We start from the raw sequence: 56,543 nt of genomic DNA, 5'->3' as shown, positions 1-56,543 counted from the left end.
TCCTGCCCTGGGGGGACGGGCAAGTCCGTTCCTGGGGTGCATGTCGGAAGGCCGCTGGGCTTCTACTGTTTTGTACGTCGGATCGCCCGGGGGCATCGCGTGATCCGGACATGTTCTGCTCGCATTCACTTACATTCCGGGAGTTTCACGTGACGAACACCGCCCCATCGACCGCCGGCGCGCAGACCGCGCCCGGGGCGGGCGACTTCGCCGCACGGACCAGTCAGATCGCGAAGGTGTACGGGCGCGGCGACGCCCAGGTCGTCGCGCTCGACGGGGTCACGGTCGGCATTCCCCGCGGCCGGTTCACGGCGATCATGGGTCCGTCCGGGTCCGGGAAGTCGACCCTCATGCACTGCATGGCGGGGCTGGACTCGGTGGACTCCGGGGAGGTGTTCATCGGTGACACCGAGCTGACCCGGCTGAAGGACAAGCAGCTCACCCGGCTGCGCCGCGACAAGGTCGGTTTCATCTTCCAGGCGTTCAACCTGGTGCCGACGCTGACGGCGCTGGAGAACATCACGCTGCCGATGGACATCGCGGGACGCAAACACGACCGGGAGTGGCTGGACACGGTGATCGACACGGTGGGGCTGCGGCCGCGGCTGAAGCACCGCCCGTCGGAACTGTCGGGCGGGCAGCAGCAGCGGGTGGCGTGCGCCCGCGCGCTGGCGGCCCGCCCGGAGATCATCTTCGCGGACGAGCCGACGGGGAACCTGGACTCGCGGTCCGGCGCGGAGGTGCTGGGGTTCCTGAGGGACTCGGTGCGGCGGATGGGCCAGACGATCGTGATGGTGACGCATGACCCGACGGCGGCGGCGTACGCCGACCAGGTGCTGTTCCTGACCGACGGGCAGATCGTCGACACGATGGCGGGCCCGACGGCCGAGCGGGTGCTGGAGCGGATGAAGGGCTTCGAGTCCGGCGGCGCGGCGGACGCGCGGCCGGCCGGCGCCGACGCGCAGGGGCCGGGGGTCGCGGCGCGATGATGGGCAAGGTCACGCTCCGCAACCTCGCGGCGCACAAGATCAGGCTGGTGCTGACGGCCGTCGCGGTGATCCTCGGCGTGGCGTTCGTGGCCGGGACGCTGATCTTCACCGACAGCATGAACAAGCGTTTCGACGAGGTGTTCAGCAGCATCAGCGAGGACATCGCCGTCGACGTGCGGGCGAAGAAGGTCGTGGGCGGCAACGACGACGGAATGTCGGCGCAGCCGGTGCCGGCGTCGGTGCTGGAGACCGTCAAGGGCGTGGACGGGGTCAAGGACCCGATCGGGAACGTCACCGGGTACGCGGCGGTCGTCGGCAAGGACGGCGAGATCGTCGGGACGCCGCAGAACGGCCCGCCGCAGCTCGGCGTGAACTGGACGAGCAGCGGGTTCTTCGAGCTCACGTCCGGCCGCGCGCCGCGGGGACCGGCCGAGATCGTCGTCGACGAGGCGACCGCCGACAGCGCCGGGCTGGCCGTCGGCGACACCACCCAGGTCATCACGGCCGGGCCGCCGCAGCGGATGAAGATCGTCGGGCTGGCCGACACCGGGAACATGATGGGGACGACCATCACCGCGTTCGACACCCCGACGGCGCAGAGGCTGCTGCTGAAGCCCGGCTACTTCAGCGACATCGAGATGGGTTCGGCGGGGCCGTCGGAGGGGGAGCTGCGCGACCGCGTCGCGAAGGTCCTGCCGCAGAACCTGGAGGCGATCACGGGGACGGAGCTGCGCGAGGAGGCGCAGAGCGACGTCGCGCAGATGATGGGCTTCTTCCGGACGTTCCTGCTCGCGTTCGCGCTGATCTCGATCTTCGTCGGGGCGTTCATCATCTTCAACACGTTCTCGATGCTGGTGGCGCAGCGGACCCGTGAGCTGGCGCTGCTGCGCGCGATCGGCGCGGCCCGCGCGCAGGTGACGCGGGCGGTGATCGGTGAGGCCGTCGCGGTCGGGATCGTCGGGTCCACGCTCGGGCTGGCGGCCGGGGCGGGCCTGGCGTCGCTGCTGCAGACGCAGATGGGCGACGCCGGGGAGGGCGGCCTGACGTTCACCGCGACGCCGGTGATCTGGTCGTACGTGGTCGGGATCGTGGTGACGGTCGTGTCGGCGTACTTCCCGGCGCGGCGCGCCGCGAAGATCCCGCCGGTGGCGGCGATGCGCGACGACGTGGCGCTGCCGCAGCGGTCGATGCGGATCCGGATCGCGCTCGGTTCGCTGCTGACGGCCGTGGGCGCGGGGCTGATCGGCCTCGGTCTCGCGGGCGGCGGCGGGAACCCGGCGATCCCCGTCGGCGCGGGCGCGTTCGCGGTGTTCATCGGTGTCGCGATGCTCGCCCCGGTGATCAGCGTCCCGGTGCTGCGGGTGCTGGGGGCGCCGGCGGCGCGGCTGATGGGGTCGCCGGGGCGGCTGGCGCGGCAGAACGCGCTGCGCAACCCGCGCCGGACCGCCGCGACCGCGGCGGCGCTGATGATCGGCCTGGCGCTGATCACCACGGTGAACGTGCTGGGCGCGACGATGCGGGCGTCGATCGACGAGCAGGTGGACGCGCAGTTCGGCGCGGACTACCTGGTGCAGTCGCAGGGCGCGGGCGGCGTGAACGCCGAGGCGCGGCAGAAGATCGAGAGCGTCGCCGGGGTGGTGACCGCGTCGCCCACCTACGACGGCGAGGTCAAGATCGACGGCAAGGAGGTGTTCTACGTCGCGGGCGACGCGCGGGTCCTCACCGGCGCAGCCCGGCTGAAGATCGTGTCGGGCGGCGCCGCGACCGGCCCGTCCGCGATCATGGTGGACGAGGACACCGCGAAGGACCGCGGGTGGAAGGTCGGGACGGTGGTGCCCGCCCAGTTCCCCGACGGGAAGACCGAGCGGCTCACGCTGTCCGGCGTGTACGCCAAGAGCGACCTGATCGGGCCGCGGCTGCTGTCGCCGCAGGCGCACCTGAAGCACACGGTGAAGCCGGCCGTGTCCATCATGGTGGTCGACACGGCCGAGGCGGACGCGGCGACGCGGACGGCGCTGGAGTCGGCGCTGGCGGGCTACCCGAACCTGGAGGTCGCCGACCAGGCGTCGCTGAAGGAGGACGCCCGCGCCCAGGTCGACGGGTTCGTGACGTTCCTGACGATCCTGCTGATCATGTCGGTCATCATCGCGGCCGTCGGGGTGATCAACACTTTGGCGCTGTCGGTGATCGAGCGGACCCGGGAGATCGGGCTGCTGCGCGCGATCGGGATCTCCCGGCGGCAGCTGCGCCGCATGATCCGCCTGGAGTCCATCATGATCGCGTTGTTCGGGGCGGTGCTCGGCATGGGCATCGGGGTCGCGTTCGGCGCGGCGCTGCAGAACGCCCTCGCCGATGACGGTCTCGGGGTCCTCGCCATCCCGTACGGGACGCTCGTCGTCTACCTGGTGGTGGCCGCGGTGATCGGTGTGCTGGCGGCGCTGTGGCCGGCGTGGCGGGCCGGGCGCATGGACGTCCTGAAGGCGATCTCCACCGAGTGACGCCCGCCGCGCCGCCGGAACCCCGGCGGCGCGGTGCGGCGGCCCGGTGCGGGCACGCAAAGACCCGGTCCCCTCGGGTGAGGGGGCCGGGTCTTTCCGGTGCGGGAGGCGCGCCGGGGGGAAGGTCCGGCGGGCGCCCTACTCCGCGGGTTCGGCGCCGGGCTCGGGCTCGGCGTCGTCGGACGGGGCCTTGCCGAGCGTCACCGCGGCCTTGGCGACCGCGTCGGTCGCGCTGACGGTGGTGTTCTCCGGGAAGTGGCAGGCGGCCTGGTGGCCCGGGCTGAGCTCCACCAGCGGCGGCTCGACCTGCTTGCAGATGTCCTGCGCCTTCCAGCAGCGGGTGTGGAAGCGGCACGCCGGCGGCGGGTCCAGCGGGCTCGGCACGTCGCCCTGCAGCCGGATCCGCTTGCGGTTCTCGCGTTCGCTCGGGTCCGGGATCGGCACGGCCGACAGCAGCGCGTTGGTGTAGGGGTGCATAGGCCGCTGGTACACGTCCGCCCGGTCCGCCACCTCGACGATCTTGCCGAGGTACATGACGGCGACGCGGTCGGAGATGTGCCGCACCACCGACAGGTCGTGCGCGATGACCACGTAGGTGAGGTCGAGCTCGTCCTGCAGGTCCTCAAGCAGGTTCACGACCTGCGCCTGCACCGACACGTCCAGCGCCGACACCGGCTCGTCCGCGATGATCAGCTTCGGTTTGAGGGCGAGGGTGCGGGCGATCCCGATGCGCTGCCGCTGCCCGCCGGAGAACTCGTGCGGGTAGCGGTTGTAGTGCTCGGGGTTCAGCCCGACCAGCTCCAGGATGTCCTGGACGGCCTTCTTGACGCCCTGCTTGGCCTCGATGTTCTGCAGCCGGAACGGGGCCCCGACGATCGCGCCGACCGTCTTGCGCGGGTTCAGCGACGAGTACGGGTCCTGGAAGATCATCTGGAGGTCGCGGCGGAGCGGCCGGAGGCGGCCCTGGGACATCTTCGTGATGTCCTCGCCCTCGAAGGTGATCTTCCCGAAGCTCGGGTCCAGCAGCCGCATGATCATCCGGCCGGTGGTGGACTTGCCGCAGCCCGACTCCCCCACCAGCCCGAGCGTGTCGCCCTTGCGGACCGAGAACGACACGCCGTCGACGGCCTTGACCGCCGCCACCTGCCGGCGCAGCAGCCCCGCGGTGACGGGGAAGTGCTTGCCGAGATTGTCCACCTCCAGCAGCACCTCGCCGTTCTCACGCGAACGGGGCTCGGCCGCCGGGGTCTTCGATGTGCTCACAGTCTCGTTACCACCCGTGCTCGTCACAGCTTCGGCCGGATCTCGTCGTTCCAGATCTCCCGCCGCTTGCCCAGCGGGAGATGGCACGCCGCCTTGTGGCCCGGCTCGACCTCGACCAGCTCGGGCCGTACGGTCTCGCTCTTGCCGTCGTTCAGGTCCCGGTAGGGGCAGCGCGGATGGAACGCGCACCCGGACGGGACGTTGATCAGGCTCGGCGGCGTCCCGGTGATCGGCATGAGCCGCTCGGACCGCTCGCGGTCCAGCCGGGGCATCGAGCCGAGCAGCCCCCACGTGTAGGGGTGCAGCGGCCGGTGGAAGGTGTCGTCCACCGACGCCTGCTCGACCGAGCGGCCGGCGTACATCACCAGGATGTCGTCGGCGAGTTCCGCGACCACCCCGAGATCGTGGGTGATCATGATGACGGCGGAGTTGAACTCCTGCTGCAGGTCCCGGATCAGGTCCAGGATCTGCGCCTGGACGGTCACGTCCAGCGCCGTCGTCGGCTCGTCGGCGATCAGCAGCTCCGGGTCGCACGACAGCGCCATCGCGATCATCGCGCGCTGCCGCATGCCGCCGGAGAACTGGTGCGGGTAGTCGTCGACCCGCTTGTCCGGCCTGGGGATGCCGACCTTGCCCAGCATGTCGATGGCGTGCTTGCGCGCGACCTGCTTGGACACGTCGTTGTGCACCCGGTAGGCCTCCACGATCTGCTTGCCGATCGTGTAGAAGGGGTGCATCGACGACAGCGGATCCTGGAAGATCATCGCCATGTTGCGGCCGCGGAGGCGGCGGACCTCGCTCTGCGAGGCGCCGACGATCTCCTTGCCGTCCAGCCAGATCTCGCCGGACACGCTGGCGTTGCGCTTGTTGTGCAGGCCGAGGATGCCGAGGCTCGTGACGCTCTTGCCCGAGCCCGACTCCCCCACGATCCCCAGCGTGCGGCCGCGTTCCAGCTGGAACGACAGCCCGTCGACGGACTTGACCAGGCCGTCGTCGGTCGGGAAGTGGATCTTCAGGTCGCGGACCTCGAGGAACGCCGTGGGAGCCTCGCCCTCGTCCGCGGTCTTCGCGGCCGGCGCGGTGCCGGTCATCAGCCCAGCCTCACTCTCGGGTCGACGATGGCGTACAGAAGGTCGACGATCAGGTTGATCACCACGATGGAGGTGGCGGTGATCAGCGTGACCCCCAGCACCATGGGCAGGTCGCCGCTGCGGATCGAGCCGATCGCGAGCTGGCCCAGCCCGGGGATGCCGAAGGTGTTCTCGGTCAGCACGGCGCCGCCCAGCAGAAGACCGAGGTCGAGGCCGAAGATCGTCAGGAGCGGCGTCAGCGACGCGCGCAGCGCGTGCTTGGTGACGACGGTCTTCTCCGGCAGCCCCTTGGCGCGGGCGGTGCGGATGTAGTCCTCGTTCATCGTCTCCAGCATGCCCGCTCTGGTGAGCCGCGCGTACATCGCGGCGTACAGGAACGCCAGGGTGACCCAGGGCAGCACCAGCGACTGGAACCACGTCACGGGATTCTCGGTGAATGGGTTGTAGCTTCCGCCGCCCGGAAAGATCTTGAAAGTGTAGGAGAACAGCGCGAGTGACACCAGCCCGGTGAAGTAGATGGGCAGCGACACACCGCTCAACGCGATGATCATCGCGGTTCTGTCCCAGAGAGTCCCTCTCTTGAGGGCTGAGATGACGCCCGTGGTGATGCCGCCCGCCAGCCAGATGATCGCGGCTCCGATGGCGAGCGACGCGGTCGCGGGGGCGCGGTCCATCAGCGTCTGCAGCACCGGCTGGCTGCTGCGGAACGAGTAGCCGAGGCACGGCGCCGGGCAGTGGTCGGTGACCGGGCCGGCCTTGTAGTCCTTGCCGACCACGATGGCCTTGAGGTAGTTCCCGTACTGCACGACGACCGGGTCGTCGAGGCCGAGACGCTCCTTGGTGTCCTCAATGGCCTCCTGGCTCGGCGCTTTGCCGACGTACGAGGCGGCGAGCTGGTCGGTCGTCTGTCCCGCGAGCTTCGGCAGCCAGAAGAAGATACCGAAGGTCACCAGGCTGACCAGCAGCAACATGACGAAGGCACCGATCAGGCGCCTGATGATGTATGGGAACACATTACGCGGCCCCACCCGCCGGCCGGCCGGACCTGTAGGTCCGGGCACGGCCGGCGGGCGTCGCCTTCACCTGCCTTCAGAGGGACGCATGGACGAGTGGAACCCTTACTCCACGCCCATGTTGAGGTAGTCGTACATGCCGCCGTAGGAGAGGGTGATCCCGGCGTTGGTGACGCGCTCCGGCCGGTACATCAGCGCCTTGGCGTACACGAGCGGAACCTGCGTCGCCGACTGCATGACCATCTTGTCGACCTCGCCATAGATCTTCAGGCGGGCCGCCTTGTCGGTGTTGGCGATGGCGCCGTCCAGCGCATCGTTGATCTTCGGGTCGTCCAGTTCGGCGAGGTTGGTGCCGCCGGACGGCTTGATGGCGTCGCCGTGCACGATCTGCGCGAGGAAGCCGTAGCCGGTGGGCCAGTCCGCCGCCCACGCCATGATCATCATGCCGACGCCGTGCTCGTGCACGTAGTCCGGCACGCCGACGTACTTGTTGAAGTAGTCACCGGCGGGCCACTGGACGATCTCGGTCTCGATGCCGACCTTCTTCAGGCTCTGCTGGATCGCCTGGGCCATCGCGACTTCCTTCGGCCGGTCGGACCGGGCCGAGATCTTCGTCTTGAAGCCGTCCGGCTTGCCGCAGGCCTGCAGCTCCTGCTTCGCCTTGGCCATGGTGGCCTCGTCGAGGCCGCCGTTCTCGGCCTGCTTCTGCGGGTACAGGTCGAACTTGGTGTAGCCGTCGACCGTCGGCGGCAGCACCGTGGTGGCGACGTCACCGCCGGCCAGCGGGCCTCCGTAGGCGGTCTGAGCGGCGACCTTGTCGGTCGCGTACTGCACCGCGATGCGGCAGTGGACGTTGTCCAGCGGCTTGACGTGGACGTTCAGCGACATGAACCGCAGGAAGCCCTGGATCGGGTTGTCCACGTACGGCTTCTGGTCCGCGGCCAGCACCTTCGGCTGGGTTCCCGACTGCACGCCGACGCCGGAGATGTCCATGTCGAGCGTGCCGGCCAGCAGCCGCTGGTCGATGTCGTCGGCGTTCTGCTTGAGCTGGATCTCGATCTTGTCGGGCAGCGCCTTGCGGATCGGGTCCGTGCTCTTGTTCCAGTGCGTGTTGCGCGACATCGTCATCGACTTGCCGCGCGTGTAGTTGTCGACCTTGTACGGGCCGCTGGAGACGATCGAGTTCTCGTACTTCAGGCCGGTGTCCTTGGCCTTCGGCACGGGCATGGTCTGCGACATCGAGACCAGGTAGTCGAACTCGGCGAACGGCTCGTTCAGGTGGAAGATGATGGTCTGGTCGTCCGGCGTCTCGATGGACTCCAGGCCCTTCTCGCCCTTGTCGTCGTACGGCCCCTTGTACGCGGGGTCGTTGTCGACGAGGTACTGCTTGAAGTACTTCGGCCCGAGCTGCAGCTCCTCGGTGTAGTTGCTGCGCTCGACCGCGTACTTGACGTCCTTGGACGTGACGGTGGTGCCGTCGTCGTACTTGACGCCGGTGCGCAGCTTGTACGTCCAGGTCTTGCCGCCGTCGCTGGGCGTCCCGAGGTCGGTCGCCAGGTCCGGGATGACCTCCAGGCTCTCCTTGCCGGCGCCGGGCTTGAACGTGGTCAGCGCGCGGCCGTACTGACGCGCGATGTTCTGCGAGAACGCGTAGTAGGTGTTGCCGGGGTCGGGAGAGTCGAAGTCGTCGGAGCTGGCGAGCTTGAGCGTGCCGCCCTTCTTGTCCGACGTGTTGACGACCTCGTTGACGGCGGCATTGAAGCCGGCGCCGCCGTCTCCGTCGCCGGACTCGCCGCCGCCACAGGCGGCGAGCCCCGCGGCCGCGACCACACCGGCCGCGAAGACCGCGATTGGTCTCATTTTGTTCATGTGCAGGCGCACCCCTTCAATTAGGCGGGTCGATAGAACCCGAGTCACTTGGCCCGAGGGTCGAGAGCGTCCCGCAGCCCGTCACCGAACAGGTTGAAGGCGAGGACGGTGATGAAGATCGCCATACCGGGAATGATCATGTACATCGGGTCCGAGGAGTAGATCGGCACGGCGAGGGTGAGCATGCCGCCCCACGAGGGGGCGGGCGGGATCACGCCGACGCCGAGGAACGACAGGGCCGCCTCGAACAGGATGTTGGTCGGGATCAGCAGGGTCGAGTAGACCAGGATCGGCGCGACCAGGTTCGGCAGGATCTCCTTGAAGAGAATGTAGGAGTTGCGGGCGCCCATGCTGCGCGCCGCGTCGACGAACTCGCGTTCGCGCAGCGACAGCGTCTGGCCCCGGATGATGCGGCCGATGTAGGGCCAGTTGAAGAACCCGATGACGATGACGAGCACCGACACGCGGAGCCCGTTTCCGCTCATCCCGAACGCTCCGTCGGAGACGACGCCGACCAGGGCGATCGCGAACAGCAGCAGCGGGAAGGCCAGGAAGGCGTCCATGGTGCGGCTGATCACGTAGTCGACCCAGCCGCCGAAGTAGCCGGCGGTGATGCCGAGGACCGTGCCGAGCACCACCGACATCAGGGTGGCCAGGAACGACACCAGCAGGGAGATCCTGGCGCCGTGCACGATGCGGGCCAGCATGTCGCGGCCGGTGCCCGGTTCGACGCCGAGCCAGTGGTCGCTGCTGATGCCCGAGTGCCAGAACCCGGACTTGGGCCGGTTGTAGGTCGGGTCGATCAGGTTCTGGTGGTAGGCCAGCGGGTTCTGCACGAAGTACGGGCCGAAGATCGCGATCAGGATCAGCAGGACCACCACGACGGCGCCGGTGAGCGCGACCTTGTCGCGCTTGAGCCGCATCCAGGCGATCTGCCCAAGGGAGCGCCCTTGGATCTTCTTGCGGTCGACACCGGTGAGCACCGATTCCGGTTGCGCCTCGGTGTCGGATCCGGTCACCTCGATGGGTGCGGCCACGCTCCATACCTCCTACCGTCAGGCCACTGGTTCGGCCACGCCGCCGACGCGTGGCCGGCCGCGGCGGAGATCATCCGCTGCTTCCGTGCGCGTCGCGCCGCGTTCGCTGAAGGGAAAGGTAGCCCTTCGGGCACGACTGTCCATCCGTGAGCCGACTCACGCCAGTACCCGTATCTGACTTGTGATCTCGTCGTCATCTGGGGAACACGCACCGAGACACCACATCGGACAAATCGCCCGAATAGTACGTTCCACGCAGTACCGGCGGACACTCCGAGCCGGTCTAGACCGCGAAACTTTACCGTACCGAGTCCGATCCGATATCGATTCTCCGCAGGTCAGCGTCTTGCAACAGGAAAACGGCGGGCCGGGACGCCCTCGCGTCGTGCGAGGGCGTCCCGGCCCGCCGTGTCGCGCGGGAACAGGGTGGCCGGAGGGTCAGGAGATGCCGCGGTCGCGCAGGATCTTCTCGATCTCGGCCATCTCCGGGTCGCCGCCGCCCGGCGCGGGCCCCTCCACCGACCTCTTCGGCTTCGCGGACCGCCCCGCCGCCTTCGGCTCCCCTGCGGCGGCCTTGCCCCCGCCCGCCGCGCCGGCGCGGCGGCTGATCATGGCGCCGGAGGTCATGTAGAGCAGCACGGCGAGCCCCGCGACCGCGACGCCCGCCCACTTGACGGGGCTGAACGCCAGGTCGACGAAGAACTCCGTCACCCCCGTCATCGCGGCCGCCAGCGGCACCAGGGACAGGGCGGCGCCGCGCAGGCCGGTGCCCGCGCCGCGCCGGCGGTACACCCCCCAGCTGATGACCAGCCCGACCAGGGTCACTCCGAGGCTGATCGCGAAAATGGCTGTGTCGGTCATGCCGGCCCCTCATTCCTTACGGTGATGCCTCGCCGAACGCCTCTCATCCTCGGCGGCCCGCGCCAGGTGACGGCCTGGGCGGCAGGCCGGATGGAAGCCTTCACTCCCATCGTCACACGCCCGGGGCCGTTTCCGATCCTCCCGGCGGACGGTTTGCGGCGGGCCGGTCTCCTCCTCCCGCGTGACCCGTCCCTGAGGGACCACCCCGGGGGTATCAGGCGGCGGCTCCCGTCACGGGGGCGGGCGGCCGTCCCTCACGCGCCGGCGAACGGCGGCAGTGACCGCAGCGTCGCCAGGCTCACCTCGCGCAGCGACGCGACCACGACGCGGCCCGGCACGGGCGGGATCGGCAGGACGCCGGGGACCGCGACGGTGACGCAGCCCGCCGCCTCCGCCGCCGCGACGCCGTTCGGGGAGTCCTCCAGGACGACGCAGCGGGCCGGATCGGCGCCGAGCCGGGCGGCGGCGGTGAGGTAGGGCTCGGGGTCGGGCTTGGTCCGCGACACCTCGTCGCCGGCGACGCTGAGCGCGAAGTGCTCGCGGCCGACCGCGTCCAGCACCGGTTCGATGAGCCGCCGGTGGCTGGAGGACACCAGCGCCGCGGTGACCCCGGCGGCGCGGATCTCGGAGAGCAGGTCCTTGGCGCCGGGCATCATCGGGACGCAGGTCCCGAGCCGCTCGGCCATGCCGTCCAGCATCCGCCGCCCCACCTCCCCGGGGTCGGCGTCCGCGCCGGTCAGCTCCAGCATGTAGCGGACGGCGATGTCCAGGGAGCCGCCGACGAGCCGTTCCTGGTGGGCGGGGCTCCATTCGCCGCCCAGCCAGGCCATGACCTCCGACTCGACCTCCAGCCAGACGCGCTCGGAGTCGATGAGCAGGCCGTCCATGTCGAACAGCACGGCCTGCGGGCCGCCACGGGTCACGTCGCTCCTTCCTTCTTGGACGGGGTGTGCAAAGAGACGGTGACGGATGGGTCACCGGACCGATACCGTGCCCTCAGTAAACTACTACCCGGTAAGGAACGGCATGAGCGCGTACCGCACCATCCTCGTCGGCACCGACGGCTCGGACTCCTCCTTCCGCGCGGTCGACCGGGCGGCGCAGCTGGCCGCCGCCACCGGCGCCACCCTTCTGCTCGCCTCCGCCTACAGCCCCATGCCCGAGCGGGAGCGCGCCAACGCCGCGGACCGGCTCGGGGACCTCGCCTACAAGGTGCAGGGTTCCACCCCCGCCGACGACGCGCTGCGGGCCGCGCGGGAGCGGGCCGTCGCGGCGGGCGCCCTCGACATCGACGAGGTCGCCGTCGAGGGCGATGCCGTGGACGTCATCTCCAGGCTGGCCAAGGACCGCGGCGCGGAGCTCGTCGTGATCGGCAACCGCGGGCTGAACAGCCTGGCCGGCCGGCTCCTGGGGTCGGTCCCGGCGAACCTGTCCCACCGCTCCCCCTGCGACGTGCTGATCGTGCACACGACGGACGGAAAGTAGCCGGGTTCCGCCGCGGGCGTTCAGGGCGGGGGTCTGCCGCCGGGAGGGTGGGGTAGGTCAGGGGCAGGACGTAGGCTGACAGCCACCGATCATGAGCGGGGCCCCCGACCCCGGGAATGACGGCCCCCGTCGGTGACGCTGTACCTGGGCGTCGGAAGGAGGCAGCGCGTGGTCGAGCTCGAAAGCGTGCCGGAACTCGTCGATCCGGTGCTCGTGGCCGCCTTTGAAGGGTGGAACGACGCCGGGGAGGCCGCCAGCGGGGTGATCGCGCACCTGGAGTCCACCTGGGAAGCGGTGCCCATCGCCGAACTCGACCCCGACGACTACTACGACTTCCAGGTCACCCGCCCGATCGTGGAGATGACCGAGGGCGAGACCCGCGGCATCACCTGGCCGACCACCCGCGTGTCGTGGGCGCGTCTCCCGAACGGCAAGGACGTCGTCCTCCTGCACGGGATCGAGCCGAACATGCGGTGGCGGTCGTTCTGCCGCGAGCTGATCGGGCTGATGCTGGAGCTGGAGATCCGCAACGTGGTGCTGCTCGGCGCGCTGCTCGCCGACTCGCCGCACACCCGGCCGGTGCCGGTGACCGGGGCGGCGTCCGAGGCGGGGCTCGTCGGCGCGCTGCACCTGGAACCAGCCCGCTACGAGGGGCCGACCGGCATCCTCGGGGTGCTGCAGGAGGCGTGCGCCAGGGCCGACCTCGACACGGTGTCGCTGTGGGCCGCGGTCCCCCACTACGTCGCCCAGCCCCCGTCGCCCAAGGCGACCCTCGCGCTGCTGCGCCGCGTCGAGGACCTCCTCGACGTGACCGTCCCGCTCGGTGAACTGCCCGAGGAGGCCCGGGCCTGGGAGCACGGCGTCAACGAGCTCGCCGAGGAGGACTCCGAGGTCGCCGAGTACGTCCGGACGCTGGAGGAGCAGAAGGACGCCACCGAGCTGCCCGAGGCGAGCGGCGACGCGATCGCCCGCGAGTTCGAGCGCTACCTGCGGCGCAGAGATCCCGGCCGGGGCTGAGGCCCGGGGTTACACTCGGTCGTGTCCGTTTCCCGGTGATGGCCCGCGCACGCCGCCAAGTGCGTTCACAATGATCGTTTCTTCTCCGGAGGGCGGTGGCGCCCGGGGCCGGTGAGCCGCCCCCGGGGCGGCCCGGCGATCCGGGTCCGGCCCCCGCGCGAGCTGCGCCGCCAGCGGCGCCGCCGTTCCCATCCCTGCTGGGACCATCTCATCGCCGCGCCGCTGTGGCCGCTGCACGGCGCCAACCTCGGGACCCTTCTGCGCACCTGCGACGCGGTCGGCGCGTGCATGGCGGTCCCCCGGTTCTCATGGGTGCCGGACGCGCTCGCACGCGGCAACACGCTCCGCCGCCCCGCCTGCGTCCACTGGGTGAACGACCCGGTCGGCTGGCTGGAGCGCCGGCGGGACGCCGGTTCGCGGGTCGTCGGGGTGGAGCTGGCCGACGAGGCGGTCCGGCTCGCGGACCTGCCGGCGGCGCGCGTGCCGACGGTCGCGGTGCTCGGTCACGAGCAGTCCGGCATCCCCGGTGAGGCGCTCGACCTGCTCGACCTGGCCGTGGAGATCCCCATGGTGGGAGGCGGGAGCAGCCTGAACGTGGCCGTCGCCGGCTCACTGGTGCTGTACAAGCTGGCGGGCCTGCTGTGACGGCGGCCGCGCCGGCGGCCGGACGGAAGGGGTCCCCGGCGGCAGGTCAGAGCGCGACGCCGAGGAGGGCGTCGGCGATGGCCTTGACCTGGGACGGGGCGGTTTCGTCGGCGCCGCCGGCGGCGGCCCAGGCGTCGATGGCCGCCAGTGCGGCCGGGGCGTCCAGGTCGCCCGCCAGGTGGTCGCGGACGGCGGCGGCCACCGGCGCGGCGGGCGGCCCGGACGCGCGGGTCACCGAAGCGCGCCAGCGGTCCAGTCGTGCCTGCGCCTCGTCCAGCCCGCGCGGCGTCCACTCCCAGTCGGCGCGGTAGTGGTGCGCGAGCAGCGCCAGCCGGATCGCCATCGGGTCGGTCCCGGCCTGCCGCAGCTTCGACACGAACACCAGGTTGCCGCGCGACTTCGACATCTTCTCGCCGTCCAGGCCGACCATGCCGGCATGGACGTAGGCGCGGGCGTGCGGGCGCTCCCCGGTGGCGACCTGGGCGTGGGACGCGCTCATCTCGTGGTGCGGGAACGCGAGGTCGGAGCCGCCGCCCTCGACGTCGAACGTCATCCCGAGGTACTCGACGGAGATCGCCGAGCATTCCACGTGCCAGCCGGGGCGGCCCTCGCCGAACGGCGAGTCCCAGCCGGGCTCACCGGGGCGCCTGGCCATCCACAGCAGGGCGTCGAGGGGGTCGCGTTTGCCCGCGCGGTCCGGGTCGCCGCCGCGCTCGGCGAACAGCGGCGCCATCGCCTCGCGGGTCAGCCGGCTGACCCGCCCGAACGCCGCGTCGGCCGCGACGGGGAAGTAGACGTCGCCGTCCACCTCGTAGGCGGCGTCCCGGCCGCGCAGCTTCTCGATCATCTCGATGACCAGCGGGATCGCCTCGACCGCGCCGATGTAGTGGTCGGGCGGCAGGATCCGCAGCGCGGTCATGTCGTCGCGGAACAGCTGGATCTCCCGGTCGGCCAGTTCCCGCCAGTCCTCCCCCGTCTCCCGGGCACGTTCCAGAAGCGGGTCGTCGACGTCGGTGGTGTTCTGTACGTAGTGCACCCGGTGGCCGGAGTCGCGCCACACGCGGTTGACGAGGTCGAACGCGAGATAGGTGTTGGCGTGGCCGAGGTGGGTCGCGTCGTAGGGGGTGATCCCGCACACGTACATCCGGGCTGTGCCGCCGCCGGCTACCGCACCGGGGACGGGGCCCGCGGGACGCGTCGTCCCCGTCCCCGTGTCGTGCAGGCTCAGCGGCCGCACCGCGGCGGGCAGCCCCATGTCGGGAAGGCTGGGGACATCGGAGGCGGACCACGATCGCATACGGAAAGCTTATCCATGCCCAGCTCGCGGGGTTACGCCGAGATCATTGGTAAGTGTCCAGGACCGTCCGGATCGGACGGCCGACCGCCAACGCGGGGCGGGCTCATGTGGCGCGGACGCGGGGGTCCAGGACCGAGTAGCCGATGTCCACCAGCAGGTTCGCGACGATCACGCACAGCGTCACCAGCAGCGTCACCCCGATGATCACCGGGGTGTCGCCGGCAGCGATGGAGTGGTGCACGAGCTGGCCCACGCCCTGCAGCCCGAACACCTTCTCGGTGACGATCGTGGAGCCGATCAGCGCGCCCAGGTCGATGCCGAACTGGGTGAGGACGGGCGTCATCGCGGGCCGCAGCCCGTGCCGTCCGACGACGCGTCGCTCCGGCAGGCCCTTGGCCCGCGCCGTGCGCACGTAGTCCTCGCCGAGCACGTCCAGCATCGCCCCGCGGGTGAGGCGCGCGTAGGCGGCGAGCATCAGGAACGCCAGCGCCGCCCACGGCAGGACCATCCGGCGCAGGAAGTGCTCCTGCAGCGGCGGGCCGGCCTCGAAGAAGCCGATGCCGCTCTCGCCGAGCCGGGTCGCGAACACGTACAGCAGGGCCAGCGCCATCACGAACGGCGGCGTGGACAGGCCCACCAGCACGAACGCCGTCGCGGCCCGGTCCCACAGGCTCCGCGCCCTGGCCGCGCTGAGCACGCCGAGGGCGACGCCGCCCGCGAACCACAGGATCCCCGCTCCGGCGACCAGCCACAGCGTCGTGGGGAGCCGGGCGGCGATCAGCGCCGTCACCGGCGTCCCGTTGATGTAGGAGTCGCCGAGGTCGCCGTGCAGCAGCCGCCCGGCGAAGCTCCAGTACTGGACGAGGAGCGGCCGGTCCAGGCCGAGGTTGGCGCGGATCTGGTCCAGGGTCTCGGTGGTGGCGCGGGGCCCGCCGATGACCCGCTCCACCGGGACGGGCGACACGTGCAGGAACACGAACACCAGCGTCGCCACCAGCCACAGCACGATGAGCGCGTGCAGCAGGCGGCGGGCGGCGAAACGCGCCATGGCGGCTCACCTCCCCCCGGCGGCGCGGTCGCGCGGGCCGAAGGCGTCGCGGACGGCGTCGCCGAGCAGGTTGAACGACAGCGTGGTCGCCAGCAGCAGGACGCCGGGGGCGGCCAGCAGCCACCACGCCGTCTGGAACACGTCGCCGCCCTCGCCGAGCATCGACCCCCAGCTCGGCATCGGCGGGCGCACCCCGGCGCCGAGGAACGACAGCGTCGCCTCGAACACGATCGCCGCCGGCACCAGCAGCGCGGTCAGCACGGTGACCGGCGCGGTCAGGTTCGGCAGGATCTCCACCACCATGATCCGCGCGTCGGAGGCGCCGAGCAGCCGGGCCGCCTCGACGAACTCCCGCCGCCGCAGCGCCAGCACCTGGCCGCGGATGACGCGGGCGAACGCCGCGGCGGAGAAGAACGCGATCACCAGGATCGTCATGGCGAGGCCCGCGCCGACCGAGGACGGCTGGAAGGTGGTCGACAGCAGGATCGCCACCAGCAGGTAGGGCAGCGCGAGCGTGATGTCGATCAGCCGCGACAGCAGCGTGTCCACCGCGCCGCCGGCGAACCCCGCGAACGTCCCGGCGAGGGTCCCGGCGACGGAGGCCAGCAGCGCCGCCGACACCCCGACGGCCAGCGAGATCCGTGCGCCGTAGGCGGCGCGGACCAGGACGTCGCGGCCGAGCTGGTCGGCCCCGAGCGGGAACTCGCCGCCGGGTCCGCGCGGCTGCCCGTCGGCGTCCAGGCCGGTCCGGGGGAACGTCGCGTCGTAGGGGTGGCCGGTCAGGTGCTCCCAGAGCGGTGCCAGCGCCGCGAACGCCACGATCAGCAGCAGCACGGCGATGGACGCGACGGCGGCCCGGTCGCGCCTCAACCGATCCCAGGCGAGCCGCGACGGGCCGCGGCCCCGCACCCGTTCGGGCCCGGTGGCGGGACGGGCCCGCGGCGGCGCGGCCCCGCCCCCGTCCGCCCGGTCCGGGCCGGGTGCGCCGGACGTGCCGCCGCCCGGTCCCCGGTGTGTCGGCTCCCGCGCAGCGGGCTCGGCGTAGCCGCTCATCCCTCCGCCTCCGGGAGCCCCGGTCCGGTGGAGGCCCCGGTTCCCCGTCCGCCGTTCCCGGTCTCCGCGGGCGGCCCCCGCGATCCCGCGGAGATCGCATTGAGTGGCCAACGTAGCACCGACCGTCACGGTCCCGCGGCCGCGATGCCGAAACGGTCATGGGCCGCCGGGGCCGCCCTACAGGACGCGGGTCCAGCCGGCGGCGTCGCCCGGGGCGGCGGAGAAGTCGTAGCGGACGCCGGTGGCGGTGAGCGCGACGAGGGTGACGGAGGTGGTGCCCCAGACGCGGCCGTCGCCGAGGTCGAGCAGGGGCAGCAGGGCCCGGTGGTCGGCGCGGGGCAGGCCGTCGCCGTTCACCAGCGCCAGCCACGGCTCCCACGCCCGCTCCACAGGCTCGTCGCCGCCGGGCACGGGACGCGGCGCGGCGGCCAGGCGCGGCCGGAAGTGGGCGAGCCGCGCCGTCATGTAGGCGTCCTCGGTCTCGCCCTCCTGCTGGCCCTCGCCCTCCAGCCCGCTGTTGACGATCATGTGCAGGCCGGGGCCGAGGTCGCGTTCGGTGAGGGCGGCGCCGTCCCAGCTCCACAGCCGCACCCGGCCGGGTTCGGCGCCGACGAGGTGGAACGGGTCGAACGCCGGCAGGCCGGGCCGGCCGAGCTTGCCGTCGGCGGCCACCCGCAGCGGCAGCCCGCCGCGGGACACGCGCCCGTCCTCGGGCGCCATCCGGCCGCGTCCGTTCAGGACGAGCGCGGCGCGGGGCGCGTCCGGGTCCACGGCGAGCCAGGTGCCGCCGGCGCGCAGGTCGCGCCCGCCGACGAGCCCGGGGTGGTCCGGCCAGTGCCGGCCGGGCGGCTCCCAGTCGCGGGCGACGAACTCGTCCCGCACGCCGACCAGCAGGACGGGGACCGGGGAGGCGGGATCGACACTGATGATCGCCGTGCACATGCCCCAATTGGAGCATCTGCCGCGAATCGCCAGAACCCCGGGGGTGCCTGCTCCACCGCGCGGGCGCCGCGAAGGCGGCCGCCCGGCGGAGACGGCGGCGGCCGGGCGGGCCTTTACGCGCCGCCCCGGCGGCGGCGGGGCAGGATCAGCAGCGCGGCGGCGCCGAGCATGACCATCGCCGACGCCACCAGGGCGTACGTCGGCAGCCCGTCGGGGCTGCCGGTGTTCGGCAGGCTTCCGCCGTCGCCGGCGCCCGTGCCGGTCCCGCCGTCTCCGCCGCCGTCACCGCCGCCGTCGTCGCCTCCGCCGCCACCCGTGAAGGTGAGCGGGACCTGGGCGGTGTTGGCGTCCATGTTGGCGCCGAGCGCGGTCACGGCGATGACGCAGGCGCCCGCCTTGGACGCGCACGTCGCGTCCCCGGCCTTCGCGGCCAGCTTGATCTTCGCCTCCTTGGATCCGTCCTTGGTGAGGAACTCGCCGGCGCCGTTCGAGGTGCCCTGCACCGCGCCTCCGCTGTCCTGGGACGCGCAGTCCGAGGGCAGCTTGGGATCGGGTTCGCACAGGCCGAGGGTGACGAAGGTCTCCCCAGGGGTCAGGCCGGTGACCGTGACGGTGACGGTCTGGCCCGCCTTCAGCCCGGTGGTCTCACTCACGCCGATCTTCGGTGCGGCCAGTGCGGGCTGCGCGAGCGCCAGCACGCACGCACCCGCGATCGCGGCGATGGCACCGGTACGGCGTCGGACTCGGATCATGATGTGCTCCTTGCGTGGGGGGGAGTGTTGCGGCGCTGGACGATGACGGCGGCGGCACCGGCGCCGGCGATGAGGACGAGGGTCGCGGCCCACAGCGGAGCCGAGGGGCCGCCCGTGCCGGGTCCCGGGGCGGCCGCCGTGGCGGGCGCGGCGGCGACGGCGCCGCCCTTGAACGCCGACCCCTTGAAGCCGACGCGGACGATCGCGGTGTTGGCCTCGATGACGGCCGGCGGGCTGGTGTCGGGCAGCGGTGCGGCTCCGATGACGCACTGGCGGGTCATGCAGTCGATCTCGCTGAACTTCGAGTGCGCCTTGAGCGTGACCCCGGTGAAGGCGCCCTTGTCGTCGATGTTGACGAACGTGGCCCCGCCGCCGAGGTCGCAGTCCGTGAGGCCGTTGGCGTAGCCCTCCTTGCACAGCCCGACGGCCACCGCCTTCAGGCCGGGGCGGAATCCCGTCCCGGACACCGTGATCCGCTCGCCTTCGGACAGGTCGGTGAACCTGCTGACCTGGATGGCGGGCGCGTCCCCGCCGGGGGCGGCGGCGGGCGCGGCGGGCGCCGAGAGCGCGAGGGCGGCGAACGCGAGCACGATCACGGGGCGGCGTCTCCTGCGTCGGGGTTCCCCGGCAGCAGCCGGCGGACCTGGTCGGGCGTGGGCCGGGCGAGTTCGGCGACGACGCGTCCCCGGTCGAGGACGTAGGCGCGGGAGACCAGGTCGAGGAGCGCGGGAACCGGGCGGCCGGTGACGACGACGGCGGTTCCGGACGCGGCGAGGCGGCGCAGCACGGTGCCGGCCGCGTCGCCGCGGGGGCCGTCGGCGACACCGTCCGCCAGCAGCAGCCTCGGGCGGGTCAGCAGCGCCTCGGCGAGGCCGAGCAGGTCGCGATCGGGTGCGCCGAGAGCGCCCGCGGGCTCGGTGCGGCGCCGGTGCAGCGCCGGGAAGACCTCCAGGACGGCGCGGGCGGACGCGGCGGGGTCGGCGTGGCCGAGCGTGTGGGCGTGGCCGGCGAGGCGGCCGGCGACGGTCCGCCCGTCCGCGTCCGCGTCTGCGCCCGCGTTGGCGCCCGTGTCCGGGACGGACTCTGCGAGGTGGTACAGCCCGAGCCGCATCCGCCGCCCGGCCGGGACCGCCGCCAGGTCGGCGCCGCCGAGCCGGACCCGTCCCCGCACGGGGACGTTCCCGGCCAGTGCGGCCAGGAGCGTCCGCGAGCCGGCGCCGAACACCGCGACGCACTCGCCCGCGTCCACGCGCACCATGATCCGGCGGAGCGGCACCGGGGTGCGCCGCACCGACAGGGCACGCACGTCCAGGAACGACGGTTCGACGGCCGGGCCGCGGACGCGGGCCGCCAGTACCGCGCCCGCGGCCACCGGGACGGCCGTCAGCGTCACCGCCGAGCCCTCCGCGATCACCTCGCGCAGGAGGGCGGCGCAGCCGTATCCGGCGAGGCCGCCGAGCACGGCGGCCACGGCGGTGAGCGCCGCGGCGGCCGGGCGCCGGTCGTCGGGCAGCGGCCGCAGGACCGCCCGGTCGAGCGCGGCGGCCGCCAGGCATCCGGCGGCGGCCGCCACCGCGAAGCCCGCCGCCAGCCGGGCCGGGCCGGGCGCGGTCGCCATCAGCACCGGCGCGGCGGCCGCGGCCAGCAGCAGCCACGGCACGGCGCGCACGGAGGCGGCGGCGCGCCGCAGCACGGCGACCAGCGCGACGGCCGCCGTCAGCCCCCAGGCCAGATGCCGGACGGGTTCCTCGGCGACCAGGTTCCACCGGAACGTCAGCAGGTGCAGGCCGGCGGCGACCGGGACCGCCGCCGCCCAGCCGGTCAGCGCGTACGCGGGGAGCGCCGCACGCACGTCCCGTTCCTTCACCGCGTCCCGGAGGCGGGCGGCTGCGCGGTCCCCCGCGGCCGGGTCCTGCGCGCGGGGCGCGAGCACGGCCGCGACGGCGAGGACGGCGCCCACCACCCCCGCGGAGACCAGCGCGGTACGGGGCGAGCCCGACAGGGACGACGCGAGCCACGCCGCCCCGGCGACCCCGGCCAGCGCCGCGGCCTGCCATCGGGCGAGGGCGCCGGGGGACTCCAGCCGCGCGGCGGAGGCGCGGGCGACGGCCAGCGGCGGCCCGCCGAGCAGCCCCGCCGCCATCAGCGCCGTCGCGAAGACGGGGACGGCCGGGACCAGCCCCGCCACCGCGACGGCGAGCGCGGCGCAGGCGCCGGTGACCGCGGCGAGGCCGGGCGCGGGCATCCGGCGGACCAGCCACAGGGCCGCCGGGAGCGCCGCGCAGGCGAGCACCAGCCCGGTCAGGCCGATGTAGGTGACGACGTCGCCGGGAACCCCGACGGCGCCGCCGAGCGCGTCGGCGAGCAGCAGCACGGTCCCGGCGGCCAGCGGGCCCGCCGCGGCCGCGGCCGTCGCCCCGGCCCCCGCGACGGCGGCCCGGGGGGCCGGGGCGCGGCGGCGGGCGTACGCCCGCGTCGTCGTCGGGCCCGTCATCGCGCCTCTCCCGGGGACGAGGACAGGAACCGGTCCAGCGCGTCGACGTCGACCTGCCGGAGCTCCCCGCCGCGCCGCTCCTCCAGGTAGCCGAGGAGCGCGTCGCGGTCCACCACGTACGCGCCCGACGGCGACCGCGTCATCGCGTCCAGGTAGCCGATCAGGTCGTCGATCTCCACGGTCCCGGCGGGACCCGGGGCCGCCCGGTGGTGCGCCGGGCTCTCACCGGCGGCGGTGGCGGCCCCGGGCGCCGGGGGCACGGCGCCCTGGCGGCGGCGCCGGCGGCGGGCCGCGCGGCGGCCCAGTGCGAGCCGGATGCCGAGCAGCAGCAGCATCGCGGCCAGCAGGTTCACGCCGAGCAGACCCCAGGGGTAGGTGCTGAAGGACGTTTCGAACGGCACCTGTCCCGCGTACCGGCCGCCGACCACGAAGGTGCCGAACGACGCTCGCGGCAGTTCCACGGGGACGCGGTAGGTGGCCGTCTCACCGGGTTTCAGCACGCCGGTCCCGGGGGCGGTCAGGGGGGTGTCGGGGACGCCGCCGGCACCCCAGCCGACCACCAGCGGGGCGTCCTCGATGGGGTCGGCGCCCGCGTTGCGGATCTGCAGCACCAGCGTCCGCCGGGGCTTGCCGCCGAACAGCTCGCCCCGTCCTCCCCCGCCGACCAGTTCGGCGCCGACCACGTCGGCGCGCACGGGCACGACCTCGGGGACGATGGCCCGGACGGGGTGCCCCAGCACGGTGAACGGCGTGTCGACGGTCGCCGGGATCCCCGTCCCTCCCGGGAGGGTGCTCACCCGGACGACGCACGGGCACGCGGACGGCGGCGCGCCCACGGTGAGGCCCGCCTCGAACGCCCCGGTGGGGGCGACCATGGCGGTGACGGCCCGTCCGGTGTCGCAGTCGGCCGACCCGTGCACGGCCCTGGCGCCGCAGACCTGGACCTGGACGGTCGATCCGGGCGTCCATCCGCTGCCGCGCACCCGGGCGGAGGTGCCGGCGGCCGCCCGGGCGGGTTCGACGCTCACGCCGGGTCCGGTGCGGGCGGACGCGCCCGCGGGCACCGCCGGGACGAGCGAGGCGGCGAGCAGTGCGGCCGCGGCGGCGCGGGAAAGAGTTCTCATCCGAAGATCCCCTCGCCGCCGGAGGCCAGGCCGGCCCGTTCCCGCCAGCGGCGGATGAGCCTGGGCAGCACCGACCACACCACGAACACCGTCCCGACCAGGACCAGCAGCGCAGCCCACGGCACCGCGGTGAACTGCGTCTGCCCGCGGGCGCGGAGGCCGTCCCCCGCGGTCAGCTCGACCCGGACGGTGACCGCGTCCAGCGGCGGGACCCCGTTCCACGGAACCGTGATCTCCGTCCGCTGGCCGGGCAGGATCTCGGGCAGGCGCCGGTCGGGCCACCGCTTGACGCGGCGGCCGAAGACCCCGGTGGCCCACACGCGGGCGGTGGGCGAGATCCGCTGGTTGCCGGTGTTGATGACGGTGTACCGGATCGTCCCCCGGCTCCGGTGGACGTAGGGCACCAGCGGCTCGGTGCGGGCGGTGTCCGGCCCGCCGATCCGCAGGCCGGGGGTCAGCGGCCCCGCGACGCGCAGGTAGACGCGGGCGCCGACGGCCCGCCGCACGCCGACGCGGGCGCCGCCGCTCTCCTGGACGCTCTCGATCGCGGTGTTGAGCGCGACGATGCCGCCGATGTGCTCACCCGGCGTGGCGTTCTCGGGGATCTTCAGGGTGAAGGGGACCTTCACGGCCTTGTTCGCCGGGACCTTCAGCGTCCCGTGCTTCAGGGTGATCCAGGCGCCGACGCCGCGGCGCGGTTCCCCGGCGGTGCGCAGCGCGAACCCGGCGTCGCGGGGCGTGTTGTAGGCATCGGCCCCGTAGAGCCGGAAGGTGAGGGGCCCGTCCGTCAGGTTGGTGACCCGCACGGTGTCCTGGACGGTCTCGCCGGGCGGCGCCTCGATGGCGAAGGCCGGCCGGGCCGCCGCCGCGCCGCTGCCGTTGACGGGCCCCACCGACCACGATCCGTTCCCGGTCGCGGGAGGGACCATGGGAGGAGGGGCGGGTTCGGCGGCCCGCGCGATGCTCCGGCCCGGCGGGGTTCCTCCGGCGGCCGCGGCGGCTCCGGCCGCGGCGGCTCCGCCCGGCAGGGCGGCACCGGTCGCGGACAGGGCCGCCGCCGCGACGGCGGCGATCCGGAGGCACGGTCTCATGGATCACCTCGGTGCGGCCGGGAGGGCGGCGGGCGCGGCGCCGCCCCCCGGCCGCGGTCGGTGCGGATCGGGATCCGGCGCGGATCAGGACAGGGTGAGGGTGAGGACGGCGGTGTACTCGCCGGCACCGGTCACCGGCGGAACCGTCAGGTTCAGCGCGGCCCCGGCGGTGTAGGTGCCGCCGACGATCTGCCCGGCGCCGTCCGGGCCGCTGCACAGCGTGGCGGCGGTGGTGTCGTCGAGCGCGCCGGCGCTGCCGGCGACGACGGCGCCGGCGCCCGCGGCGGGCGTGCACGACGGCGTCCACGACAGGTTCCCGGCGGGGATCTTCGTCCCGGCGGCCGAGGAGAAGTCGGTCAGCGTGCCGGTCAGCGACCAGCCGGTGGTGCCGCCCCGCGCGTCCACGACCGTGACCTCGCGCAGGTCGCCCGTGGCGCTTTGCTGGGTGCCGTTCAGCGTGACGGGGGTCAGTTCGACCTCGCCCGCCTCGCGGGCCATGGTCAGCGGGCCGCCGTTGACGGTCAGGTTGATCTTCTGCTCATCGCAGCGCTCGGCCGGCCGGCCGGCGCATTCGCCGGTGGGCGGCGCGGTCTTCTCGGTGACGTTCAGCGCGGCGCTCTGGCTGACGGCGCCCTGGGTGATGACGATGGTCCGGGATCCGGCGGCGGCCGTGCCGGCGACGGTCGCCGAGGCGGTCAGCATGCCGGTGCCGTCCACCGAGGCGGTCACGTCGGTCAGGTCGCCCGCCGCGCACTGGGCGCCGTTGGCGTCGCACAGCGCGACATCGACCGCGCCGGGCTGCCAGCCCGCACCGGTGAGGGTGATGCCGCCGCCCTGGACGACGGTGGGCGGGGTGACCGAGACGCTGGGGCCTGCGGCGTCGACGCCGATGGTGGCCAGCGGCTCCGGGGCGCTCTTGGGCGTGCAGGTGATCGTCGCCTGGGCGCCCGCCTCGGCGACGATCGTCAGGGCCGCGGGGGCGAGGTGGACGTCCCCGGCGGCGCCGAGGGTGAGGGTGCCGGTGGCGGTGCCGATCGGGAGCTCCCCGTACGCGGGGACCGGCCCGGTCCGCTCCGGGACGGAGATGTCGACCGAGCCCGTCTGGGCGCCGGAGACGGTGAGCGAGCCGGTGGTCGTCCACGAGTTGACCGGCAGCGGCGCGACCCCGGGGAGGTTGGAGAAGTCCGCCTCGACCGTGACCTCGTCGCCGACGCCCGCCGACGCGGGGGCGGTGACGGTCACGGTCGCGTCGTAGTCGAACGTGGAGCCGAAGATGGTGCAGGAGTAGGGGACCTGGCCGGTCGCGGCGTGCGCCGCGGCGGCCACCGCCGGCGGGACCACCACCGCTCCGGCGGCCGTGACCACCGCCGCCGCACCGCGCAGTGCCGTTCGTCTGGATCTCATCGCGTGCCGCTGCTCCTTCCCAGCCGGCCGCCCCGCCGGGACGGCGGGACGGGGAATCCGGGCAGCTGGATGCCGCACCACCGGTCCGCCATCCGAACCAGCGCCCTGCCCACGACCTCTGTTCCGCACAGGGAAACAAAGTTTCGCAAGGTGCACATAGCGAAGCCGGTACGCGCGCACCGTGTCAAGACATCGGCCGGGCGAAACACAATCGTTTCATGTAGGGAATCGTCGTTTCCCTTTCGAGCCGTTACCGTTCCACACCATGCGCACGGTGCTGCGAGGACTGGCCGAGGCACTGGTGACCGCGGGCCTGCTGCTCGCCCTCTTCGTCGGCTACCTGGCGTGGGGCACCGGGCAGTACACGCGCGGGCAGCAGGGCGGTCTCCAGGACGACCTGGAGCGGAAGTGGAGCGCGACCCGCGCCCGGCAGGCGGCCGCCGCCGCCGGGACGGGTTCCGGCCGCGGCGGCGCCGGCGCCGCGGCGAAGAAGACCCCCGTCCCGGCCGAAGGCGAGGCGCTGGCGATCCTGCGCGTCCCGCGCTTCGGCGCGTCCTACCGGTACGCCGTCATCGAGGGCGTCGGCGTCGATGACCTGCGCCGGGGTCCGGGCCACTACCCGGGGACGGCCGGGCCCGGCGAGGTCGGGAACATGGCGATCGCCGGCCACCGCACCACCTACGGGGCGCCGTTCGACCGCAACGGCGAGCTGGGGCGCGGGGACGAGATCCTGGTGGACACCGCCACCACCACCTATGTCTACGAGGTCACCGGGCGGGTCGTCGTGCGGCCCGGGCGGACCGACGTGACCGCGCCCGTCCCGCGCAGGCCGGGCCGCAAGCCCGTCAAGCGGATGCTCACCCTGACCACCTGCCACCCGAAGTTCTCCGCGGCCTACCGCCTGGTGGTGTTCGCCGAGCTGGAGGGGCGGCGCGCACGCACCGCCTGACCCGGCCGCGGTCTGCTACCGTTCCCCACAAGGAAACGGCGTTTCGCAAATCTCGTGAACCGGGAGGCGATGTGGGAGCGCATCCGCACGGCTGGTGGATCCTGCTGCACGTGGTCCTGTTCGTCTTCTGGCTGGGCGGCGACCTCGGCGTCTTCTACTCCAGCCGGTACGTCCTGCGGCCCGATCTGACGCCGGCGGCGCGCTCGGCGGCGCTGCAGATCATGAGCGGGCTGGACCTCGGACCCAAGATCTGCCTGGTGCTGTTCCTCCCCAGCGGCGTGACGCTGATGGCGCTGGAGCCGCACGGGGCGGAGCTGTTCGGCGTGCCGGCCTTCGGCACATGGCAGGTCGTGCCGGTGTGGATGTTCGCGCTCGCCTGGCTGGCCGCCACCATCGCCGACCATCGCACGCACGGCCGGTTCCCGTGGGTGAAACGAGCGGACTGGACGATCCGCATCGTCCTGGCCGCCGCGCTCTGCGCGGCCGCGGCCTACACGCTGCTCGCCGCCGAACCGTTCGGGGTGGCGACCAACCCGCGCTGGCTCGGCGCCAAGGTCGCCCTCTACACCATCGCCCTGCTGTGCGGCCTGGGCATCCGCCTGACGCTGCGCCCCTTCGGGCCCGCGTTCGGCGCGCTGATGGGCGGCGGCTCCACACCCGAGGTGGAGCGGACCCTCAAGCGGTCGGTGGACGGCTGCCTGCCCTACGTGTTCGGCATCTGGGCGGCGGTGCTGGGCGCCGCCGCGCTCGGCGTCCTCAAGCCGGGCGCCCACCTGTGACATGGCCCCCGCCGGTGTGGCCGAGCTGAGCGGAGACCTGGGCGGCGGCCTCGACGACCAGCGGGGCGCACTCGCTCATCCGGGGCTTGAACCTGGTCAGCGGCCCGGACGCGCTCAGCGCCGCGATGACCCGCCCGTCGTGGTCGAAGATCGGGGCCGCGACCGAGGCGGTGCCCTCCTGGCGCTCGCCCGTCGAGCCCGCGTACCCGCGCTTGCGGATCACCGTGAGCTCCTTGCGCAGGCGCTCCTCGTCCACGATGGTCCGCTCGGTCAGCGCCTCGAGCGGATGGCGCTCCAGATAGCCGTCCACCTCGGCGTCGTCGAGGAACGCCAGGATCGCCTTGGACGAGCTCCCGGCGTGCAGCGGGTAGGGGATGCCGAGGCTGACCTCGACGCGCAGCTCGTGGGGCCGGACGACCTGGTCGACGTACAGCCGCGTGTCGCCCCGCCGGATCGACAGCGTGGCGGTCTCGCCCACCCGCTGGGCGAGGCGGCGCAGCTCGGGGGCGGCCATCGCGCGCAGGTCCATCCGGGCCAGGTAGGCGCGGCCGAGCGCGATGGCGGCGTGCCCGAGGGCGTAGCGGCGGGTGCCCGGGTCCAGGGTGATCAGCTCGCGGCTGCGCAGCGCGGTCAGGATGCGGTGCACGGCCGCCTTGGTCAGCCCCAGCTCGGTGGCGATCTCGGTGACGCCCAGGTCGGGGCGCGAGCTGCGGCCGAACAGCAGCAGCACGTCCATCGCGCGCTCCACCGCCGCGATCGAGCGGCTCTGGCCCTCGCCGCCCTCGGACGCGCGTTCGGCCTGGTTCGTAGCACTGCGCGGCACTGCGGCTCCTTCGCGGGACGTCGGGACGGGCGCCCAGTTTAGGGCAAGGCGTTTCCCGCAGGGAAACACCGGCGCGCGGCCGTTGACATGGCCGGACGGCCATCGTTACCGTGATCGATACGATGTTTCCATATGCGAAACGAAGGGCCGATGCCGTGGGGGTCGACGCGGAGACCTTCCGGACGGTGCTGGGCCAGTGGCCGACGGGCGTCGCGGTCGTCACGACCACCGCCGGGGACGGCTGGCACGGCATGACCGCGAGCTCGTTCAGCAGCGTCAGCCTCGACCCGCCGCTGGTCCTCGTCTGCCTCGCCCGCGACATCCACACCCACGCGCTGGTCGAGCGCAGCGGCATCTTCGCGGTCAGCTTCCTCGGCAAGGACCAGGCCGCGATCGGGCACCGCTTCGCGGGCCGCGAACCCGGCGACCGGTTCGCCGGGCAGCCCTGGGCGGCCGCGCCGACCGGCGCCCCCGTGCTGGGGGCCGCGCTCGGCTGGCTGGACTGCCGGGTCGCGCACGCCTACCCGGGCGGCGACCACACGATCTTCGTCGGGGAGGTCACCGCCGCGCGCGTCCCGCGCCGCACCGCCCCGCTGCTGTTCCACTCCCGCACCTGGGGGCAGCTCGCCGACCCGCTCCCCGACACGGTCGGCATCGCCGACACCGGCCTGGCCGCCGCGCTGCACCGCAGGCTCCGCGCCCACGGCACCGCCGCGTCCCGCGTCTCCCCCGCCGAGGCGGCCAGGCTGCTGGCCTCGGTGCGCGACGCCGGCGTCCGGCTCCGCGGCCCCCTGCCCGCCGGGCCCGCGCCCGGCGGATCGGTGACGGCGGGACCGTTCCCGGCGGGATCGGTGCTGGTGGAGGACGAGACCCGGCTGGCGCTCGTACCGCCCGGCGCCGGCCTCGTCGTGGAGGTCGTGGACGGGCCCTGCGCGCCGGACCTCGTCAGGGCCGCCCGCCTGCGCGGCCTCGCGGCGGTGGGACGCGTCCCGGACGCCTTCCGCGCCGACCGGCACGCCGCCGTGCTCGCCGCGGTCGACCGGTTCGCCGAAGCGGGCTGCGCCGAGATCGCGCTCGACGAGGGGCCCGCCGCCGCGTCACCGCTGCGCGTCCGCGACGTGCTCCAGGACGCGGTCGCCCGGACACGGCCGCTGACGCAGCGCGTGCGCCTGCGCGAATCCCGCGGCCTGGGCCTGGTCAACGCGCTGACCGCCATGAAGAGCGGAGTGCGGCACTTCGACGTCACCCTCGGCGGCGTCGACGGCGGCCTGTGCGCCGAGGACGTGCTGTTCCTGGCCGCCCAGCTGGAGGTGGCCACCCCGATCGACCGGGCCGCCCTGGCGGCGGCCTCCGCCGACCTGGAGGCGATCTGGGGCGCGGCCCTGCCGGGCCGCGCCCACCGGGTCGCGTCCTGACCATCGTGAAAGGAATCGCCCAGAGATGCTGACCGGCGAACGGCTCATCGAGAACATGACCGAGCCCGAACGCGAGCGCGCGGCCCGCGTCGAGAAGGTGCTGCCCGCGCTGCGCGAGGCCGCCGCGCGGGCGGACGCCGAGGCCGCGTTCCCCTCCGGGCACATCGACCTGATCCGCGAGGCCGGGCTGCTCGGCCTCGTCGTGCCCGAAGAGCACGGCGGGCTCGGCGGCGGGCTGCGCGACCTGGCCGCCGCCACGTACGCGATGGGGAGCGCGTGCCCGTCCACCGGGCTGTCGTTCTTCTTCCACAACACCAGCGCCTCGCGCGGGCTGCTGCCGCTGGAGGCGATCGAGGCGGGGCTGTTCACCGGCGAGGAGGCCGAGCCGGTCCGGGCGTTCGCCGAGAAGGTCCTGACGCGGATGGCCGGCGGGACGTGGACGGCCAACTTCGCCAGCGAGGAGGTCAAGAGCTCCGGCGCCAACATCGCGATCGCCACGACCGCGGTCCCGGCCGGGGGCGGCTGGACGCTCAACGGCGTCAAGTCGTTCGGCTGCGCCACCGGCGTCGCCGACACCTACCTGGTGACCGCGCGGCTGGACGGGACGACCGGCGCCGACGGCCTCGCGCTGTTCCTGGTCCCCCGGGACGCGCCGGGCGTCGCGTCCCGCACCCCCTGGAACGGTCTCGGGATGCGCGCGTCCAACAACCACGGCATCACGCTCACCGACGTGTTCGTCCCCGCGGACGAGGCGCTGACCGTGCCGGGCTCGTTCGTGCGGATGCTGACGATGAGCCGGGGCAGCTTCGTCGGCAACCAGCTGGCCATCTCGGCGTGCTACCTCGGCGCCGCGCAGTCGGTCTACGACTTCGCCCTCGACCGCCTCACCCGCGCGACGTTCGCCGACTCCGGCCGCCCGATCGCCTCCTCCCCCATGCACCAGGTGATCATCGGCGACATGACGGAGCGGCTGGAGACCGCCTACCTGTGGATCCGCCGGCAGCTGCAGCTGGAGACCTCCACCCCGCCGCTGCTGCCCAAGCAGGACGTGTACCGGCAGTGGCGGATCGCCAAGGGCGACATCGCCGAGTCGTGCTTCCAGGTCGTGCTCGGCGCGTTCAAGGCGTGCGGGACGTCGGCGGCGACGCTCGACGGCGTCATCGGCCGGGCCATGCGCGACCTGGCGATGGGGCTGGTGATGACGTTCCCCGCCGAACGCGGCAGGCTGGAGGCCGCGCAGATCGTCACGGGGGCCAGGGAGAACGAGTTGTTCGCGAGCGTCGAGAAATGACACCGCCGCACCGCGACCTGGTCGCCGGTGGATGGGCCGACTGCGGCGGCCGCCTGGACCTCGTCCTGGAGGACCCGGCGACCGGCCGCCCGCTCGGGCCCGCCCCGGCCACCGGCGGGTACCGCGTCGAGTGCGCCCTGGCCGCGGCCGAGGCGGCGGCGGAGGGCTGGGCCGCGCGCGGCGACCGCGCCGAACTCCTCGACGCCGTCGCGGACGGGCTGGAAGGGGTGCTCGGCGAGATCGTCCGGCTGGAGGCGTCCGCGACCGGCGTCCCCATCCGCCAGGCCGCGCCGCTCGGCATGATCGTGACCGGGTCCTTCCGGCTGGCCGCCGAGCAGCTGCGCGGCGGCACGGGCGAGATTCTGCGCCGCGAGGACGGCCGCGCCGTGCACGTGCGGCGGCTGCCGTGGGGGCCGGCGCTGTGCCTGGTCCCGTGGAACGCGCCCGCCCCGATGGCGGCGCACAAGGTCGCCAACGCCCTGGCCGCGGGATGCCCCGTGATCCTCAAGCCCAGCGAGTACGCCCCGCACGGCACCCAGGTCCTCGCCGGGGCCGTCGCGGACGTCCTCGCCGGACGGGACGTGCCCGGCGGCGTGTTCCAGCTCGTCCACGGGGACGCGGCGACCGGCGCCCGCCTCACCGGCGACCCGCGGATCCGGGCGGTGTCGTTCACCGGCGGCGCCGCCGGCGGCCGTTCCGTCGCCGCCGCCTGCGCGGCCGGGCTCAAGCCCGTCCAGCTGGAACTCGGCGGCAACAACCCCCTGGTCGTCATGCCGGACGCCGTCCCCGGCCGCGCCGCCCGCGCGGCCGCCGACCTGCTGACGACCCTCAACGGCCAGTGGTGCCGCGCCCTCGGCCGCCTCATCGTCCCGGCGGAATCGCAGGACGCGATCCTGGAGGAGATCGCCGGGCGCCTCTCGGCGCTCCGCGCGGGCCCGCCCCTGGACGAGGACACCGACCTCGGCCCCCTCGTGCACTCACGCCACCGTGCCCTGGTGCGGGGCAGGCGCGACGCGTTCGGCGGGCGGGTCATCGCCACCACCGAGGTCCCCGCCGAAGGCAATTACCTCGCCCCCGCGCTGGTCACCGGAGTGGACCCCGGCGACGCCACCGAGGAGATCTTCGGGCCGGTCGCGACCGTCCACCCGTACCGGACGCTCGACGAGGCGGTGGCCCTGGCCAACGGCACCGCCTACGGCCTGGAGGGCTATGTCGCCGGCGCCGACGAGGACGCCGCGCTGGCCGTGGCCCGCCGGATCCGCGCCGGGGAGGTCAAGGTCAACGGGTCGAGCGTCATGAGCCTGCACCTGTTCGCGCCGCGTCCCGCCTGGGGCGCGTCCGGGCTGGGCGAGGAGGGCACCGCCGAGACCCTCCGCTTCTTCACCAACCCGCAGGTCGTGGGGGTGGAGAACGCCGGCGCCCTGCACGCCCGGGGGGACGCGTGACACCGGTCCTGGTCGCCGGCGCCGGCCCCGTCGGGCTGACGGCCGCGCTGGCGCTGGCCCGCCGCGGCGTCGCGGTGACCGTGCTGGAGGCCGGGGACGCGCTGGCCGCCGAGTCGCGGGCGTCCACCTTCCACCCGCCGTCGCTGGAGATGCTCGCCGGTCTCGGAGTCCTGGACGAGCTGATGGAGCGCGGCCGGATCTCCCGCACGTTCCAGTACCGGGAACGGCGCGGCGGCGTCATCGCCGAGCTGGACCTGTCGCTGCTGTCGGGCGACACCCCCTACCCGTTCCGCGTCCAGTGCGAGCAGGGCAGGCTCACGCCGCTCCTGCTGGCGCACCTGCTGGAGGCGGGCGGCGAGGTGCGGTTCGGGGCGCGGGTGCACGACGTCCTGACCCACGCAGGCGGCGTCCAGGTGACGACCGAGGACGGCGTCCCGTACCGGGGCGGCTGGCTCGTCGGCGCGGACGGCGCCGGCTCGGCCGTCCGGCGGTGCGCGGGCCTGAAGTTCGACGGGCTCACCTACCCCGAGCGGTTCCTCGTCGCGTCCACCCGCACCGACGTGGCGGCGCTGCTGCCCGGGATCGCGGACGTGAACTACGTGTTCGACCCCGACGAGTGGCTGGTGCTGCTGCGCACCCCCGACCACTGGCGGGTGCTGTTCCCCACCCCCGCCGGCACCCCCGACGCGGACGAACTGGCGCGGCTGCCGGACCGGCTGCGCGGCGTCGCCGACACCGGGTGGGACGTGGCGCACGCGAGCCTGTACCGGGTCCACCAGCGGGTGGCCGACCGGTTCCGGACCGGCCGGGTGCTGCTGGCCGGGGACGCCGCGCACGTCAACAACCCGCTCGGCGGGATGGGCATGAACAGCGGCATCCACGACGCCGTCCTGATGGCGGACGCGCTCGCCGGGGTGCTGGCCGGCGGCCCCGAGTCGGAGGTGGACGCCGTCGCCGCCGCCCGCCGCGACGTCGCGCTGACGTACGTGGGACGCGCGACCCACGCCAACTGGGAGCGGATGCGCGACCCCGGGCTCTACCACGCCGAACTGCGGGCCCTCGCCGCCGATCCCGGCGCGGCCCGGCGGCATCTGCTGCGCAGCTCGATGATCGCCTCCCTGCGGGACGTGGCGTGACCCGCGCCGGGCCGGGCGCCGAGATCGTCCGGGAGAACCCGGCGCGGCTCGGCGAGACCGTCGGCCGGGTGCCGGTGGCGGACGCCGCGGACGTGGACCGCGCCGTCCGGGCTGCCGAGGCCGCCCAGCGGGACTGGCGGGACGTCCCCGCCGCCGAACGGGCGGAGGCCCTGCGCCGGGCGGCCGCGGCGGTCGAGTCCGCCGGCGGGACGGCGGTGCTGCTCGCGCGGGAGTCCGGCAAGCCCCTGGCCGACTGCGAGGGCGAGATCCGGTTCGCCGCGGCGTACCTGCGCTGGGTCGCCGGCCACGCGCCCGCCGCGTACGCCGACCGGGAGGTGGACGACGCGGCGGGCCGGCTGCTCCTGCGGCACCGCCCGTACGGGGTCGTCGCCGCGATCACGCCGTGGAACGCGCCGGTCATCCTGGCGCTGCTCAAGGTCGGCCCGGCCCTCGCGGCCGGCAACGCCGCCGTGGTGAAGCCCTCGCCGCTGGCGCCGCTGGCCGTGGCGCGGGTGCTGGAGTCGTTCCCGCGGGACCTCGTCCACGTCGTGCACGGCGGCGCCGGGACGGGACGGGCGCTGGTGGCGCACCCGCGGGTCCACCGGGTGGCGTTCACCGGCGGCGCGGAGGCGGCGCGCGACATCGGCGCGGCCGCCGCCTCGGCGATCACGCCGTCCGTGCTGGAACTGGGCGGCAACGACCCGGTGGTGCTGCTGGACGACGCCCGCCTGGACGACGCGGCCATGGACCGGCTCGTCATGGCGTCCTTCGCGACCGCCGGGCAGGTGTGCATGGCCGCCAAGCGCGTCTACGTGCCGCGGTCGAGGTTCGCCGACGTCCGCGACGCCTACGTCGCGGCAGCCGCGCGCACCATCGTGCTCGGCGATCCGCTCGACGCGGGGACGACGGTCGGCCCGGTGATCTCCGCGGACGCGGCGCGGCGGGTACGGGGACTGGTGACCGGCGCGGCGCGGCGCGGCGCGTCGGCCACCGCGCTCGGCGCGGTGCGCGTCGACCTCGCCCGGGGCCACTTCGTCCGGCCGGCGCTGGTCACCGGGGCCGGCGACGACGACCCGGTGGTGGCCGGGGAGCAGTTCGGGCCGGTGGTGCCGCTGCTGCCCTACGACGGCGAGGACGAGGTACTCGCCCGCGCGAACGCCGGTGAGCTCGGCCTCGGCGCCTCGGTCTGGTCCGCCGACGAGGATCGCGCGTTCGCGTTCGCCCGCGGGTTCGAGGCGGGGTTCACGTTCGTCAACACCCACAACCGGACGGGCATGTCGCTGCGCGCGCCGTTCGGCGGGGTGAAGCGCAGCGGGCACGGCCGCGAGTACGGCACCGAGGGGCTGCTGGAGTACGTGCAGACGTGCGCCGTGCACGCTCCGGCGGCGTTCCGGGCGGGCGGCGCGGGCATGGGCGCGGGCGCCTACCCGTCCTGAGCATCGGCCCCTTCCCGAGGTCCGGCCCGTCCCGGGCAAGCGTTACCGGATCGCGCTCTGCGGGCCGTTGACGGGCGGCGCCCGGAGGCCGCTAATTGAGGAAACAATGGAAACGTCGTTTCACAGAGTGGAACGACAAGCTCCGGAGGCAGCATGCGTGCCACCCGCGCAGCCCGAGCCCTGGCCGTCGCCACCACCGCCGTCGCCGCCGCCACAGCCGTCGCCACCGCGCCGGCGGCCGCGGCTCCCGCCCGGGCCACCGCCACCAGGATCCAGACCACGGTCGAGATCCGGTGCGCGTTCACGACCCTCGACCAGAGCGCCGACTGGTACTTCCCGTCCGGGACCCCGGAGGGCCTGGTCTGGCTCCAGCACGGCTTCGCCCGCGCCAACGACCACGTCGCAGACCTGGCGGGCGAGTACGCGTCCGCGGGCTACCTGGTGTTCGCCCCGACCCTGCCCAGCGGGCACATCTTCGGCTGCACACTGCAGAACATCGGCAACAACACCGACTTCCTCGGCAACGTCGCCGACCTGTTCGGCAGGGCGTCCGACCCCGACGGCAAGCTCGGCCGCAGCCTGGCCAGGGCCAAGGCCGAGGCCGGGCGCCCGGAGGTGACCATCCCGTCCTCCATGGTCTTCTCCGGCCACTCGGCCGGCGGCGAGGCGGTCGCCTACGTCGCGAACCGGGTTCGCACCGACCACCCGGCGGCGTGGACGGGCCTGCGCGGCCTGGTGCTGCTGGACCCGGTGAAGTCCTTCATCGGCGACAACCTCGTCACGGGCCTGGACGGGCTGGACGGTACCGGCCGGCAGATCCGCACGATCTCCGCGCCCGACAACCCCTGCAACAACGGCAGTTCCGGCACCGAGGCCGTCCAGTCCGAGGTGCACGGCCCGTTCGTCGGCGTGCGGCTCACCAGCGGGGACCACACCGACGCCGAGGGCGCGAGCACCGACTCGATCGGCACGATCGCCTGCGGCACCCCCGAGGCCGGGAACGTCGCCGCCCTGCAGACGTTCGCGGTGGCGTGGGCCAGGGACGCCTTCGACGGCACCCGGACGCCCGCCTACCTGCCCGGCGGCGCCTACTACCAGAACCTGCTGTCGGCGGGCACGATCGAGACCCTGACCGGGGCCTCCTGACCGGACGCGCGGCCCCGGCCTCCGTTCCCGCGGGCGCCGGGGCCCGCCGCCGGACCCGAAGTTTCTCGGCGGGACTATGGCGGCCACCGGACCGCGATTGTAGGGTTTGGAAACAGCGTTTCGCCAGTGGAACCAGGAGGTCCCCATGGGTCCGGTCCGGGTGGCCGCCGTCCAGTTCGCGGCCGGGCGGGACGCCGGCGCGAACCTGGCCACCTGCCTGCGGCTGATCGACGAGGCGGCCGGCACGGGCGCTGACCTCATCGTCCTCCCGGAGTTCTGCAACCGCATCTCCTGGTACGACGACCGTGACGCGGCGGTCGGGAACGCCTGCCTCCCGGACGGGCCGTTCCTGACCGCCGTCGCCGCCCGGGCCGCCGCGCACCGCGCGCACGTCAAGATCAATGTGACGCTGGCCGGCGCGGACGGCCGCGTCACCGTCGCGAACCTGCTCTACGGACCGGACGGCGCCCTGCTCGGCCGCTCGGACAAGCTCGTCCTCATGGGCGCCGAGGGCGACCACCTCGACCCCGGCACCCGGGCCGGGCCGGTGATCGCCACCCCGCTCGGCCGGCTCGGCATGTACGCGTGCATGGAGGGCGTCACCAGCGAGGTCCCCCGCGACCTCGCCGTCCGGGGCGCGCAGGTGCTGCTCAACAGCCTCAACTCGTTCGCGGTGGACGAGGCGAGCCTGCACATCCCCGTGCGGGCCGCCGAGAACCGCGTGTGGGTGGTGGCGGCCAACAAGGTCGGCCCGCTGCTGCCCGCGGAACTGCTGCCCGCCATCGGCGAACGGCTCGGCGTCCCCGCCGACCTGCTGGACGGCGCGGGCGAAAGCCAGATCGTCGCCCCCGACGGCACCGTCGTGGCCAAGGCGCCGCGCACCGGGGAGGCGGTCGTCGTCGCCGACATCGACCCCGCGCTCGCCGACGACAAGGTCCGCCCGGACGGGACGGACCTGTTCGCGGCGCGCAGGCCCGCGCTCTACGCGCCGATCGTCGCCACGCCGGGGCCGCGCACCGCGCCCGCCGGGGCGGCGAAGCTCACCGCCGCCGTGGTCCGCTCCCCGGGGCTCGTCGCCGAGGCGGCGCGGGCGGGCGCCGAGCTCGTCGTCCTGCCCGAACTCGCGTTCGGCGCCGCAGCCGGGCCCGGCGAGGTCGCCCGCGCGCTCGCCGCCGCCGTCCGGGGAACCGGCGCCCACGCGGTGACCACCGTCCGGGACGGCGGCGCGCACACGGCGTACCTGGTCGGCGCCGGCGGCATCGCGGGCCGCCAGCCCCGGCTGCACGGCGGCGCCGGGGAACGCCTGGAGATCTTCACCCTCCCCTGGGGGCGGCTCGTGCTGATCGCCGGCGACGACGCGCTGTTCCCCGAGACGTTCCGGCTCGCCGCGATCGCCGACGCCGACGTGGTCGCCGTGCCGTTCACCCCGCTGGAACCGTGGGAGACCGGGCTGGGGCTGCCCGAGCGGTCCGCCGAGAACCGGCTGAACGTCGTCGCGTCCGGCCCGGACGGCGGCCTGATCCTGGCCCTGCCGGCCGACTTCACGCTGTGGACGTCGTGGGACGGCCCGTTCGAGGGCCGCATCAGCCACCCCCTGGTCACCCGGACCGAAGAGCCCGTGACCATCGCGGCCGTCCACCCCGCCCAGGCCGTCAACCGGCTCGTCTCCAAGAACACCGACCTGGTCGGCGGGCGCCCCGCGCACGCGGTCGCCGCGCTGGCCGACGACGCACCGAGCGGAGCGCCCCGTTGAAGGAAACCCTGCAGCACGTTGAGCAGATGCTCGACGAGTCCCCCACCGTGGACGTGACCGAGACCTTCCACCGGTTCGGCGCGATCCTCGACGGGCTCAAGGCGAAGATCGACGCCCGGTTCGAGCTGACGCGCGACCCGTCCACCGAGGCGCTGGAGTCCTACGGCACCTACCCCGACGGGCCGGGCGGGACGCTCGCCGCCTACAGCGGGCCGGAGGTCGACTGGATGGTGCGCTCCTGGCTCGGCAACCCGGCCGCGAGCTTCGCCAACCTGCACCTGACCGTGTGGCTCGGCCCGCAGATCCGGGTACCGCACCTCGGCATCGCGCTGCTGGTCTGGCCGGAGGGCTGGTTCTACGCCGACTCCGTGCCGCGGGCGAACCTGCTCACCGACGGCGCGTACTACGACCGGTACTACGAGCCGCTGAACGACGGGTGGCTGGCGTTCCGCGAGCAGAACCCCGACTTCGAGTGGTTCACCAGCCGCGCCGGCTTCATCCGGGCGAGCCTGTCGCCGACCGCGCACTGCCACTCCTTCCCCCGCGCGGAGAAGAACATCGAGCTGGTGGGGCAGGTGCTGGAGGAGCACGTCGGCCGCTGGCTCGGCTGGGTCGACGAGGCCGAACCCGTCCCCGAGGCCGAACGGCCCGCGCTCGCCGCCGCCGACCTGGCGACCCGCCGCAACATCGCCGACCGCGACCCCGCCAACGTGATGGGCGTCCGCTACTTCGGGCAGGAGACCACCGACCGCCTCGTCCGCGGGCTGTGGGGCGGCGACCGGGAACTGCCGCGCCCATGAACGTCCGGTCCCTGTGGTGGTCGGCGGGAACCGGCGGCAGCCCGCCCTTCGGCACCGCCCACATCAAGGTCTACTACCCGGCGCGCGCGGAGGGCACCGACGCCGAGCGGCTCTCCGGGCGGATCCCGCCCGACCCCGCCGGCGCGCCCTACCCCGTCGTGGTGTTCTGCTCCGGCGTGAACGTCGAGCAGTCCGTGTACCGCCCGTTCGCCGCCGCGATCGCCGCCGCCGGTTTCGCCGTGGTGACGTTCGACCGGGTCGCCGAGCTGTTCGGCGGCCAGGTCGGGCTCACCCCCGGCGTCGACCTGGACGCGGCCCGTCCCGACGCCTACGGCACCCGCCCGACCTGCCCGGCGCTGCCCGCCGTGATCGGCGCGCTGGAGGAGATCGGCCCGCTCAAGGGGGTGCTCGACCTCGACCGGATCGCGCTCGGCGGGCACTCGGCGGGCGGCACCGTCGTCCTGCAGTCGGCCCGGTTCGTGCCCGGCGTCCGCGCCTGCTTCGCCTACGGCGCCCACACGATGGTCGCCACCATGCTGGGCTGGCCGGCGGGCACCGTCCTGCCCGCGCAGGTCGAATGCCCGGTGCTGCTGGGCGTCGGCAGCCGCGACGGCGTGATCGCGGGCAGCTCCGACCGGTACGGGCAGGACGCCGGAGCCGATCCGGTGACCCGCACCTTCACCGAGGCCCTGTCGGGCCCCGATGACCTGCTCGCCGTCCTCAAGGGCGCCAACCACTTCGCCATCGCGGACCCCGTCGACCCGACCGCGGCCCGCGCCTTCCTCGACCTGGAGCCCGAGACCGACCCCGCCGCGGCCCGCGGCGCCTACACGGACCTCACCGTCGCCTTCCTCCGCGCCCACCTGCGCGGCGAGGAGACGGCGCCGTCCGCCGACCCGGCGCACATCGACCTGCGGCGCCGATAGGGAGCCGACATGCTCAAGAACTTCTGGTACGCGGTGGAGTTCGCCGACGCCGTCACCCGCGCCCCCAAGCGCGTCACCTGCCTCGGCCAGGACTTCGTCCTCTACCGCAAGCGCGACGGCGGCGCGGTCTGCCTGTCCGACCTGTGCGCCCATCGCGGCGCCGCGCTGTCGATGGGCAAGGTGGTGGACGACCAGATCGCCTGCCCCTACCACGGCTGGCGCTACGAGCCGGGCGGCGGCTGCACCCTGATCCCCGCCAATCCCGAGGGCCGCGGCATCCCCAAGAAGGCCCGCGTCGACTCCTATCCCGTCCGGGAGGAGTACGGCATGATCTGGGCGTTCCTCGGCGATCTTCCGGAGGGCGAGCGGCCCCCCATCCCGCACTTCCCCGAGGACGACGACCCGGCGTTCGCCCGGGTGAACGTCGAGATGGTCATCGAGGCCAACTACGAGCGGACGTTCGAGAACGTCGTGGACGCCGCCCACACGCCGTTCGTCCACGGCACCCGGTTCGGCAACCCGGACAAGCCGCAGATCCCCGACTACGAGATCACCCAGGACGACTGGTCGGCGGTGGCCGACATCCTGCTCAGCCCGCCGCCCGCGCGGGGCCTGTGGAAACGCCTCTACAAGAAGGAGGGGCCCAGCGAGCTGGTCGTCACCAACGGCTGGTTCCTGCCGAACATCGTCAAGCTGCACGTCCGGCTGCCGTTCGGCGACATGATCCTCTACGACCACAACGTCCCGCTGAGCCGGGACCGCACCCTCGTCAAGATCGTCGGCTACCGGAACTTCTTCACCGGGAAGTGGGCCGACCGGGACGCCCGCCGCCGCATCGCGAGCATCCTGCTCCAGGACAAGCCCGTCGTGGAGAGCCAGCGCCCCGAGCTGCTGCCCTACGACCTGCCCGCCGAACTCCACCTGCGCAGCGACGCCCTCCAGGTCGCCTACCGGCGCCGCCGGCGGCAGCTGATGGCCGACGGCTGGTGGATCGGCGACGAGGACATGATGTCCGACGCCGGGCCGCGCCAGAGCGCCGTCGTCATCGCCTCGCCCGCCCGCCGCGAGAACCCCGAGCTGGCGCGGGCCTGGATGCACAGAGCGCGGGGCGCGGAAACACCGAGCGCGAAGACGCCAGGCACGGAGACGCCCGGCACGGAGACGCCCAATGGCACGGCGAAGGACGCGCCCGCGGGCGGCGCGCCCGCGGAGGACACCGTGACGGCCGCGCAGGCGACCGGCGAAGGAGAAGAGGACAAGTGACGACGTCCCTGCCCAAGGCACTGAGCGACCGGACGATGGCGGCGCTGGCCGGCGTCGAGAACCTGACCCGGGTCGCCGAACGGGAACTGACGAGCCCGATGTCGCCCGGCCCGGTCGGCGAACTGGAGGTCCTGCGCGGCGAGCGCATCGCCAAGGTCGTCCGCATCGCGCTGACGGTCGGGCAGATCGGCATGGACAGCCACATGATCTTCGCGTTCACCCCGGCGGACTCGGCCGTCCCGCACTTCACGCTCGACTCGGTCATGGCGGGCGGCCGGCTCGCCTACCACATCGACCTCGTCCAGCGCGCCGACCTGGCCTGCCACCTGGAGTACACCGACGCGGTCTACCAGCCCCTCACCCCGGCGTTCGAGGAGGTCCGCGAGCGGTTCGGGCCGTCCACCGCCGCGATCGGCCCCCGCCAGCACGCGATGATGTCGCCCTGGATGCTGGTGAACCGGGCCGACGAGGAGCACTTCACCCGGATCGGCGCTTACCTGGAGCGGTACTTCGAGCACTGGCGGGGCCTGGTCGACAAGGGCCTGCGCGCCGAGGTCCTGGCGACCCTCGCCGACACCGACCTGGCGGCGCGCGACGAGCGCAGCCGGGCGAACCTGTTCAGCCCGGAGGTCGACCCCGTCTGGGCCAACGTCACGCGGCTGCTCGGCGACGAGCAGACCGAGGCGCTGCGCGGCGAGCTGCTGACGAACGAGCTGCCGGCGAACAAAGTGCCGGCGAACAAAGTGCCGGCGAACAAAGTGCCGGCGAACAAAGTGCCGGCGAACGAGGTGCGGGGTGGCTGAGCCCAGCGAGTGGCAGACCCGGATCGCCGGCGAATGGCACGGCCGCCCGTCGCTGTTCGACGGCACCGGGACCTGGCAGGGCTACGAGGACATCCGCCGGTCGTCGGTGTTCGAGGACGGGACGACCACCTACTACATGGACGGCGGGCTGGAGGGCGGCGGCCCGCTGGCCGGGCGGTTCCGGCTGGGCGCGCCGTTCGCGTTCGGGGTCGTCGACTCAGACAGCGACCGCATCTACACCGGCCCCGACTTCCACGGCACCGGCCAGCCCTACGGCGGGTTCGTCGACGCGCACTACTACGGGCCCGGCTGGCAGGTCGACCTCAACACCTGGAACCACGTGCTCCCGGACGGCGAGACGCAGGTCTACTCGTCCACCCTCTACCAGGGCTGGGCGCTCGTCGGCTGCTTCAACGGCGTCTACCGGCGCACCACCGACTACGACGCCAACCCCGGGACCAGGGAGGCGATCGCGGCGTTCCTCAAGGACGAGACCCGCAACGGCCCGACGCCCCACATCCTGCCCACCAAGCAGGCAGGCGCCTACTCCGGCACCTGCGAGCTGTGGGGCGCCGACCAGAAGCTCATCGGCGACGTGACCGTGTCGGTCGAGCTGGAGCCGGTCGACCTGCTGCGCACCCGCCGGCACGTCACCTGGTCCGGCGCCCTCGACCGCACGTACACGGTGGAGGCCCGGCGGGACGGGTTCCGGCACTTCTACGAGGGCCCGGACGCCTGGGGCAACGCGATCTCGTTCGGCCGCGCGAACTACCCCAGCCTGCACTTCACCGACGTGTGGAAGGCCAAGGGCCGCGAGTTCATGATCGACGCCTCCCCGGGGATGTCGGCCGGCGAGACGCTGACCGCCGTCTACGAGCTGTTCGAGGGCAACGTGCTGACGTGCGTGCTGCACGGCGTCCTCACCTGGGAGGCGGCATGACCGGCCAGGCGGCCACCGTGGTCATCACGGGCGGCACCCGGGGCATCGGCCTCGGCCTGGCACGGGAGTTCCTCGCCAGGGACGCGCGGGTCGCGATCTGCGGCCGGTCCCGCGAAGGCGTCGGCAAGGCCGTCGCCGAACTCGGCGAGGGCGCGATCGGGACGGTCTGCGACGTGGCCGACCGCGACCAGGTGCAGGCCCTGTGGGACTGGGCCGCCGCCGAACTCGGCCGCATCGACCACTGGATCAACAACGCCGGCGTCTCCACGTCCCGCGTGCCGCTCGCCGAAACGCCCGCCGGGCAGCTCGACACGATCGTCGCCGTCAACCTGCTCGGCACGCTGCACGGCAGCGCCGTGGCGGTGGCGGGCATGACCGCGCAGGGCGGCGGGACGGTCTGGAACATGGCCGGCCTCGGCAGCGACGGCCGCACCGTTCCCGGACTGATCGCCTACGGCGCCACCAAACGCGGTTCCGACTACCTCACCACCGGGCTCGCCAAGGAGGTACAGGGCGGCCCCGTGAAGGTCGCGCACCTGTCCCCCGGCATGGTCGTCACCGACCTGCTGCTCAGGGACTACTCCCCCGAGGAGCTGGAGAAGGCCAAGAAGATCTTCAACATCCTCGCCGACCGGGTGGAGACCGTGACGCCCTGGCTCGCCGCGAAGATCCTCGCCGGCACCCGGAACGGCGGGAAGGTCGCCTGGCTGACCACACCCAAGATCATGGGACGTTTCGCCGCGGCGCGGTTCCGCAAGCGCGACCTGTTCGCCGACGCGCCATGACCGGCTACCCGGTCTCCCTCGCCGTCGAGGACTTCGTCCCCGTCGCGCTGACCGCGCTCGGCGTCGCGGCGCTGCGGCACCGCCATCCCCTCGTCCTGCCCGCGGCGGTCCTGGTGGTGTCCGGCGGGTTCGCCAAGGCCACGTGGAAGCTCATCGTCGCGCTCGGCGGCCCCGACCTGCAGTGGCTGCATCACGCGCTGTTCCCGCTGCTGGCCACCGGATTCACCCTGCTGGCGTTCGCGCTGACGCGGGGCCGGTGGCGGGCCGTCCTGCCCGTCCCCCCCGCCGCCGCCCTGGCCGCCTCGGCGGCCCTGCGCGACACCTGGCCCGCCATGGTGTGGACGATCGCGGCGGTGACCGCCGCGGCGGTGCTGCTGGCGCTGGAGGCCCGCCGCCGCGGCGACCCGTTAACGGCGGCGCTGTTCACGCTGTGGCTGGCCGCCCAGTACCTGCTCGGCCCGATGGCGGCACGGGCCGAGCAGTCCATCGCCCTGCAGTGGGCCGAGCAGTCCTGCAACACCATCGCCCAGGCGGCCTTCGCGGCCGCCGCCTGGCGGCTCGCCCGCACCACCGAAGCGAACGAGACCAAGGAGGCGGTGCCGGCATGACCGACGCACTCGGCTGGCGGCGCAAGTTCGGAGTCATCGCGCCGTCCACCAACACCATCGTGGAGCCCGACTTCCACCGGATGGGCGTCGCCGGCGTGACGTCGCACTTCTCCCGCATCCACATCCGCGACCAGAACATGGACGGCGACGCGGGCATGGAGCGGCTGCTGGAGCAGATCCGCGACGAGATCGGCGCGGCCTGCGAACGCGTGCTGACCTGCGAACCGGACTACATGGTGATGGGCATGTCCGCCGAGACGTTCTGGGGCGGCGTGGAGGGCAACAAGGAGTTCGTCCGCCAGATCCACGGCATCACCGGCCTGCGGGTGGCGACCGGGGCCGAGGCGTGCGAGCGGGCCCTGAAGCTGTACGGCGCCCGGCGCATCGGCGTCGTCACGCCCTACCAGCCGGTCGGCGACGAGAACGTCCGGCGGTTCTTCACCGAGATCGGTTTCACCGTCGACGAGATCATCGGCCTGAAATGCCCGACGGCGGTGTCCATCGCGCACGTCACCGTGGACGAGCTGCGCACGGCCCTGCGGGAGCTGGCCGCCGGCGAGGTGGACGCCATCGTCCAGTGCGGCACGAACCTGTCGATGGTCGGCCTGGCCGACGAGGCCGAACGGTGGCTGGGCCTGCCCGTCATCGCGATCAACGCCGCCACCTGGTGGATGGCCCTGCGCGACAACGGCGTCGACGACCGGGTCGAAGGCGCCGGCGGCCTCCTGCGCGACCACTGACCCCGGGGGCCGGCTACAGCGGCGGCCAGGGGATGGCGGGCCAGTCCTCCGGCGGATACGGGTGGATCCGGTGCTTGAGCATCAGTTCCACCCGGCGGCGGGTGGCGTCGACCTCGTCGGGGGTGAGGAGTTCGGCCAGACGCGCGCCGAGGGCGCCGCCGCGCAGGCCGTCGTCCACGCGGCCGAGGGCCTCCAGGGCCTCGGCCGTCAGCGGCTTGCCGCGCCACTGCCACAGGACGGTGCGGAGCTTGTAGTCGGCGGAGAAGCAGACGCCGTGGTCGCAGCCGTAGACGTGGCCGTCGCCGGGCGGCAGCAGGTGGCCGATCTTGCGGTCGGCGTTGTTGACGACGGCGTCGAACACCGACATGCGGCGGATCGCGTCGTCGTCGGAGCGGGACAGGGCGACGAGGTCGATGTCGGGATCGGGTTCGACCCACAGCTGAACCATGCCCGGCCCGTACGGGCCGTCGCGGTGCACGGTGGGCGGGACGGTCCCCCACCCCATCGCCTTGGAGACCTCGTAGGCGGCGACCTCCCGCTCGGCGAGGGTGCCGTCGGGGAAGTCCCACAGCGGGCGCTCCCCGGCGACCGGCTTGTAGACGCAGCCCGCGGAGAGGCCGTCGTGGTCGACGGAGCAGTACAGGGTGGCGTTGGACGCCTGGACGAGCCTGCCCTCCACGCTGAGCCGCCCGGCCGACAGCAGCCGCTCGGCTCCCTCGACGTCGCGGGGGGAGACCCGGCGTCCGGGCTCGCTCCGCCCGGCGCCGTCCGCTGGCGCCCGGTCGCGGGAGGACTGCGTCATGCGATCATTCTCCCGGCCGCGTCGTCCATGATCCAGCATGGGTGGAGGTCATCTCAGCCGAGGTATCCGTTCTGGCGGGGGCACACGTGCCCCTCGGTGTCGAGGGGCAGGCCGCACAGCGGGCAGGGCGGCCGCCCGGCGGCGACGACCTTCAGGGCCCGCTCGGCGAACGCGCGGGCCTGCGCGGCGCTGATCCGCACCCGCAGCACCGCGATGGCCGGGTCCTCCTCGCCGACCTCGGCGTCCTCCTCCGCCTCGGTGACCTCCTGCGCCTCGATGACGACCTGCTCGTCGTCCGGATCCCAGGCCAGCGCCATCGTGCCGACCTTGAACTCCTCCTCCACCGGCTGGTCGAGGGGGCCGTCGTCCTGGAGCTCCGACGGCGTGACCGCCGGCACCGTGGCCTCCCCGCCGGTGCGCCGCAGCACCTCGTCGAGCAACTCCTCCAGCCGTTCGGCCAGCAGCGTCACCTGGAACTTCTCCAGGCCGACGCTGGTGACGCGGCGGCCCGAGCGGGCCTGCAGGAAGAAGGCGCGGTCGCCTGGCCGCCCGACGGCGCCGGCGACGAAACGCTCCGGCGGGTCGTAGGAGATGACGGGCATGACATCGACCCTACGCGCCGCCGCCGACGGGCGCGTCCCCCGGCCCGAGTCCGTCTTTCCCGGAACCTTCCACCGGCTGCTCTGGAACGAGACCGGCCACATCGCCGCCGGTGTCGTTGACGCGGACGACGAACGGGCGCGTTTCGGTGTACCGGATGACGGTGAGCGACGCGGGGTCGGCCTGGATCCGCTGGAACTGGTCGAGGTGGAGGCCGAGCGCGTCGGCGACGACGGACTTGATGATGTCGCCGTGGCTGCACACCGCGTAGAGGGCCTCGGGGCCGTGCGCGGCGGCGATCCGCTCGTTCCAGTCGCGGACGGCGGTGACGGCGCGGTGCTGCGCGCCCGCGAGGGACTCGCCGGCCTCGCCGGGGAACCGGACGGCGCTCGGATGGGCCTGCACGACCCGCCAGAGCGGCTCCTCGGCCAGTTCCTTGAGGGGACGGCCCGTCCAGTCGCCGTAGCGGACCTCGCCGAACCGCTCGTCCGTCTCGATCTTCTCGATGGGGCCGTCGTGCCCGGCGGCGATCGCCTCGGCGGTCTCGGCGCAGCGTTCCAGGGGGCTGGTGACGACCGCGGCGAGCGGGAGGGACGCCAGGCGGCCGGCGAGGCGGGCGACCTGCGCGCGGCCTCGGTCGTCGAGCCGGACCCCGGGCGTCCAGCCGGCGAGCACGGGTCCGGTCATCGCGGTCAGGCCATGCCTCACCAGCAGGAGTGTGGTCACAGCAGCCACTCTAGGAGATGACGGGCAGCCTGGTGGTGGGCGCCCCCGCGCCGGCGGATACGGGAGAATGCGTGCCGTGATCGTGGACAAGGCCATCTACGCGCGCGGCACGCGCCGCGACATCGAGGGCGACATCAGCGACGCCTTCGACCTCGCCCGCCAGGACGGCGACTGCTTCCTCTGGATCGGCATGTTCGAGCCGGACGAGGCCGAGTTCGAACTGGTCAGGGACGAACTGGAGCTGCACCCGCTCGCCGCCGAGGACGCCGTGTCCGCACACCAGCGGCCCAAGCTGGAACGCTACGACGACACGCTGTTCATCGTGCTGAAGACGCTGACCTACATCGACGCGACCTCCGACATCGAGGTCGGCGAGATCATGCTGTTCCTCGGCCGGGACTTCGCCGTCACCGTCCGGCACGGCGCCGGCAACCCGCTCGGCCCCGCCCGCGGGCGGCTGGAGGAGTCGCCCGAGCTGCTCCAGCACGGCGCCGCCGCCGTCCTGTACGCGGTGTGCGACGAGGTCGTCGACCGCTACGGGCTCGTCGCACACGAGGTCGAGGTCGACATCATCGGGCTGGAGCGCGCCGTGTTCGACCCGGGCGCGCGGGACGTCACCGCCGACATCTACTCCCTCAAGCGGGAGGTGCTGGAGTTCCGCGGCGCCGAGGACCCGCTCGTCCCGGTGATGCAGGAGATCGTGAAGGGCCGCGTCCCCGAGTGCGGTTCCACCCGGGAGTACTTCCGCGACGTCCTGGACCACCTGCTGCGCGTCGACGAGCAGGTCGACGCGCACAACGAGCTGCTCAACAGCGTGCTGAACGCGCACCTCGCGCTCCTCGGCAAGCGGCAGAACGAGGACATGCGCAAGATCTCCGCGTGGGCCGCGATCATCGCGGTGCCGACGGCGATCGCCGGGATCTACGGCATGAACTTCGACCACATGCCCGAACTGCACTGGACCTTCGGCTACCCGCTGGTCCTCGGGGTGATGGCGGTCATCTGCGTGCTGCTGTTCCGCAGGCTCCGCAGGAGCGGCTGGCTCTAGCCGCCCCTGACCGCCGGGGCGGCGAGCAGGACCGCCCACAGGTGCGACTCGGCGCCGTCGGCCTCCAGGCGGCGCCGGATCCGCTCCACGGCGCCGCGGGCCGGCAGCGCCAGCCAGAGCAGCAGCGGATAGCCGATGGCGAACCCGGCGACGAACACCAGCTCGCTGTGCCCCACCATGGCCAGCGGCAGGCCCAGCAGGATCACGCCCTCGGCGAGCGCGAACCGCAGCAGCACCGCCTGCCGGAACATCATGAGCGCCGTCCGCGCCGCCGTCCGCCGATCCGACCCGGGGGGCATCGGGCGCGGCGCGCGCGGCCCGGCCAGGAGCGCGGCCAGCGCCGCGGCCACCAGCGGGAGGTAGATCCAGAGCGGCGTCTCCTCGTCGCCCTGCACGATCGCCGGCGTGATCGCCAGGATGAGGACGGGGGCGGCCACCAGGACCAGCATCATCAGGCGCATCCGGCCGAGCTCGGTACGGCCGCGCAGGGAGGCGGCGAAGCCGGGGTCGTCGCCCGGTCCCGCGCCGAACACCGGTGCCAGATCCGGCCCGCCGTCGCCGTCCGGCGTCTTCGGCGAGTACATCGAGAACGGTGGTGGCGCCATGGCGCGAAACTTTAGCCGGGCGGCGTCCCCGGCAATAGACCTCACCAGGATCTTTGCGCCGGGCGGGAACCCGGGCGGGGGCCCGCTCACGTCCCGGTCGGCTCGCCCGGACCGCTAGATTGACCGCCCATGAAGGAGCGTCACCTCGGGCGGAGCGGGCTGCTGGTGTCCCGGCTGGGCCTCGGCACCATGACCTGGGGGCACGACACCGACCCGGACGAGGCCGCGGCACAGCTCGCCGCGTTCGTGGACGCCGGGGGCACGCTGGTGGACACCGCCGACGTCTACAGCGACGGCGCCAGCGAGCGGATCCTCGGCCACCTGCTGCGCGAGACGGTCGACCGGGACGGCCTGGTCATCGCGACCAAGGCCGCGATCAGGCCGAACGGACGCTACGACGGATCCCGCAGGCACCTGCTCCACGCCCTCGACGCCTCCCTCGACCGGATGGACCTGGACCACGTCGACCTGTGGCAGCTGCACGTGTACGACCCGGCCACGCCGCTGGAGGAGACGCTGTCGGCGCTGGACGAGGCGGTCGCGTCCGGCCGGGCCCGCTATGTCGGGGTGTCCAACTACGCGGGCTGGCAGGTGTCGAAGGCCGCCGCCTGGCAGCGGGCGTGGCCCGGTCGCGCCCCGGTGGTGTCGGCCCAGCTGGAGTACTCGCTGCTGCGCCGTGACATCGAGCGGGAGGTCGTGCCCGCCGTGCTGGACGCCGGGGCGGGGCTGCTGCCGTGGTCGCCGCTCGGCCGGGGGGTGCTCACCGGCAAGTACCGCACCGGCATCCCCGCCGGGTCGCGCGCCGCCGCGCCTCATTTCGCCGAGTTCGTCCAGCCCTACCTCGACGAGGAGTGCGCCCGGATCGTGGAGTCGGTGGTGACCGCCGCCGAGGGCCTCGGACGCTCCCCGCTGGCGGTGGCGCTCGCGTGGGTCCGCGACCGCGACGGTGTCGCCGCGCCGATCGTCGGCGCCCGCACCGCCGCGCAGCTCACCGCCATACTGGACAGTGAGGACCTGACGCTCCCGGGCGAGATCCGCGGCGCGCTGGACGACGTCTCCGACACCTCGTCCGGCGCGTGACACGCTCGGGACGGTCCACCGCCAACCGTGATCAGCCGCGACGGGAAGCCCGTGACCGACACCCCTGACCCCACCCCCGCCGAGCGGGCGGCGCGCGCCGCGGAGGCCATGCGCGCCGCCGAGGCCGCCGCCGCGGCCCTGGACGGCCGCCGCGACGAAGAACGCGGCGGCGACCGCGAGCCCGCGCCCGCACAGGCAGCGCCCGCCGGGCCCGCCCCGACCGCGCGGGAGGGCCTGCGTGCCCTCACCGAGCTGTTCTCCGCGACCGGCGTCCCCGCGCCGCTCGCGTCCCGCGCCGCCGCCCGGCTCGGACCGGACGCCGCCGCCGGGCTGCGCGCCGACCCGTGGCGGCTGCTGCGCGTCCCCGGCGTCCGGCCGCCCCAGGCCGACCACTTCGCCCGCGCCGTCCTCGGGCGGGACGCGGCGCCGGGCGACCCCCGGCGCGGCCGCGCCCTCGTCCTGTACCTGCTCACCGAAGCCGCCCGGGAGGGCCACACGGTCACGCCCGCCGCCGCCGTGATGTCGGCGCTGGAACGCGTCCGGCTCCCCGACCCGCAGGCCGCCGTGGAGGCCGCGCTGGACGAGGCGGAGGTGCTCTCGCTCACCGAGGAGCCCGAGTTCGGCGAGGCGGCCTTCGAGGAGGACGCCGAGCCGCCGGAACCGGAGGAGACCCTCGGCCCGGCGCGGTGGGCGCTCGCCGAGGAGGCGGCGGCCGAAGGGTTCCAGCGGCTGTCGCTGACGGCCGCGCCGCTGCTGGACGACGTCGCCGTCAAGGGCCTGCGCGACGGCCTGCCCGAGGACCGCTCCCTCGCGCTCACCGCCGCGCTCCGCACCGGCGTGAGCGTCCTGCGCGGGACGCCGGGCGACCTCGCGCGCACCGCCCTCGGCATCGCCGCCGCGGCGGCGGGCCAGGGCGTGCGCACCGCCGTGGCCGCTCCGACCGACCACGCCGCCGCCGACCTGCACGCGGACGCCGAAGGGGTCACGGTCACGAGCCTCCACCGGCTGCTGGAGCCGCAGGACGAGCCGGCAGCCGCGCCGGGGGCCGTCGTGTACGGGCGCGGCGAGCGGCGTCCCTTCGACCTCGACCTGATCATCGTCATGGACGCCGCGGTGCTCGACGTCGAACTGTGCGCGGTGCTGGCCGAGGCGTGTCCCGACGGCGCCCATCTCGTGCTGTGCGCCGAGCCGGGCGCGCCGCCGCCCGCCGGGCCGGGCCGGCCGCTGGACGACCTGGAGGCGTCCGAGACCGTCCCCGTCGTCACGCTGGACGCCGCGCCCCCGTCCGGTCCGCTCGGCGAGCTGGCCGGCGCCGTGCGCGGCGGCGACCTGGCCGCCGTGGACGCGCCCGGGCACGAGGTCGTGATCGTGCCCGCCGCGAGCCCCGGCGAGGCGGTGCACCGGGCCGTCCAGCTCGTCACCGACTCGATCCCCCGCGCGCTCGGCATCGCGGTCGAGGACGTCCAGGTCGTCGCGCCGGCCGCGGGCGGCGAGGCGGGCACCGGCGCCCTCAACGCGGCGCTCAAGGAGCGGCTGAACCCCGGCCCCGGCAGGTTCGGCGGGATGGACCCCGGCGACCGGGTGGTCGTCGCCGCCCCCCTCCCCCACGCCGCGCTCGGTGAGACCGGCGTGGTGACCGGCGGCGGCCCGCACGGGCTGGACGTCGACTTCCCCGGCGGCGCGGCCGTCGTCGCCCCGGCGGACGCGTCCCGGCTGCGGCACGGCTGGGCGGTGACGGTCGCTCAGGCGCGCGGGACGCGCCGTCCCGCCGTGGTGGCGGTCATGTCGCCCGCGGGCCTGTCACGGCCGCTGGTGGCCACCGCGTTCGGGCTGGCGCGCCGGCACCTGTCGGTCGTGCAGGCGGCCGGCCCGGACCTGGTCAGGGCGGTCCGCGAGAACGGCGCGCCCGCGCGGCGCACCAGGCTCGCGAAACTGGTGATCCACTGAGGCCATGGCGGGTAAAGAAACGCCCGTGTCGCGGTTTACGGACGGGCCCGTATGGGACACGATGTCAACAGGGTCAGCGAATGCGCGAACGGGTGGAGGAGCGGCATGCCCCAGCGGCTCAGGCGGGTCGGTACGGCTTCGGCGGCGGTCTCGGCGGGCGCGCTCGTCCTGCTCCTGTCCGCCCCGGCGGCCGAGGCGGCCGAGGTCTGCAAGAAGGGCGTCGACCCGGAGACCACGATCGAGAACTGGAAGTGCAACCTCGGCAACATCCGCGAGGCGCTCACTCCGAAGACGCCGACGCCCACGCCGGAGCCCACCCCGTCCAAGACCGCCCCGAAGAAGACCACGTCGAGCAAGAGCTCGGGGAACAAGACGTCCAAGGCGCCCGCCAAGAAGACCCGCAAGCCGTCCTCGGCCCCGAGCGGCGGCGGCGCGGCGGCGCCTCCGCCCGTGATGACCGACTCCACGGTGTCCCGCCCGCTCACGGAGAAGGCGCCGTCCACCGCGACCGGCCTCCCGGGGGTCCTGCCCACCCCCGAGATCGCCGCGGACCCGAACGCCCACCGGCAGAACCCGCCGGCCGGGACGGCAGCCATGCCGCAGACGCGCCTCATCTCACCCGTCGCGGCCTCACAGCAGGACAACGGCCAACTGCTCCTGGTCGCCGCCGCCGCAGGCGCCGCGGGCGCCGCCGGCGCCCTCAACCTCAGCGTCGCCGGCCGCACCCGACGCAGGCGCCGCACCACCAGGTAACACGCGAGCCCGCACCACCAACCGACACGCGATCCCGCGCTACGAACCGGCACGCGATCCCGCGCCAGCCGACAGGCGATCTCCGGTCCGCACCGACCCCGGCCGACACCGCAACCCCGCGACGACCCAAACCGTCGCGATCGCGTCCGAAGGCAGGTTTCGAGCGAAGCAAGAAACCTGATCGCGCAGCGAGCCGCAAGGCGAGTTCGGAGCGATGCAGCGATCGCACCGCAGTTCCCGCCGAAGGAGGGCGCTCTAGCGCCCGACGCCAAGGGAACTGCAAAAAAACTACGCGCCCATGGCGTGGATGCCGCCGTCCACGTGGACGATTTCGCCGGTGGTAGCCGGGAACCAGTCCGACAGCAGGGCGGCGCACGCGCGGGCCGTCGGCTCGCTGTCCTTGACGTCCCAGCCGAGCGGCGCGACCTGCGGCCACATCTCCGTGATCTGCTCGAAACCAGGGATGCTCTTGGCCGCCATCGTGGCGAGCGGCCCGGCGGCGACGAGGTTCACCCGGATCCCCTGGGGGCCGAGGTACTTGGCCAGGTAGCGGCAGCAGGACTCCAATCCGGCCTTGGCCACGCCCATCCAGTCGTACACCGGCCACGCCTTGGTGGCGTCGAAGTCCAGGCCGACGACCGATCCGCCCTCCTTCATCAGCGGCAGGCACGCCATCGTCAGCGACTTCAGCGAGTACGTCGAGGAGTGCACGGCCGTCGCCACGTCCTCCCACGGCGTCTCCAGGAAGTTGCCGCCGAGCGCGGTCTGCGGCGCGAACCCGATCGCGTGGACGACGCCGTCCAGGTGGTCGAAGCCGTTGTCGCGCAGGTTCCCGGCCAGCGCGTCCAGCTGCTCGGCGTTGGTCGCGTCCAGCTCGATCACCGGCGGCGGCGAGTCGGGTCCGGTCGGGAGCCGCTTGGCGGTCCGGGCGGTGAGCGTCGGGCGCGGGTAGGCGGTCAGCACCACCTCGGCGCCCTGCTCCTGCGCGACGCGCGCGACGTGGAAGCCGATCGAGGCGTCGGTGAGGACGCCGGTGACCAGGATGCGCTTGCCTTCGAGGATTCCCATGTCCGTCAGTGCCCCATTCCCAGGCCGCCGTCGACGGGGATCACGGCCCCGGTGATGTAGGCGGCGTCCTCGCTCGCCACGAACCGCACGGCCTTGGCGACCTCGTCCGGCTGCGCGATCCGCCCCAGCGGGATCGCCGAGGTGATGGCCTTCTGCTGGTCCTCGGTCAGCACCGCCGTCATGTCGGTGTCGACGAATCCGGGCGCCACCACGTTGACGGTGATGCCGCGGGAGCCGAGCTCGCGGGCGAGGGACCGCGCGAACCCGACCATCCCCGCCTTGGACGCGGCGTAGTTGGCCTGGCCCGGCGAGCCCATCAGGCCCACCACCGAGGAGACCAGCACGATGCGTCCCTTGCGCTTGCGCATCATGGCCTTCACGCCGCGCTTGGCGACGCGGAACGCGCCGGTCAGGTTCGTGTCGATCACCGAGGTGAACGACTCCTCGCTCATGATCGCCAGCAGGGTGTCCTTGGTGATCCCTGCGTTGGCGACGACCACCTCGACCGGGCCGTGCTCCGCCTCCACCTTGCCGAAGGCGGCGTCGACGTCCTCGGCGCTGGTCACGTCGCACCGGACGCCGAACAGCCCCTCGGGGGGCTCACCGGACCGGTAGGTGACGGCGACCGCGTCGCCCGCGGCGGCGAGCTCTCGGGCGATCGCGAGGCCGATGCCCCGGTTCCCCCCGGTGACGAGGACAGAGCGACTCATCACGACCCTCTCGTTGGCTGCTCCTGGCACACCGCGTCGCACGGTGATGACAGCGCACGACACTAGCGGCCTTCCGGCGGGCTGCGGATGTGCCGAACCGACAAGATCCGCTCACCGGTGTTTGTTCGGGTGCCCTCCCGGGCGCGGCGGGTAGGTTCCCAAGGGTGCATGACATCGATCCCGCCTTCACCGCGCTGCCGCTTCACGCGCTGGCCGACGCGGCCCTGTCCCGCGCCCGGGAGCTGGGCGCCGAGCACGCCGACTTCCGCCTGGAGCGCATCCGCAGCCAGACACTCCGCCTGCACGACGCCGCACTGGAGACCGCCATGGACGCCGACGACGTGGGCCTGTCGGTCCGGGTCGTCAAGGACGGCACCTGGGGCTTCGCCGCCGGCGTCGACCTGACGCCCGAGGGCGCCGCACGCGTCGCCGCCCAGGCGGTGGACGTCGCGGCGGTCGCCAGGGCCGTCAACCGCGAGACCATCGAGCTGGCCCCCGAACCGGTGCACGGGGAGCGCACCTGGATCTCGGCGTACGAGGTCGACCCGTTCGACGTGCCGACCGCGGACAAGGTGGCGCTGCTGTCGGGCTGGAGCCGCATGCTGCTCGGCGACGACCGCGTCGACCACGTGGACGCGACGCTGCTGCAGGTCAAGGAGAACAAGTTCTTCGCCGACCTCGCCGGGACCGTCACCACCCAGCAGCGCGTCCGGGTGCACCCGGTCGTGAACGCCGTCGGCATCTCCGGCGGCCTGTTCGACACGATGCGCACGCTCGCGCCGCCCGCCGGGTACGGGTGGGAGTGGTTGTCGGGCCGGCACTGGGACTGGGACGGCGAACTGGCCCGCATTCCCGAGCTCCTCGCCGAGAAGCTCGCCGCGCCGTCGGTCGAGGCGGGCGTGTACGACGTCGTCGTCGACCCGTCCAACCTGTGGCTGACGATCCACGAGTCGATCGGCCACGCCACCGAGCTCGACCGGGCGCTCGGATACGAGGCCGCCTACGCGGGCACGTCGTTCGCCACCCCCGACAAGCTCGGGAACCTCCAGTACGGCTCCAAGGTCATGAACATCACCGGGGACCGCACCACCGAACACGGTCTGGCCACCATCGGTTACGACGACGAGGGCGTCGAGGGCCAGTCCTTCGACATCGTCTCCGGCGGGCTGTTCACCGGCTACCAGACCGACCGCCGCATCGCCCGCCTGACCGGCGCCGGCCGCTCCAACGGGTGCGCGTTCGCCGACGCGGCGTCCAGCATGCCGATCCAGCGGATGGCGAACGTGTCGCTGAAACCCGCCGAGGACGGCCCGTCCACCGACGAGCTGATCTCCGGCGTCGACCGCGGCATCTACATCATGGGCGACAAGAGCTGGTCGATCGACATGCAGCGCCACAACTTCCAGTTCACCGGGCAGCGGTTCTACCGGATCGAGAACGGGCGGCTCGCCGGGCAGCTCCGCGACGTCGCCTACCAGGCCACCACGACCGACTTCTGGAACTCCATGGAGGCCGTCGGCGGGCCGCGGACGTACGTGCTCGGCGGCGCGTTCAACTGCGGCAAGGGCCAGCCGGGGCAGGTCGCGCCGGTCAGCCACGGCTGCCCGTCCGCGCTGTTCCGCGGCGTCAACATCCTCAACGCCCTGAAGGAGGCCGGCCAGTGAGCGCCATGAGGCCGCAGGAGGCCGTCGAGCGGGCACTGTCGCTGTCCCGCACGGACGACTGCATCGTCATCGCCGACGAGGCGAGCACCGCGAACCTGCGGTGGGCGGGCAACACGCTCACCACCAACGGCGTGACCCGCTCCAACCGCCTCACCGTCATCGCGTTGCGCGACACCGCCGACGGCGTCGCGGCGGGCGTGGTGTCGCGGTCGGCCGTCGCCGCCGACGGCATCGAGGACCTGGTGCGCGCCGCGGAGGCCGACGCCGCAGCGGGCGAGGCCGCCGAGGACGCCGCCCCGCTGATCACCGGGGGCCCGGCCGCGGCCGGGTGGGACGACGACCCCGCCGAGACCGGGATCGGCGTGTTCGAAGGGTTCGCGCCCGCGCTCGGCGAGGCGTTCGCCGCCGCGCAGGCCGGCGACCGGCGCCTGTACGGGTTCGCCAACCACATGCTGACCTCGACGTTCCTGGGCACCTCGACGGGGCTGCGGCTGCGCCACGACCAGCCGACCGGGCTGCTGGAGCTGAACGCCAAGGGCGCCGGCGGCTCGGCGTGGGCGGGCACCGGCACCCGCGACTTCACCGACGTCGACGTCGCCGCGCTGACCGGCGGCCTCGCCCGGCGGCTGGAGTGGGGCGAGCGGCGCGTGGACCTGCCCGCCGGGCGGTACGAGACGATCCTGCCGCCGTCCGCCGTCGCCGACCTGATGATCTACCTGTACTGGTCGGCGGGCGCGCAGGACGCCCAGGACGGCCGGACGGTGTTCAGCGCCCCCGGCGGCGGCACCCGCGTCGGCGAGAAGCTCGCGAGCCTGCCCGTCACGCTGTCCAGCGACCCGGCCGCGGCGGGCCTGGAGTGCGCCCCGTTCGTCGTCGCGCACGCCTCCGGCCGCGAATCGTCGGTGTTCGACAACGGCCTCGCGCTCGGCGCCACCGACTGGATCAGCGACGGCACCCTCACCTCGCTCACCCAGACCCGGCACTCGGCGGAGCGCACGGGGCTGCCGCTCACCCCGCCCATCGACAACCTGACGCTGTCGGGGCCGGGCGGCGGCGCGTCCCTGGAGGAGATGGTCGCCCGCACCGAACGCGGCCTGCTGCTGACGTGCCTGTGGTACATCCGCGAGGTCGACTCGCAGAGCCTCCTGCTGACCGGCCTCACCCGCGACGGCGTCTACCTCGTCGAAGACGGGGAGGTCGTCGGGGCGGTGAACAACTTCCGGTTCAACGAAAGCCCGGTCGACCTGCTGTCACGCCTGACCGAGGTCGGCGAGACCGGCCCGGCGCTGCCGCGCGAGTGGTCCGACTACTTCAACCGGGCCGCCATGCCGCCGATCAGGATCGGCGACTTCAACATGTCGACGGTGTCGCAGGCGTCCTGACGTCCCGCGCGGCCGGGGCCCCCCCCCCCCGGGGGGGCCCCCCCCCCCGGGGGGCCCCCCCCCGCCCCCCCCCAAAAAGGTGTGCAGGGTGTTGGGGACCCCCCCCGGCACGCGAAGGCCCCCGCCCCCCGGCCCCCCCAACCACAA

The 56,543-nt window shown here is 73.7% G+C and carries 52 protein-coding genes; 28 read left to right on the top strand and 24 right to left on the bottom strand.

What is annotated here, in order from left to right:
- The first annotated feature begins 149 nt into the window (after positions 1-149).
- Both ACGFIS_RS27940 and ACGFIS_RS27935 read left to right on the top strand, forming a co-directional pair.
- Positions 150-989, top strand: coding sequence for an ABC transporter ATP-binding protein (locus ACGFIS_RS27940; protein ID WP_392904620.1), 840 nt, complete (start codon positions 150-152; stop codon positions 987-989).
- Entirely contained in the window at positions 986-3,487 is a 2,502-nt protein-coding gene (locus ACGFIS_RS27935; RefSeq protein WP_392973107.1) for an ABC transporter permease, read from the top strand. Before ACGFIS_RS27940 ends, ACGFIS_RS27935 begins: the two co-directional genes overlap by 4 nt.
- 138 nt (positions 3,488-3,625) lie before the next feature.
- Here ACGFIS_RS27935 and ACGFIS_RS27930 read toward each other — a convergent pair whose 3' ends face one another.
- From ACGFIS_RS27930 to ACGFIS_RS27900, 7 genes are all read right to left on the bottom strand, one after another.
- Positions 3,626-4,750: an ABC transporter ATP-binding protein gene (locus tag ACGFIS_RS27930; RefSeq protein WP_392904625.1), complete on the bottom strand. Its 1,125-nt coding sequence runs from the start codon at positions 4,748-4,750 to the stop codon at positions 3,626-3,628.
- Between the two features lie 23 nt (positions 4,751-4,773).
- Positions 4,774-5,841: an ABC transporter ATP-binding protein gene (locus tag ACGFIS_RS27925; protein ID WP_392904627.1), complete on the bottom strand. Its 1,068-nt coding sequence runs from the start codon at positions 5,839-5,841 to the stop codon at positions 4,774-4,776.
- Positions 5,841-6,854: an ABC transporter permease gene (locus tag ACGFIS_RS27920; RefSeq protein WP_392904630.1), complete on the bottom strand. Its 1,014-nt coding sequence runs from the start codon at positions 6,852-6,854 to the stop codon at positions 5,841-5,843. Before ACGFIS_RS27920 ends, ACGFIS_RS27925 begins: the two co-directional genes overlap by 1 nt.
- A 105-nt stretch (positions 6,855-6,959) precedes the next feature.
- Positions 6,960-8,714: an ABC transporter substrate-binding protein gene (locus tag ACGFIS_RS27915; protein ID WP_392904632.1), complete on the bottom strand. Its 1,755-nt coding sequence runs from the start codon at positions 8,712-8,714 to the stop codon at positions 6,960-6,962.
- A 53-nt stretch (positions 8,715-8,767) separates the two neighbouring features.
- Positions 8,768-9,760, bottom strand: a complete 993-nt coding sequence (locus ACGFIS_RS27910) for an ABC transporter permease (RefSeq protein WP_392904636.1) — start codon at positions 9,758-9,760, stop codon at positions 8,768-8,770.
- Between the two features lie 438 nt (positions 9,761-10,198).
- Positions 10,199-10,621, bottom strand: coding sequence for a hypothetical protein (locus ACGFIS_RS27905; protein WP_392904639.1), 423 nt, complete (start codon positions 10,619-10,621; stop codon positions 10,199-10,201).
- A gap of 254 nt (positions 10,622-10,875) precedes the next feature.
- Positions 10,876-11,544, bottom strand: a complete 669-nt coding sequence (locus ACGFIS_RS27900) for an HAD family hydrolase (RefSeq protein ID WP_392904641.1) — start codon at positions 11,542-11,544, stop codon at positions 10,876-10,878.
- 103 nt (positions 11,545-11,647) lie between these two features.
- On the opposite strand from ACGFIS_RS27900, the gene ACGFIS_RS27895 reads away from it, so the two are divergent.
- The 3 genes from ACGFIS_RS27895 (at position 11,648) to ACGFIS_RS27885 (ending at position 13,768) form a co-directional block, all read left to right on the top strand.
- Positions 11,648-12,106, top strand: coding sequence for a universal stress protein (locus ACGFIS_RS27895; protein ID WP_392904644.1), 459 nt, complete (start codon positions 11,648-11,650; stop codon positions 12,104-12,106).
- Between the two features lie 168 nt (positions 12,107-12,274).
- Positions 12,275-13,123 carry a PAC2 family protein gene (locus tag ACGFIS_RS27890; protein WP_392904647.1) on the top strand — a complete coding sequence of 283 codons (849 nt, stop codon included), beginning with the start codon at positions 12,275-12,277 and terminating at the stop codon, positions 13,121-13,123.
- Between the two features lie 111 nt (positions 13,124-13,234).
- A complete protein-coding gene (locus ACGFIS_RS27885; protein WP_392904650.1) occupies positions 13,235-13,768 on the top strand; it encodes a TrmH family RNA methyltransferase in 534 nt (177 codons plus the stop codon).
- A gap of 46 nt (positions 13,769-13,814) precedes the next feature.
- Here ACGFIS_RS27885 and mshC read toward each other — a convergent pair whose 3' ends face one another.
- From mshC to ACGFIS_RS27835, 10 genes are all read right to left on the bottom strand, one after another.
- Positions 13,815-15,065, bottom strand: coding sequence for a cysteine--1-D-myo-inosityl 2-amino-2-deoxy-alpha-D-glucopyranoside ligase (mshC, locus tag ACGFIS_RS27880; RefSeq protein ID WP_392904653.1), 1,251 nt, complete (start codon positions 15,063-15,065; stop codon positions 13,815-13,817).
- Between the two features lie 103 nt (positions 15,066-15,168).
- The gene (locus ACGFIS_RS27875; RefSeq protein WP_392973105.1) at positions 15,169-16,113 is read right to left on the bottom strand and encodes an ABC transporter permease; all 945 of its coding nucleotides are present in this window, start codon (positions 16,111-16,113) and stop codon (positions 15,169-15,171) included.
- A 6-nt stretch (positions 16,114-16,119) separates the two neighbouring features.
- Positions 16,120-17,166 carry an ABC transporter permease gene (locus ACGFIS_RS27870; RefSeq protein ID WP_392973103.1) on the bottom strand — a complete coding sequence of 349 codons (1,047 nt, stop codon included), beginning with the start codon at positions 17,164-17,166 and terminating at the stop codon, positions 16,120-16,122.
- A 177-nt stretch (positions 17,167-17,343) separates the two neighbouring features.
- Complete coding sequence (locus tag ACGFIS_RS27865; protein WP_392904662.1) at positions 17,344-18,108, bottom strand: NRDE family protein; 765 nt, start codon at positions 18,106-18,108, stop codon at positions 17,344-17,346.
- A gap of 113 nt (positions 18,109-18,221) precedes the next feature.
- Positions 18,222-18,860, bottom strand: a complete 639-nt coding sequence (locus tag ACGFIS_RS27860) for a neocarzinostatin apoprotein domain-containing protein (protein WP_392973101.1) — start codon at positions 18,858-18,860, stop codon at positions 18,222-18,224.
- Entirely contained in the window at positions 18,857-19,456 is a 600-nt protein-coding gene (locus ACGFIS_RS27855; RefSeq protein ID WP_392904666.1) for a neocarzinostatin apoprotein domain-containing protein, read from the bottom strand. Before ACGFIS_RS27855 ends, ACGFIS_RS27860 begins: the two co-directional genes overlap by 4 nt.
- The gene (locus ACGFIS_RS27850; RefSeq protein ID WP_392973099.1) at positions 19,453-21,354 is read right to left on the bottom strand and encodes a hypothetical protein; all 1,902 of its coding nucleotides are present in this window, start codon (positions 21,352-21,354) and stop codon (positions 19,453-19,455) included. Before ACGFIS_RS27850 ends, ACGFIS_RS27855 begins: the two co-directional genes overlap by 4 nt.
- The gene (locus ACGFIS_RS27845; protein WP_392904672.1) at positions 21,351-22,478 is read right to left on the bottom strand and encodes a hypothetical protein; all 1,128 of its coding nucleotides are present in this window, start codon (positions 22,476-22,478) and stop codon (positions 21,351-21,353) included. The genes ACGFIS_RS27850 and ACGFIS_RS27845 overlap by 4 nt, the downstream gene beginning before the upstream one ends.
- A complete protein-coding gene (locus ACGFIS_RS27840) occupies positions 22,475-23,569 on the bottom strand; it encodes a hypothetical protein (protein WP_392904674.1) in 1,095 nt (364 codons plus the stop codon). Before ACGFIS_RS27840 ends, ACGFIS_RS27845 begins: the two co-directional genes overlap by 4 nt.
- 84 nt (positions 23,570-23,653) lie before the next feature.
- Positions 23,654-24,973, bottom strand: a complete 1,320-nt coding sequence (locus ACGFIS_RS27835; RefSeq protein WP_392904676.1) for a hypothetical protein — start codon at positions 24,971-24,973, stop codon at positions 23,654-23,656.
- 265 nt (positions 24,974-25,238) lie between these two features.
- Here ACGFIS_RS27835 and ACGFIS_RS27830 point away from each other — a divergent pair, with 265 nt between their 5' ends.
- On the top strand, positions 25,239-25,922 hold the full coding sequence (locus tag ACGFIS_RS27830) for a class E sortase (RefSeq protein ID WP_392973097.1): 684 nt from the start codon (positions 25,239-25,241) through the stop codon (positions 25,920-25,922).
- Between the two features lie 71 nt (positions 25,923-25,993).
- On the top strand, positions 25,994-26,701 hold the full coding sequence (locus tag ACGFIS_RS27825; protein ID WP_392973095.1) for a hypothetical protein: 708 nt from the start codon (positions 25,994-25,996) through the stop codon (positions 26,699-26,701).
- Here the strand turns inward: ACGFIS_RS27825 and ACGFIS_RS27820 are convergent.
- Positions 26,679-27,524, bottom strand: coding sequence for an IclR family transcriptional regulator (locus tag ACGFIS_RS27820; protein ID WP_392904684.1), 846 nt, complete (start codon positions 27,522-27,524; stop codon positions 26,679-26,681). The genes ACGFIS_RS27825 and ACGFIS_RS27820 overlap by 23 nt on opposite strands.
- A gap of 155 nt (positions 27,525-27,679) precedes the next feature.
- Here ACGFIS_RS27820 and ACGFIS_RS27815 point away from each other — a divergent pair, with 155 nt between their 5' ends.
- From ACGFIS_RS27815 to ACGFIS_RS27745, 15 genes are all read left to right on the top strand, one after another.
- Complete coding sequence (locus ACGFIS_RS27815; protein ID WP_392973093.1) at positions 27,680-28,939, top strand: flavin reductase; 1,260 nt, start codon at positions 27,680-27,682, stop codon at positions 28,937-28,939.
- A gap of 25 nt (positions 28,940-28,964) precedes the next feature.
- Positions 28,965-30,230, top strand: coding sequence for an acyl-CoA dehydrogenase family protein (locus ACGFIS_RS27810; protein ID WP_392904692.1), 1,266 nt, complete (start codon positions 28,965-28,967; stop codon positions 30,228-30,230).
- Entirely contained in the window at positions 30,227-31,675 is a 1,449-nt protein-coding gene (locus ACGFIS_RS27805) for an aldehyde dehydrogenase family protein (RefSeq protein WP_392973091.1), read from the top strand. Before ACGFIS_RS27810 ends, ACGFIS_RS27805 begins: the two co-directional genes overlap by 4 nt.
- Entirely contained in the window at positions 31,672-32,811 is a 1,140-nt protein-coding gene (locus ACGFIS_RS27800) for an FAD-dependent oxidoreductase (RefSeq protein ID WP_392973090.1), read from the top strand. Before ACGFIS_RS27805 ends, ACGFIS_RS27800 begins: the two co-directional genes overlap by 4 nt.
- Complete coding sequence (locus ACGFIS_RS27795) at positions 32,808-34,247, top strand: aldehyde dehydrogenase family protein (protein WP_392904701.1); 1,440 nt, start codon at positions 32,808-32,810, stop codon at positions 34,245-34,247. Before ACGFIS_RS27800 ends, ACGFIS_RS27795 begins: the two co-directional genes overlap by 4 nt.
- A 153-nt stretch (positions 34,248-34,400) precedes the next feature.
- Positions 34,401-35,393, top strand: a complete 993-nt coding sequence (locus tag ACGFIS_RS27790; protein WP_392973088.1) for a hypothetical protein — start codon at positions 34,401-34,403, stop codon at positions 35,391-35,393.
- A 145-nt stretch (positions 35,394-35,538) separates the two neighbouring features.
- Positions 35,539-37,146: a nitrilase-related carbon-nitrogen hydrolase gene (locus tag ACGFIS_RS27785; RefSeq protein ID WP_392973087.1), complete on the top strand. Its 1,608-nt coding sequence runs from the start codon at positions 35,539-35,541 to the stop codon at positions 37,144-37,146.
- Positions 37,143-37,946 (top strand): oxidoreductase, encoded by an 804-nt coding sequence (locus ACGFIS_RS27780; protein ID WP_392973085.1) that lies wholly within the window; start codon positions 37,143-37,145, stop codon positions 37,944-37,946. Before ACGFIS_RS27785 ends, ACGFIS_RS27780 begins: the two co-directional genes overlap by 4 nt.
- Positions 37,943-38,872, top strand: coding sequence for an alpha/beta hydrolase family protein (locus tag ACGFIS_RS27775; RefSeq protein WP_392904712.1), 930 nt, complete (start codon positions 37,943-37,945; stop codon positions 38,870-38,872). The genes ACGFIS_RS27780 and ACGFIS_RS27775 overlap by 4 nt, the downstream gene beginning before the upstream one ends.
- Positions 38,873-38,881: 9 nt before the next feature.
- Positions 38,882-40,135: a Rieske 2Fe-2S domain-containing protein gene (locus tag ACGFIS_RS27770; RefSeq protein WP_392904715.1), complete on the top strand. Its 1,254-nt coding sequence runs from the start codon at positions 38,882-38,884 to the stop codon at positions 40,133-40,135.
- Positions 40,132-40,938: a hypothetical protein gene (locus tag ACGFIS_RS27765; RefSeq protein ID WP_392973083.1), complete on the top strand. Its 807-nt coding sequence runs from the start codon at positions 40,132-40,134 to the stop codon at positions 40,936-40,938. Before ACGFIS_RS27770 ends, ACGFIS_RS27765 begins: the two co-directional genes overlap by 4 nt.
- Positions 40,931-41,878 (top strand): hypothetical protein, encoded by a 948-nt coding sequence (locus tag ACGFIS_RS27760; RefSeq protein WP_392904720.1) that lies wholly within the window; start codon positions 40,931-40,933, stop codon positions 41,876-41,878. Before ACGFIS_RS27765 ends, ACGFIS_RS27760 begins: the two co-directional genes overlap by 8 nt.
- Positions 41,875-42,663 (top strand): SDR family oxidoreductase, encoded by a 789-nt coding sequence (locus tag ACGFIS_RS27755; protein ID WP_392904722.1) that lies wholly within the window; start codon positions 41,875-41,877, stop codon positions 42,661-42,663. Before ACGFIS_RS27760 ends, ACGFIS_RS27755 begins: the two co-directional genes overlap by 4 nt.
- The gene (locus ACGFIS_RS27750; protein ID WP_392904725.1) at positions 42,660-43,271 is read left to right on the top strand and encodes a hypothetical protein; all 612 of its coding nucleotides are present in this window, start codon (positions 42,660-42,662) and stop codon (positions 43,269-43,271) included. The genes ACGFIS_RS27755 and ACGFIS_RS27750 overlap by 4 nt, the downstream gene beginning before the upstream one ends.
- Positions 43,268-44,011, top strand: coding sequence for an arylmalonate decarboxylase (locus ACGFIS_RS27745; protein ID WP_392904728.1), 744 nt, complete (start codon positions 43,268-43,270; stop codon positions 44,009-44,011). Before ACGFIS_RS27750 ends, ACGFIS_RS27745 begins: the two co-directional genes overlap by 4 nt.
- Positions 44,012-44,024: 13 nt before the next feature.
- Here the strand turns inward: ACGFIS_RS27745 and ACGFIS_RS27740 are convergent, their stop codons facing one another.
- Genes ACGFIS_RS27740 through ACGFIS_RS27730 form a run of 3 tightly spaced genes read right to left on the bottom strand, consistent with a single transcriptional unit; the run spans position 44,025 to position 46,139 of the window.
- Complete coding sequence (locus ACGFIS_RS27740) at positions 44,025-44,813, bottom strand: SCO1664 family protein (RefSeq protein WP_392973081.1); 789 nt, start codon at positions 44,811-44,813, stop codon at positions 44,025-44,027.
- Positions 44,814-44,866: 53 nt separating this feature from the next.
- Positions 44,867-45,415: a DUF3090 domain-containing protein gene (locus ACGFIS_RS27735; protein WP_392904733.1), complete on the bottom strand. Its 549-nt coding sequence runs from the start codon at positions 45,413-45,415 to the stop codon at positions 44,867-44,869.
- A 10-nt stretch (positions 45,416-45,425) separates the two neighbouring features.
- On the bottom strand, positions 45,426-46,139 hold the full coding sequence (locus ACGFIS_RS27730) for a histidine phosphatase family protein (protein WP_392904736.1): 714 nt from the start codon (positions 46,137-46,139) through the stop codon (positions 45,426-45,428).
- 76 nt (positions 46,140-46,215) lie between these two features.
- Here ACGFIS_RS27730 and corA point away from each other — a divergent pair, with 76 nt between their 5' ends.
- Complete coding sequence (corA, locus tag ACGFIS_RS27725) at positions 46,216-47,187, top strand: magnesium/cobalt transporter CorA (RefSeq protein ID WP_392973079.1); 972 nt, start codon at positions 46,216-46,218, stop codon at positions 47,185-47,187.
- Here the strand turns inward: corA and ACGFIS_RS27720 are convergent.
- Positions 47,184-47,792: a hypothetical protein gene (locus ACGFIS_RS27720; protein ID WP_392973077.1), complete on the bottom strand. Its 609-nt coding sequence runs from the start codon at positions 47,790-47,792 to the stop codon at positions 47,184-47,186. The genes corA and ACGFIS_RS27720 overlap by 4 nt on opposite strands.
- A gap of 129 nt (positions 47,793-47,921) precedes the next feature.
- On the opposite strand from ACGFIS_RS27720, the gene ACGFIS_RS27715 reads away from it, so the two are divergent.
- From ACGFIS_RS27715 to ACGFIS_RS27705, 3 genes are all read left to right on the top strand, one after another.
- Entirely contained in the window at positions 47,922-48,872 is a 951-nt protein-coding gene (locus tag ACGFIS_RS27715) for an aldo/keto reductase (RefSeq protein ID WP_392904744.1), read from the top strand.
- A gap of 51 nt (positions 48,873-48,923) precedes the next feature.
- Positions 48,924-50,819 (top strand): helix-hairpin-helix domain-containing protein, encoded by a 1,896-nt coding sequence (locus ACGFIS_RS27710; protein WP_392904747.1) that lies wholly within the window; start codon positions 48,924-48,926, stop codon positions 50,817-50,819.
- Between the two features lie 105 nt (positions 50,820-50,924).
- A complete protein-coding gene (locus ACGFIS_RS27705; RefSeq protein ID WP_392904749.1) occupies positions 50,925-51,572 on the top strand; it encodes a hypothetical protein in 648 nt (215 codons plus the stop codon).
- Between the two features lie 288 nt (positions 51,573-51,860).
- Here the strand turns inward: ACGFIS_RS27705 and fabI are convergent, their stop codons facing one another.
- Together fabI and ACGFIS_RS27695 are read right to left on the bottom strand one after the other, a co-directional pair.
- Positions 51,861-52,640, bottom strand: a complete 780-nt coding sequence (fabI, locus tag ACGFIS_RS27700; RefSeq protein ID WP_392973075.1) for an enoyl-ACP reductase FabI — start codon at positions 52,638-52,640, stop codon at positions 51,861-51,863.
- 5 nt (positions 52,641-52,645) lie between these two features.
- Positions 52,646-53,350, bottom strand: coding sequence for a beta-ketoacyl-ACP reductase (locus ACGFIS_RS27695; protein ID WP_392904754.1), 705 nt, complete (start codon positions 53,348-53,350; stop codon positions 52,646-52,648).
- Between the two features lie 164 nt (positions 53,351-53,514).
- Here ACGFIS_RS27695 and ACGFIS_RS27690 point away from each other — a divergent pair, with 164 nt between their 5' ends.
- Positions 53,515-55,014 (top strand): TldD/PmbA family protein, encoded by a 1,500-nt coding sequence (locus ACGFIS_RS27690; protein WP_392973073.1) that lies wholly within the window; start codon positions 53,515-53,517, stop codon positions 55,012-55,014.
- A gap of 5 nt (positions 55,015-55,019) precedes the next feature.
- Positions 55,020-56,396 carry a metallopeptidase TldD-related protein gene (locus ACGFIS_RS27685; RefSeq protein WP_392973115.1) on the top strand — a complete coding sequence of 459 codons (1,377 nt, stop codon included), beginning with the start codon at positions 55,020-55,022 and terminating at the stop codon, positions 56,394-56,396.
- Positions 56,397-56,543: the final 147 nt, after the last annotated feature.

The organism is Spirillospora sp. NPDC048824 (assembly GCF_043198455.1).
GTDB lineage: Bacteria > Actinomycetota > Actinomycetes > Streptosporangiales > Streptosporangiaceae > Spirillospora.
The sequence above is the reverse complement of the archived record's forward strand: the minus strand, read 5'-3'. Positions and strand labels throughout refer to the sequence as shown.

What these genes read in the sequence shown, in the direction of transcription:
- ACGFIS_RS27935 (WP_392973107.1), top strand. Translation starts at nt 986, where the DNA reads ATGATGGGCAAGGTCACGCTCCGCAACCTCGCGGCGCACAAGATCAGG.
- ACGFIS_RS27925 (WP_392904627.1), bottom strand. Translation starts at nt 5,841, where the DNA reads ATGACCGGCACCGCGCCGGCCGCGAAGACCGCGGACGAGGGCGAGGCT.
- ACGFIS_RS27915 (WP_392904632.1), bottom strand. Translation starts at nt 8,714, where the DNA reads ATGAGACCAATCGCGGTCTTCGCGGCCGGTGTGGTCGCGGCCGCGGGG.
- ACGFIS_RS27905 (WP_392904639.1), bottom strand. Translation starts at nt 10,621, where the DNA reads ATGACCGACACAGCCATTTTCGCGATCAGCCTCGGAGTGACCCTGGTC.
- ACGFIS_RS27895 (WP_392904644.1), top strand. Translation starts at nt 11,648, where the DNA reads ATGAGCGCGTACCGCACCATCCTCGTCGGCACCGACGGCTCGGACTCC.
- mshC (WP_392904653.1), bottom strand. Translation starts at nt 15,065, where the DNA reads ATGCGATCGTGGTCCGCCTCCGATGTCCCCAGCCTTCCCGACATGGGG.
- ACGFIS_RS27875 (WP_392973105.1), bottom strand. Translation starts at nt 16,113, where the DNA reads ATGGCGCGTTTCGCCGCCCGCCGCCTGCTGCACGCGCTCATCGTGCTG.
- ACGFIS_RS27870 (WP_392973103.1), bottom strand. Translation starts at nt 17,166, where the DNA reads ATGAGCGGCTACGCCGAGCCCGCTGCGCGGGAGCCGACACACCGGGGA.
- ACGFIS_RS27865 (WP_392904662.1), bottom strand. Translation starts at nt 18,108, where the DNA reads ATGTGCACGGCGATCATCAGTGTCGATCCCGCCTCCCCGGTCCCCGTC.
- ACGFIS_RS27860 (WP_392973101.1), bottom strand. Translation starts at nt 18,860, where the DNA reads ATGATCCGAGTCCGACGCCGTACCGGTGCCATCGCCGCGATCGCGGGT.
- ACGFIS_RS27850 (WP_392973099.1), bottom strand. Translation starts at nt 21,354, where the DNA reads ATGACGGGCCCGACGACGACGCGGGCGTACGCCCGCCGCCGCGCCCCG.
- ACGFIS_RS27845 (WP_392904672.1), bottom strand. Translation starts at nt 22,478, where the DNA reads ATGAGAACTCTTTCCCGCGCCGCCGCGGCCGCACTGCTCGCCGCCTCG.
- ACGFIS_RS27840 (WP_392904674.1), bottom strand. Translation starts at nt 23,569, where the DNA reads ATGAGACCGTGCCTCCGGATCGCCGCCGTCGCGGCGGCGGCCCTGTCC.
- ACGFIS_RS27835 (WP_392904676.1), bottom strand. Translation starts at nt 24,973, where the DNA reads ATGAGATCCAGACGAACGGCACTGCGCGGTGCGGCGGCGGTGGTCACG.
- ACGFIS_RS27830 (WP_392973097.1), top strand. Translation starts at nt 25,239, where the DNA reads ATGCGCACGGTGCTGCGAGGACTGGCCGAGGCACTGGTGACCGCGGGC.
- ACGFIS_RS27810 (WP_392904692.1), top strand. Translation starts at nt 28,965, where the DNA reads ATGCTGACCGGCGAACGGCTCATCGAGAACATGACCGAGCCCGAACGC.
- ACGFIS_RS27805 (WP_392973091.1), top strand. Translation starts at nt 30,227, where the DNA reads ATGACACCGCCGCACCGCGACCTGGTCGCCGGTGGATGGGCCGACTGC.
- ACGFIS_RS27790 (WP_392973088.1), top strand. Translation starts at nt 34,401, where the DNA reads ATGCGTGCCACCCGCGCAGCCCGAGCCCTGGCCGTCGCCACCACCGCC.
- ACGFIS_RS27785 (WP_392973087.1), top strand. Translation starts at nt 35,539, where the DNA reads ATGGGTCCGGTCCGGGTGGCCGCCGTCCAGTTCGCGGCCGGGCGGGAC.
- ACGFIS_RS27775 (WP_392904712.1), top strand. Translation starts at nt 37,943, where the DNA reads ATGAACGTCCGGTCCCTGTGGTGGTCGGCGGGAACCGGCGGCAGCCCG.
- ACGFIS_RS27770 (WP_392904715.1), top strand. Translation starts at nt 38,882, where the DNA reads ATGCTCAAGAACTTCTGGTACGCGGTGGAGTTCGCCGACGCCGTCACC.
- ACGFIS_RS27755 (WP_392904722.1), top strand. Translation starts at nt 41,875, where the DNA reads ATGACCGGCCAGGCGGCCACCGTGGTCATCACGGGCGGCACCCGGGGC.
- ACGFIS_RS27750 (WP_392904725.1), top strand. Translation starts at nt 42,660, where the DNA reads ATGACCGGCTACCCGGTCTCCCTCGCCGTCGAGGACTTCGTCCCCGTC.
- ACGFIS_RS27745 (WP_392904728.1), top strand. Translation starts at nt 43,268, where the DNA reads ATGACCGACGCACTCGGCTGGCGGCGCAAGTTCGGAGTCATCGCGCCG.
- ACGFIS_RS27740 (WP_392973081.1), bottom strand. Translation starts at nt 44,813, where the DNA reads ATGACGCAGTCCTCCCGCGACCGGGCGCCAGCGGACGGCGCCGGGCGG.
- ACGFIS_RS27735 (WP_392904733.1), bottom strand. Translation starts at nt 45,415, where the DNA reads ATGCCCGTCATCTCCTACGACCCGCCGGAGCGTTTCGTCGCCGGCGCC.
- ACGFIS_RS27720 (WP_392973077.1), bottom strand. Translation starts at nt 47,792, where the DNA reads ATGGCGCCACCACCGTTCTCGATGTACTCGCCGAAGACGCCGGACGGC.
- ACGFIS_RS27715 (WP_392904744.1), top strand. Translation starts at nt 47,922, where the DNA reads ATGAAGGAGCGTCACCTCGGGCGGAGCGGGCTGCTGGTGTCCCGGCTG.
- ACGFIS_RS27705 (WP_392904749.1), top strand. Translation starts at nt 50,925, where the DNA reads ATGCCCCAGCGGCTCAGGCGGGTCGGTACGGCTTCGGCGGCGGTCTCG.
- fabI (WP_392973075.1), bottom strand. Translation starts at nt 52,640, where the DNA reads ATGGGAATCCTCGAAGGCAAGCGCATCCTGGTCACCGGCGTCCTCACC.
- ACGFIS_RS27695 (WP_392904754.1), bottom strand. Translation starts at nt 53,350, where the DNA reads ATGAGTCGCTCTGTCCTCGTCACCGGGGGGAACCGGGGCATCGGCCTC.
- ACGFIS_RS27685 (WP_392973115.1), top strand. Translation starts at nt 55,020, where the DNA reads ATGAGGCCGCAGGAGGCCGTCGAGCGGGCACTGTCGCTGTCCCGCACG.